General features: G+C 55.1%; 50 protein-coding genes, 2 tRNA genes and 2 pseudogenes (1 of these 54 running past the window's edge). 22 read left to right on the forward strand and 32 right to left on the reverse strand.

The annotated features are described in order from the left end of the window. Positions 1 to 1,537 (reverse strand): annotated as a pseudogene (locus tag AMR42_RS07195) (hypothetical protein); the annotation flags it as partial. Between the two features lie 370 nt (positions 1,538 to 1,907). Between AMR42_RS07195 and AMR42_RS07205 the strand changes: the two are divergent. Then, positions 1,908 to 2,702 carry a ComF family protein gene (locus AMR42_RS07205; RefSeq protein ID WP_099532783.1) on the forward strand — a complete coding sequence of 265 codons (795 nt, stop codon included), beginning with the start codon at positions 1,908 to 1,910 and terminating at the stop codon, positions 2,700 to 2,702. A 114-nt stretch (positions 2,703 to 2,816) separates the two neighbouring features. Beyond that, complete coding sequence (locus tag AMR42_RS07210; protein WP_099532784.1) at positions 2,817 to 4,283, forward strand: DUF697 domain-containing protein; 1,467 nt, start codon at positions 2,817 to 2,819, stop codon at positions 4,281 to 4,283. Positions 4,284 to 4,774: 491 nt separating this feature from the next. Here the strand turns inward: AMR42_RS07210 and AMR42_RS07215 are convergent, their stop codons facing one another. Both AMR42_RS07215 and AMR42_RS07225 read right to left on the reverse strand, forming a co-directional pair. After that, complete coding sequence (locus AMR42_RS07215; protein ID WP_099532785.1) at positions 4,775 to 5,092, reverse strand: DUF6679 family protein; 318 nt, start codon at positions 5,090 to 5,092, stop codon at positions 4,775 to 4,777. 331 nt (positions 5,093 to 5,423) lie between these two features. Then, entirely contained in the window at positions 5,424 to 6,461 is a 1,038-nt protein-coding gene (locus AMR42_RS07225) for a histone deacetylase (protein ID WP_099532787.1), read from the reverse strand. A gap of 1,220 nt (positions 6,462 to 7,681) precedes the next feature. On the opposite strand from AMR42_RS07225, the gene AMR42_RS07230 reads away from it, so the two are divergent. Further along, complete coding sequence (locus tag AMR42_RS07230; protein WP_099532788.1) at positions 7,682 to 10,210, forward strand: amino acid permease; 2,529 nt, start codon at positions 7,682 to 7,684, stop codon at positions 10,208 to 10,210. Positions 10,211 to 10,290: 80 nt separating this feature from the next. Here AMR42_RS07230 and AMR42_RS07235 read toward each other — a convergent pair whose 3' ends face one another. Next, positions 10,291 to 12,039: a succinate dehydrogenase/fumarate reductase flavoprotein subunit gene (locus AMR42_RS07235; RefSeq protein WP_099532789.1), complete on the reverse strand. Its 1,749-nt coding sequence runs from the start codon at positions 12,037 to 12,039 to the stop codon at positions 10,291 to 10,293. Between the two features lie 20 nt (positions 12,040 to 12,059). Next, a complete protein-coding gene (locus tag AMR42_RS07240) occupies positions 12,060 to 12,362 on the reverse strand; it encodes a hypothetical protein (protein ID WP_099532790.1) in 303 nt (100 codons plus the stop codon). Positions 12,363 to 12,785: 423 nt separating this feature from the next. On the opposite strand from AMR42_RS07240, the gene AMR42_RS07250 reads away from it, so the two are divergent. After that, positions 12,786 to 15,047, forward strand: coding sequence for a transglycosylase domain-containing protein (locus tag AMR42_RS07250; protein ID WP_099532792.1), 2,262 nt, complete (start codon positions 12,786 to 12,788; stop codon positions 15,045 to 15,047). A 233-nt stretch (positions 15,048 to 15,280) separates the two neighbouring features. On the opposite strand, the gene AMR42_RS07255 is transcribed toward AMR42_RS07250, so the two are convergent. Next, positions 15,281 to 16,651: an ammonium transporter gene (locus AMR42_RS07255; RefSeq protein WP_368670727.1), complete on the reverse strand. Its 1,371-nt coding sequence runs from the start codon at positions 16,649 to 16,651 to the stop codon at positions 15,281 to 15,283. A gap of 775 nt (positions 16,652 to 17,426) precedes the next feature. Between AMR42_RS07255 and AMR42_RS07260 the strand changes: the two genes are divergently transcribed. Beyond that, the gene (locus AMR42_RS07260) at positions 17,427 to 18,416 is read left to right on the forward strand and encodes a carboxylesterase (protein ID WP_099532793.1); all 990 of its coding nucleotides are present in this window, start codon (positions 17,427 to 17,429) and stop codon (positions 18,414 to 18,416) included. Between the two features lie 38 nt (positions 18,417 to 18,454). Here the strand turns inward: AMR42_RS07260 and AMR42_RS07265 are convergent, their stop codons facing one another. Then, complete coding sequence (locus AMR42_RS07265; RefSeq protein WP_099532794.1) at positions 18,455 to 19,519, reverse strand: ABC transporter permease; 1,065 nt, start codon at positions 19,517 to 19,519, stop codon at positions 18,455 to 18,457. 274 nt (positions 19,520 to 19,793) lie between these two features. Here AMR42_RS07265 and AMR42_RS07270 point away from each other — a divergent pair. Then, positions 19,794 to 19,880: transfer RNA gene (locus AMR42_RS07270), tRNA-Ser, on the forward strand. Positions 19,881 to 20,006: 126 nt separating this feature from the next. On the opposite strand, the gene AMR42_RS07275 is transcribed toward AMR42_RS07270, so the two are convergent. Next, a complete protein-coding gene (locus AMR42_RS07275) occupies positions 20,007 to 21,179 on the reverse strand; it encodes a response regulator (protein WP_099532795.1) in 1,173 nt (390 codons plus the stop codon). Positions 21,180 to 22,224: 1,045 nt separating this feature from the next. On the opposite strand from AMR42_RS07275, the gene AMR42_RS07280 reads away from it, so the two are divergent. After that, positions 22,225 to 22,590: a VOC family protein gene (locus AMR42_RS07280; RefSeq protein ID WP_099532796.1), complete on the forward strand. Its 366-nt coding sequence runs from the start codon at positions 22,225 to 22,227 to the stop codon at positions 22,588 to 22,590. Positions 22,591 to 22,926: 336 nt separating this feature from the next. On the opposite strand, the gene AMR42_RS07285 is transcribed toward AMR42_RS07280, so the two are convergent. Next, positions 22,927 to 22,998: transfer RNA gene (locus AMR42_RS07285), tRNA-Thr, on the reverse strand. Positions 22,999 to 23,343: 345 nt separating this feature from the next. Here AMR42_RS07285 and AMR42_RS07290 point away from each other — a divergent pair. Beyond that, positions 23,344 to 26,664 (forward strand): DEAD/DEAH box helicase, encoded by a 3,321-nt coding sequence (locus AMR42_RS07290; RefSeq protein WP_099532797.1) that lies wholly within the window; start codon positions 23,344 to 23,346, stop codon positions 26,662 to 26,664. A gap of 173 nt (positions 26,665 to 26,837) precedes the next feature. Here AMR42_RS07290 and AMR42_RS21580 read toward each other — a convergent pair. From AMR42_RS21580 to AMR42_RS21490, 4 genes and pseudogenes are all read right to left on the reverse strand, one after another. Beyond that, positions 26,838 to 26,939, reverse strand: a pseudogene (locus AMR42_RS21580) (transposase); the annotation flags it as partial. 435 nt (positions 26,940 to 27,374) lie between these two features. Beyond that, entirely contained in the window at positions 27,375 to 27,851 is a 477-nt protein-coding gene (locus tag AMR42_RS07300) for a tellurite resistance TerB family protein (RefSeq protein ID WP_099532798.1), read from the reverse strand. A gap of 195 nt (positions 27,852 to 28,046) precedes the next feature. Beyond that, on the reverse strand, positions 28,047 to 29,570 hold the full coding sequence (gene ffh / locus AMR42_RS07305) for a signal recognition particle protein (RefSeq protein ID WP_099532867.1): 1,524 nt from the start codon (positions 29,568 to 29,570) through the stop codon (positions 28,047 to 28,049). Between the two features lie 162 nt (positions 29,571 to 29,732). Then, positions 29,733 to 30,422 (reverse strand): phosphate-starvation-inducible PsiE family protein, encoded by a 690-nt coding sequence (locus tag AMR42_RS21490; protein ID WP_304441459.1) that lies wholly within the window; start codon positions 30,420 to 30,422, stop codon positions 29,733 to 29,735. A 236-nt stretch (positions 30,423 to 30,658) separates the two neighbouring features. On the opposite strand from AMR42_RS21490, the gene AMR42_RS07320 reads away from it, so the two are divergent. Beyond that, a complete protein-coding gene (locus tag AMR42_RS07320; protein ID WP_234406763.1) occupies positions 30,659 to 31,753 on the forward strand; it encodes an RluA family pseudouridine synthase in 1,095 nt (364 codons plus the stop codon). A gap of 139 nt (positions 31,754 to 31,892) precedes the next feature. On the opposite strand, the gene nuoK is transcribed toward AMR42_RS07320, so the two are convergent. From nuoK to ndhI, 3 genes are all read right to left on the reverse strand, one after another. Further along, on the reverse strand, positions 31,893 to 32,198 hold the full coding sequence (gene nuoK, locus AMR42_RS07325) for an NADH-quinone oxidoreductase subunit NuoK (RefSeq protein WP_099532802.1): 306 nt from the start codon (positions 32,196 to 32,198) through the stop codon (positions 31,893 to 31,895). Positions 32,199 to 32,327: 129 nt separating this feature from the next. After that, positions 32,328 to 32,927, reverse strand: a complete 600-nt coding sequence (locus tag AMR42_RS07330) for an NADH-quinone oxidoreductase subunit J (protein ID WP_099532803.1) — start codon at positions 32,925 to 32,927, stop codon at positions 32,328 to 32,330. A 98-nt stretch (positions 32,928 to 33,025) separates the two neighbouring features. Further along, entirely contained in the window at positions 33,026 to 33,625 is a 600-nt protein-coding gene (ndhI, locus tag AMR42_RS07335) for an NAD(P)H-quinone oxidoreductase subunit I (protein ID WP_099532804.1), read from the reverse strand. Positions 33,626 to 33,666: 41 nt separating this feature from the next. On the opposite strand from ndhI, the gene AMR42_RS07340 reads away from it, so the two are divergent. Continuing rightward, on the forward strand, positions 33,667 to 33,855 hold the full coding sequence (locus AMR42_RS07340; RefSeq protein WP_099532805.1) for a hypothetical protein: 189 nt from the start codon (positions 33,667 to 33,669) through the stop codon (positions 33,853 to 33,855). On the opposite strand, the gene nuoH is transcribed toward AMR42_RS07340, so the two are convergent. Beyond that, complete coding sequence (nuoH, locus tag AMR42_RS07345; RefSeq protein ID WP_099532868.1) at positions 33,852 to 34,970, reverse strand: NADH-quinone oxidoreductase subunit NuoH; 1,119 nt, start codon at positions 34,968 to 34,970, stop codon at positions 33,852 to 33,854. The two genes, AMR42_RS07340 and nuoH, sit on opposite strands and share 4 nt — an antisense overlap. A gap of 335 nt (positions 34,971 to 35,305) precedes the next feature. Here nuoH and AMR42_RS07350 point away from each other — a divergent pair, with 335 nt between their 5' ends. Then, positions 35,306 to 36,415: a RuBisCO accumulation factor 1 gene (locus tag AMR42_RS07350; RefSeq protein WP_099532806.1), complete on the forward strand. Its 1,110-nt coding sequence runs from the start codon at positions 35,306 to 35,308 to the stop codon at positions 36,413 to 36,415. A gap of 203 nt (positions 36,416 to 36,618) precedes the next feature. On the opposite strand, the gene AMR42_RS07355 is transcribed toward AMR42_RS07350, so the two are convergent. Next, the gene (locus tag AMR42_RS07355) at positions 36,619 to 37,638 is read right to left on the reverse strand and encodes a DUF1565 domain-containing protein (protein WP_099532807.1); all 1,020 of its coding nucleotides are present in this window, start codon (positions 37,636 to 37,638) and stop codon (positions 36,619 to 36,621) included. A gap of 53 nt (positions 37,639 to 37,691) precedes the next feature. Here AMR42_RS07355 and AMR42_RS19790 point away from each other — a divergent pair, with 53 nt between their 5' ends. Then, a complete protein-coding gene (locus tag AMR42_RS19790) occupies positions 37,692 to 37,904 on the forward strand; it encodes a hypothetical protein (protein ID WP_143472974.1) in 213 nt (70 codons plus the stop codon). A 150-nt stretch (positions 37,905 to 38,054) separates the two neighbouring features. Here the strand turns inward: AMR42_RS19790 and AMR42_RS07365 are convergent, their stop codons facing one another. Then, a complete protein-coding gene (locus AMR42_RS07365) occupies positions 38,055 to 39,257 on the reverse strand; it encodes a DNA double-strand break repair nuclease NurA (protein ID WP_099532809.1) in 1,203 nt (400 codons plus the stop codon). Between the two features lie 146 nt (positions 39,258 to 39,403). On the opposite strand from AMR42_RS07365, the gene AMR42_RS07370 reads away from it, so the two are divergent. The 4 genes from AMR42_RS07370 (at position 39,404) to AMR42_RS07390 (ending at position 43,318) form a co-directional block, all read left to right on the forward strand. Then, positions 39,404 to 40,312: a fructosamine kinase family protein gene (locus AMR42_RS07370; RefSeq protein WP_099532810.1), complete on the forward strand. Its 909-nt coding sequence runs from the start codon at positions 39,404 to 39,406 to the stop codon at positions 40,310 to 40,312. Between the two features lie 471 nt (positions 40,313 to 40,783). Beyond that, the gene (locus AMR42_RS07380; RefSeq protein WP_099532812.1) at positions 40,784 to 41,716 is read left to right on the forward strand and encodes an energy-coupling factor ABC transporter permease; all 933 of its coding nucleotides are present in this window, start codon (positions 40,784 to 40,786) and stop codon (positions 41,714 to 41,716) included. Positions 41,717 to 41,784: 68 nt separating this feature from the next. After that, positions 41,785 to 42,429, forward strand: coding sequence for an energy-coupling factor transporter transmembrane protein EcfT (locus AMR42_RS07385; protein WP_099532869.1), 645 nt, complete (start codon positions 41,785 to 41,787; stop codon positions 42,427 to 42,429). Between the two features lie 130 nt (positions 42,430 to 42,559). Then, entirely contained in the window at positions 42,560 to 43,318 is a 759-nt protein-coding gene (locus AMR42_RS07390) for an energy-coupling factor ABC transporter ATP-binding protein (RefSeq protein WP_099532813.1), read from the forward strand. A gap of 40 nt (positions 43,319 to 43,358) precedes the next feature. On the opposite strand, the gene AMR42_RS07395 is transcribed toward AMR42_RS07390, so the two are convergent. After that, on the reverse strand, positions 43,359 to 44,003 hold the full coding sequence (locus AMR42_RS07395; RefSeq protein ID WP_099532814.1) for a Uma2 family endonuclease: 645 nt from the start codon (positions 44,001 to 44,003) through the stop codon (positions 43,359 to 43,361). A 190-nt stretch (positions 44,004 to 44,193) separates the two neighbouring features. Between AMR42_RS07395 and AMR42_RS07400 the strand changes: the two genes are divergently transcribed. From AMR42_RS07400 to AMR42_RS07415, 4 genes are all read left to right on the forward strand, one after another. Next, positions 44,194 to 46,491 carry an ATP-dependent helicase gene (locus AMR42_RS07400; protein WP_099532815.1) on the forward strand — a complete coding sequence of 766 codons (2,298 nt, stop codon included), beginning with the start codon at positions 44,194 to 44,196 and terminating at the stop codon, positions 46,489 to 46,491. Between the two features lie 108 nt (positions 46,492 to 46,599). Further along, positions 46,600 to 47,712 carry a PD-(D/E)XK nuclease family protein gene (locus AMR42_RS07405; protein ID WP_234406765.1) on the forward strand — a complete coding sequence of 371 codons (1,113 nt, stop codon included), beginning with the start codon at positions 46,600 to 46,602 and terminating at the stop codon, positions 47,710 to 47,712. Between the two features lie 261 nt (positions 47,713 to 47,973). Further along, the gene (gene gltX / locus AMR42_RS07410; protein WP_099532817.1) at positions 47,974 to 49,422 is read left to right on the forward strand and encodes a glutamate--tRNA ligase; all 1,449 of its coding nucleotides are present in this window, start codon (positions 47,974 to 47,976) and stop codon (positions 49,420 to 49,422) included. Between the two features lie 248 nt (positions 49,423 to 49,670). Next, complete coding sequence (locus tag AMR42_RS07415; RefSeq protein WP_099532818.1) at positions 49,671 to 50,780, forward strand: lipopolysaccharide assembly protein LapB; 1,110 nt, start codon at positions 49,671 to 49,673, stop codon at positions 50,778 to 50,780. 7 nt (positions 50,781 to 50,787) lie between these two features. On the opposite strand, the gene AMR42_RS07420 is transcribed toward AMR42_RS07415, so the two are convergent. The 3 genes from AMR42_RS07420 to AMR42_RS07430 all read right to left on the reverse strand — a co-directional run bounded on the left by AMR42_RS07420 (position 50,788) and on the right by AMR42_RS07430 (position 52,997). Beyond that, positions 50,788 to 51,612: a peroxiredoxin-like family protein gene (locus tag AMR42_RS07420; protein WP_099532819.1), complete on the reverse strand. Its 825-nt coding sequence runs from the start codon at positions 51,610 to 51,612 to the stop codon at positions 50,788 to 50,790. A 55-nt stretch (positions 51,613 to 51,667) separates the two neighbouring features. Beyond that, complete coding sequence (locus AMR42_RS07425) at positions 51,668 to 52,189, reverse strand: hypothetical protein (protein WP_099532820.1); 522 nt, start codon at positions 52,187 to 52,189, stop codon at positions 51,668 to 51,670. A gap of 157 nt (positions 52,190 to 52,346) precedes the next feature. Continuing rightward, a complete protein-coding gene (locus AMR42_RS07430) occupies positions 52,347 to 52,997 on the reverse strand; it encodes a Uma2 family endonuclease (protein ID WP_099532821.1) in 651 nt (216 codons plus the stop codon). Here AMR42_RS07430 and AMR42_RS07435 point away from each other — a divergent pair. Further along, positions 52,905 to 53,165 carry a hypothetical protein gene (locus AMR42_RS07435; RefSeq protein WP_199858118.1) on the forward strand — a complete coding sequence of 87 codons (261 nt, stop codon included), beginning with the start codon at positions 52,905 to 52,907 and terminating at the stop codon, positions 53,163 to 53,165. The genes AMR42_RS07430 and AMR42_RS07435 overlap by 93 nt on opposite strands. A gap of 99 nt (positions 53,166 to 53,264) precedes the next feature. Here the strand turns inward: AMR42_RS07435 and AMR42_RS07440 are convergent, their stop codons facing one another. The 9 genes from AMR42_RS07440 to AMR42_RS07480 all read right to left on the reverse strand — a co-directional run bounded on the left by AMR42_RS07440 (position 53,265) and on the right by AMR42_RS07480 (position 56,599). Then, entirely contained in the window at positions 53,265 to 53,585 is a 321-nt protein-coding gene (locus tag AMR42_RS07440; RefSeq protein ID WP_234406767.1) for a DUF86 domain-containing protein, read from the reverse strand. After that, positions 53,569 to 53,901, reverse strand: a complete 333-nt coding sequence (locus AMR42_RS07445) for a nucleotidyltransferase family protein (RefSeq protein ID WP_099532824.1) — start codon at positions 53,899 to 53,901, stop codon at positions 53,569 to 53,571. The genes AMR42_RS07440 and AMR42_RS07445 overlap by 17 nt, the downstream gene beginning before the upstream one ends. A gap of 60 nt (positions 53,902 to 53,961) precedes the next feature. Continuing rightward, positions 53,962 to 54,309: a DUF86 domain-containing protein gene (locus tag AMR42_RS07450; protein ID WP_099532825.1), complete on the reverse strand. Its 348-nt coding sequence runs from the start codon at positions 54,307 to 54,309 to the stop codon at positions 53,962 to 53,964. After that, positions 54,302 to 54,616 carry a nucleotidyltransferase family protein gene (locus AMR42_RS07455; RefSeq protein WP_099532826.1) on the reverse strand — a complete coding sequence of 105 codons (315 nt, stop codon included), beginning with the start codon at positions 54,614 to 54,616 and terminating at the stop codon, positions 54,302 to 54,304. Before AMR42_RS07455 ends, AMR42_RS07450 begins: the two co-directional genes overlap by 8 nt. Positions 54,617 to 54,622: 6 nt before the next feature. Further along, positions 54,623 to 54,934: a DUF86 domain-containing protein gene (locus tag AMR42_RS07460; protein ID WP_234406768.1), complete on the reverse strand. Its 312-nt coding sequence runs from the start codon at positions 54,932 to 54,934 to the stop codon at positions 54,623 to 54,625. Positions 54,935 to 54,966: 32 nt separating this feature from the next. Next, on the reverse strand, positions 54,967 to 55,290 hold the full coding sequence (locus tag AMR42_RS07465; RefSeq protein WP_099532828.1) for a nucleotidyltransferase family protein: 324 nt from the start codon (positions 55,288 to 55,290) through the stop codon (positions 54,967 to 54,969). A gap of 26 nt (positions 55,291 to 55,316) precedes the next feature. Then, positions 55,317 to 55,763: a hypothetical protein gene (locus AMR42_RS07470; protein ID WP_099532829.1), complete on the reverse strand. Its 447-nt coding sequence runs from the start codon at positions 55,761 to 55,763 to the stop codon at positions 55,317 to 55,319. A 99-nt stretch (positions 55,764 to 55,862) separates the two neighbouring features. Continuing rightward, complete coding sequence (locus AMR42_RS07475) at positions 55,863 to 56,198, reverse strand: XisI protein (RefSeq protein WP_099532830.1); 336 nt, start codon at positions 56,196 to 56,198, stop codon at positions 55,863 to 55,865. Beyond that, positions 56,186 to 56,599 carry an element excision factor XisH family protein gene (locus AMR42_RS07480; RefSeq protein ID WP_099532831.1) on the reverse strand — a complete coding sequence of 138 codons (414 nt, stop codon included), beginning with the start codon at positions 56,597 to 56,599 and terminating at the stop codon, positions 56,186 to 56,188. The genes AMR42_RS07475 and AMR42_RS07480 overlap by 13 nt, the downstream gene beginning before the upstream one ends. Positions 56,600 to 57,073: 474 nt before the next feature. Between AMR42_RS07480 and uvrA the strand changes: the two genes are divergently transcribed. Beyond that, on the forward strand, positions 57,074 to 57,671 hold the beginning of the coding sequence (gene uvrA / locus AMR42_RS07495) for an excinuclease ABC subunit UvrA (protein WP_099532834.1). 2,405 nt of this gene lie beyond the right edge of the window; the window shows 598 of its 3,003 coding nt (coding positions 1-598); it begins with the start codon at positions 57,074 to 57,076; the stop codon falls past the right edge of the window.

The following is a 57,671-nucleotide window of genomic DNA, read 5'->3' on the forward strand; positions in this document are numbered from 1 at the left end:
GGGTAGCGGGGGGTATATTCACTCCAAAAGGGGCGGCCGGGCTGGGCGTTGGGGCCGTGATGCTGGCTCCAAACAGGGCCGCATAGTTGCGGGCCACCACGGCCGCCAACAGCACAATTCCTAAAATTCCTAACCAAGTCACCAACTGGCGCGCAAAGGCCAAATCACTGGCGCTGAGACCAGCCGTGAGCGGGCCCACCAGGGCCAAATCGCGCTGGGACTCGGGAATCGGTTCCGGCGGCAGGGCGTTGGGCGGTGGGGAACTGTTGGAATGCGTCGTCTCGATCGGGAGCACGGGCGCGATCGCACTTGGGGGCCGCAAGTTGGCCGACTCCGCCGGGCGATCGCCCACAGCCGATGTGAAGGGATTCGGCGTGGCCAGTCCCGGTTGTGCCTCTGCCGTTGGAACCCAATCATTGGCAAACAGCGCCTCAAAGGCACTGGGTTCCGTGGCCCAAGCATCGGGCAAATTGGCGGCGGACGCGAATCGATCGAGCGCCTCATCATCCAAAGCCGGACTTTGCACCTGGTCTGACCCAAACACGCCCAGTTCTGGCGGTTGGTCGGGCTGTGAATGAGGTTGCGAATTGGGCTGTGAGTTGGGCTGTGAGTTGGGTGGATTGGCTGGGTAATCGGGCTGGGGATCAAGCGGTGAATCACTGGGCAACCCATTTCCCAAGGGGGCGATCGGGGGTTCCACAGCCAAGGCCGGCGCACTGGCCGGAAACACCACAAAGGACTCGATCGGGAGCGGCGGCTCTGGCACCATCCGCCCCACCACCGTTTCGTAAAGCCGCTCGTGGGGATGGGCAAACACCTGCACCTGGGGCGCAACCTGGCCCTGCTCCTGGGCTAAGGCGCGGGTCGTTTCCCGCAAAAACCGCGAAAGGGCATAGAGATTCATCCCCTGGGATTGGCCCAGGGCCGCCGCCAGGGCCGGAGCCAACAGGCCGCTGCTTTGGCGACCCGCCCCCGGCTCTGCCAACAAAATCGACAACCCCATTTCTTGGGCCAAGAGGGGAATTTCACCGCCCACCGGAGCCAGGTTTTCGGTGGGTGGCCGGCTCAAGTCCAAAACCAGCAGCACTTGCCCACCAGGGCCAACCCGATCGCTGGCCAATTTCAAATATTCACAAACTCGCCGCAGGGGAATCCCCGCCGTTGCCGTCCGATCAAGGCTGGCTTCGATGGGTAGCAAATAATCCCGATCGCGATGGCTCACCCCATAGCCACTGAAAAAACACCAAAGGGTATCACCGGGGTTCACCAATTCCGTGGCAGCAAAATCCAGCCAATATTCCAGATTTTCGCGATTGGGATAGGTGGGGCGATCGAGCAGGGGCAAGGAGCGATCGCTCAAGATCACGGTTCGATATTGGGTTCCCGCCGAGCCGCTCGTTTGGCTCTGCCAAGCCTGGGCCACGGTGACCACACGGGTCTCCGCTTCGGGCAGCGGCGGCAACAGAGGATATTGACCAATCCCGATCGCGATCGCCCAGTGGGTTTTGCCCTGGGTTGCACTGGAACTCGTCACCATCAAAACCCCTTCGTGCAATGCGTTTGTCTACTGTGCTTGGGCTGGGCTGGTTGTTGTGGCCCTGCTCGATCGTCTTGAATTGTCTTCAATTTTGCCGCCCCGAATTCCGTCGCCCCGGATGTTGAGCACATCTTGAGAGCATCTTGCTCGAGGGCAGAACCCAAGCCAAGCGATCGAACCCATCGAAAAAGTTGCCCAAACCATATCACGGCCATCCGGCGCTCTGGAAAACGATCGAAATCGCTACGGGATGGCTATCGATTCAAGGGCTGGGATCGTCATGAAATTAACGCTTTTCATGTTTATGCGAGATGATGGATTCATTAACTGATTTCAAAACCGATTTCAAGGGTAACGTTTGGGGTGGCCTGTGGCGAAGTCTTGGGTGAGCCGATCAATTGAAGCCCTGTCAGATTTGGTTTGGCAGCGATCCTGTGAGCTATGCGATCGCCCGGCTAAGCATCAAGGCCTCTGCCTCGCCTGCGATCGTCGCCTGCTCGCCAGTCAACTGCCCCTTGAGCAACGGTGGGGCCGCTTGCCCTCTGCCCTTGTTTCGTCGGCTCCCCTGTTCCTGGCTTGGGGGCTTTATGACGGCTCCCTGAAACGGGCGATCGCGGCCCTGAAATACGAAGGTCATCCCAAGCTGGCCGCAACCTTGGGCCAGGGTTTGGGTCGTCTGTGGTTGGAACCAGGAACCGAGCGGGCAATGGCAACCCCTTGGCAACAGCTCGATCGAGCGGCCCCTTGGGTGATCCCGATTCCGCTCCATGAAGCTCGACTGCAAAAACGCGGCTTTAATCAGGCGGAATTGTTGGCCAAGCACTTTTGTGATGTAACAGGCTATCGTCTGATCCCCAATGGCCTGCAACGGATTCGGGATACCCAAGCGCAATTTGGCTTAGGCCAGGGCGATCGGGCAGCCAATGTGCAGGGGGCCTTTGCCTTGGGGCCGGGTTTGGGGCAACAACGCCCCCGATCAGTGATTTTGCTGGATGATATCTACACCTCCGGGGCCACGGTTCAAGCGGCCAGCAACAGCCTACGGGCGGGCGGCTGGACGGTGGCAGCGGTGGTGGTGGTGGCCCGATCGGCCCAGCGGCCCGCTCCCGGAACCCACCCACCGACCCGATCGGCCCCAACGCGCCCGAAACGTAGAGATTCTTAATTGATCGCAACGACCGGAAAACTCGTCCGCTAAAATTCGGTTGCACGGCCGCCGCGCGATCGCCATGGCCGCCGTCCTTCCCCCCTTGCCTACTTCTTCAAAGGAGCCAGATTCATGGCGCTGCCCCTCTCCAAATCCCTGACTGATAAACCCCTTTGGCTGCTGGGTGCGGGGGTTGCCGGGGTGTGGTTGGCGCTGGAGGTGCTGAACCAAGCGCTCCATGGGCTGGGCAGTTGGCTGCCGGCCGGAGCCGTGGCCGTGGGCGCGGGCCTGTGGTTAACGCGACGACGATCGCTCCCGGTGGCCCCGGTGACGGAGCCGAGCATCCTTGATCGAGCTGCTGTGGAACGGGCGATCGCGCGGGCCCAAGGCCTACTGAATTTAGTGGCGGCAGAACTACCCACTTTTGCAGCTCAAGATTGGCAAGCCCAACTCGATCGCCTGACCCAAGATTTAGATCGATCGCGCCTGGCCCTGGCGATTCTGGGGGGCCCCGCCGTTGGCAAATCGGCATTGGCCAACAGCTTGGGCGCGGCGGCCCCGGCGATCGACTACCGAGAACTACCCAGCCTGTTTGTGGGGGGCGAAACCCAAGATCCGATCACGCTGGACTTGGCCCTCCAGGCCGATCGGGCCCTGTTTGTGACAGCGGGCGACATCACCGAAACGGAATACGAAATTTTGGAATGGCTGTTGGCCCGCGAGCAGGCCCCGATCGTGGTCTTCAACAAGGCCGATCGCTACCTGCCCGCCGATCGCGACACCGTGTTAACCACGATTCAACATCGGCTCCATGGGCAACTAGCCCCCACGGCCATCATCCCCACCGCCGCCGCGCCAGCCGCGATCAAAGTCCGGAAACATGCGGCCGATGGCACGGTGCGAGAATTCTTGGAGCAGCCGGAGCCAGACTTGGGAGCCTTGGTCACCGGCTTGCAAAACACGCTCATGGCAGAGGGAGATCGCTGGCGGTGGCGCACCACCCTGCGGCGAACTCAGCAAATGACGCAGCAGTGGCAAACCACCCTCAAAGCCGATCGACGCGATCGCGCCATCGGAGCGATCGAGCAAAGTCAATGGATTGCTGCTGCCACGGCCTTTGCCAATCCGTTGCCCGGCCTGGACTTGCTGGCTACGGCGGCGATTAATGGTCAATTGGTGATGGACTTGGGCCAGATCTATCAGCAACGGTTTTCCCTCGATCGGGCCCAGGCGATCGCCCAAACCCTCGGGGAAGTCATGCTCAAGCTCGGGTTGGTAGAACTGGGCAGCCAGGCGATCGCCACCGCCCTCAAAACCAGCGCCCTCACCTACCTGGCCGGCGGCGCAATTCAGGGTCTCAGTGCGGCCTACCTGACCCGAGTGGCGGGTCTGAGCCTGGTGGAACTGTTCCAAGCCCATGTGGAAGCGGAATGGGCCGGCCAACCGGAGGGCGAAAACTGGCTCAGTCCCGATCGCCTGAGCACCATTCTGCGGCGCGTCTTCGAGCAAACCCGCCAAAGCACCATCATCCAAACCCTGATCGACCAAGGGCGCGATCGACTGTTTCCCAATGCTGCAACCAGCGCTGCTCCCAACTAGCACTTACGCTGATGGCCTTTGCTTAGAGTCTTTTTGACCGCACGACCCGGAAACTGAGCAGACCAGAAACCAGCACTCAGAAACCAGCATTCAGAAATCAGCATTCAAAGACACCGGCTGAAACCTGCCTGGTCCACTAGTCCCCCATTTGCTGACCAATTGAGAGGCCCAAAAAATGAGGCCCAAAAAATGGGAACGACTGGTTAGCAGCCGTTCCCATTTCGTTATTCAGCTTGATACTCAGCTTGATTGGGCTGGATTCAATTACCGGAATCGAACCCCATTGCTAGTAGCGCGACATCCTTAAAATATTGGGTCAAAGTTGCGGAGCCAGTCGTGATAACAAGGGGCTTAAGCCCCTTGCTGCTTAACGATCAGGTGACGGTAACAGCCATGTCATTTAACCCAGTGAATTAAGGCAGCCATGCTACTAGGGCTAGCTGTGGACAGAAAAACCGGGAAAATTCCCAGAAAATTCCCTCCTCGCCCTGCTACTTGTCCGCGTCCTTCTTATCCGAGTGATTGCGAATTTGCTCCGCTTCCGGGCATTCTTCCGCTACGGGCAGATCTAAGACACTGCGCCGAGACACCGAAGCAAGCTTGCGCGTCACCGAACCGATACTTTCGAGGCGCACCATTTCTTCCCAAGCACAGGTTTCGTCGTCCTCTTCGGTTTCGTAGCGCAGGGTCACGAGGTCGCCTTCAATGTCAAGGATTTGTGCGCGCTCGATCCAGCGCTGCTGATCGCGCAGGAATATGCACACTTCCTGTCCGTCACAGCAGAGCTGATAAATCTTGCGGTGTAGCATAGCTTGCCTCTTCTAAGGTGGTGAACTGGCCCCTGCAATTGAGTGGAGTTGCAGTTTCAAAGTTTGATTGGGGGGCAGTGGCTTCACTGGCGCTGCCAAGCAACCATTCAGCGCTAATGACAACCACAGGATCGGGGGAATTTGGCCCAGTCGATCCCCAATCCAACTTCCATGCTGGCCATGATGGCAATTTGCTTGAGTTGTCGGCTGACGATCGAGCAAGCGGGTCAAGATTGCTCGACTGCTTCCCCCATTCTAGGCTACGGGGTTAGCTTTCAGCGCTCCGGGTGGCCAAGCATCCCTACGCCATATCCTAGCGCTTGGCTGTTCGTTAGGACGAGAGACAGGCCAGGATCGTTTCATAGACCGATCGCGCCAGACTGTTGAGATCGTAGCCACCCTCCAACCCCAGCACCATTCGGCGGCTAATGCCCAGGAGCGATCGCGTCAGCCATCCATAATCCTCCGGTTGGAGATGAATTTGCGCCAACGGATCGTCTCGATTGGCATCGTACCCCGCGCTAATGATCAACAAATCGGGATCAAAGTTCCGCAAGAACGGCAACAATTGCGCCTCAACCAAGGCCTGATAGGTGCTGCCGTCGGCTCCCGGAGGCACGGGCAAATTCAACAGTTGATGATCTTGATCGGCAACTCCGGGGCGACCCGTGCCCGGATAGGCCGGTGATTGGTGAATGGAACAGTAGGCAATTTGGGGATGATCCCGCACGATCGCCTCAGTGCCGTTGCCGTGATGCACATCCCAATCCACGATCGCCACTCGCTGTGCCTGGCCCGCCTCCAGGGCCGTCAAGGCCGCGATCGCCGCATTCGCGAACAAGCAAAACCCCATCCCCCGATGGCGCAGGGCATGGTGGCCCGGTGGTCGCGCCGCCACAAACACGGGTTGTCCCGTTGCGATCGCCTCGTCCATGCCATCCAACCAAGCCTGCACAGCCAAGCGAGCCACCTCGTAGCTCCGGGCAGAAATGGGCGTGTCAACCTCCAGTTGCCCACCCCCCCGATTGGCCAGCAATCGCACGTGATTGATATAGTCCGGTTCGTGGGCCCGGCGCAGGGCTTGGGTGAGCGGGTCGATCGGGGCATCGCTGGCGGGCACTAACTGGGGACTGTGCCAACGGAGCCGATCGGCAAAGGGAGCCGTTTGCAAGGCCGCCACAATTGCCCTCAGGCGATCAGGCCGTTCCGGGTGGCCCCAGCCCGTGTCATGCAGCAAAAACTCATCGCTGTACACGATCGTGACCGTCCCATTGTCGATCGGCCCTGCTGTCACCGGTTGTGCCTCCGCGCCTGCTTCTGTGCGCCCCTCGGCCCGAACCTCAGTATTTGGGGTTTGCTCATTCAGCATTCACCATCTCCCCATAACCCAGTAATTTCACGGCAACCTTTTGGTTTTCCATGCCTATTTTTCTCACAGCCTAGCCAACACAATTGGTCGTGGCTCAAACACCATTCACTCGCTACGTTAACTTGACTTAAAAATACCCAAAACAAGGTCAGACCGATCAGATTTTGAATACCCTATTTCACCATTAACTAATTTCACAGCTCTATTTCTCATATCAAAGTTTCAACATCTCAGCCGCACAGCTCGCTCCAGCAGGTTGATACTCAATATTTGTTTCCTCATGGACTCGATCAGACAATCGTTTTGACATTACCCAGTCAAGGCTACTGAGTTTTCAAGATAATTGATCCATAGGAATTTTCAAAGATCTATCAAAAATCCGATAAATCCAGAGATTTTTAAGAATATTCAACCCAAATCACGAATTAGTGATTGATTTTCGACTGATTGCAAGGTTTTAGGTCGATTATCTTCCTTGATGGGTCAAGTTAAGGCACTCATTTAACTATTTCTTTGGTTGATCTTTGTTTTGATGACAAGTCTAAAGATATCAATGAATTTAAGCATCAATCAAAATAAGTCTTGATTAATCTTAAGATCATATTCAGTTCATTAACCACCTCCCAAAACAACTTTCAATCATGTTCACACCTAAAACAATTTAGCCCTTGTCGATTGTGATTGGCCCCAAAACACCAACCCAGGGAATTTATGATTTTGATACTCATCCTCATTTTTCTTCTATATTGATCTCTAGTGTCCTTGTACCTATTCATTACCATCACTGAACCATTAATCAGTTTTTCAGCTAATACTCCATTTTGAATCCCGTTTTTTTGATTTTGGTGCGTTTTACCACCAAGCAGGCCTCAAAAAATACGGAAACTCAAAGCAAGCTCTTGAAGATTGAGGATTTCAATCAACTTAAGGCTTGATTTTGGAGCTTTGCTTGAACTTTGATTGTCAGTAACTCATCTATTAGCGTTAAACTAAGGAGTAGTTAAATTATTTTATGAACTGTTGGATAAACCTTTTTGGTTACCATAGTCACAATTTTTTAGCCACTTTTAATTTTTTAATCACTATTAACAGGATGTTGAACGACTCACATCAGTCCGCAACTGATTCCTGATTCAGGCAATCAAAAATCGCCTTTTATTCACTTTTGCCAGTTTTTGCCATTGCAGAAACTTTCAGTGTCTACGGAATTTTTGTGATCCATGTCTCAGTCCTCCCGGTTTGCATTTAAATTGCCCCGCACTTTGGGTTCCATTGAAACTTGGGGTTTTGGTTTCAGCGGTTTGTTGCTTTGGCTGGGAACCGCACCGGCAATGAATGCGGCCTTGGGGATTGGCTCCCTGTGGGTTTGGATTCCGGGAGCCGTGATTGGTACTTTGCTGAATTTGCAAGTCAGGCAACTCGGAGTTCATGACCAAGATCGATCGGGCGGAACGCCAAACTATGCCACTCAGTTACTCCATAAGTTCCCATTTTTAGCCCGTTACAGCGCGATCGGCTATTGGTTGGGTTGGGTCTCGGTTCCGCCCATGAATGCCATCATTTTGACCGACCTAATTCAGGTCAGCTTGGAACCGCTGGGGGTGGATTGTCCAGTCACCGCCTTCCGGATTTTATTCACCCTGCTGCCTTATATTGTCACCTTCAGCAACTCCCGAACCGTCGGAATTTTACATGCCTTTTTTGTCATTCCCGCTATTAGCTGCTTATTAGTTTTTTGCCTTCAAGGCTTTAGTTGGTTGAGCTTTTCGCCTCAAAGTCCAGGGCTGTTTGCACCGATTCCTTTCAACTTGGATTTCACAGATTGGGCCAAGTGGTTTTTTGTGGCCATTTATGCGGTCTATGGCTGTGAAACGGCTTCCTCTTTTGTGGCTGACAGTCGCAAACCCCGCCGCACTCTGGATTGCTTGGTGGCCGCTGCGATCGCGCTACCCATTGTTTATGTCCTGGGGTCGTGGTTGTTGGCGCGGTTGGCCATTTCTCCCCGGCTAGGTGACAGCGCCTATTTGCACCTAATGGCGACGGCAGGGCCGTTTTGGGGCAGCCTCACGCCTGGGCTGGTGACGTTTTTGATTGCTTCCGGTTGCCTGCTCAGTTCCGCCACGGCCGTTTCCAACTGCCCCCGGGTGCTTTACCAGTTAGCCCAAGACCGCCATCTCCCGGCCCTGTTTTCGGTGGTTTCGCCGCGCGGAGTTTTGGAGCCGGGCCTGTTGTTCACCTTGGGGGTGAGTTTGCTCTGTTTGGCTTGGGGCAATGTGTCGCGGGTGGTGATGGTTACCGGAACAGGTTACCTCAGCGCCATGATGGGCATCCATTTGGGGCTGTGGCTGCAACGGAAGCGCCCGGAAGTGCGCTGGCCCCGATGGTCGCTGCTGTTTTTGGTCATGGAGGCGATCGTGTTTGTGGTGGGTGGCTTGGCTTGGGGCTGGCAAGATTGGCTAATTGGCTTGCTGTTGCCCATGGCGGTCGGCGTGGCGGCCCAGGGGGTGGGAAATTGCCCGATCGCCCTCTGTCAGCCGGCCTGGTGGAGTCACCGCTACCGCCCAAGGCCCATCAACATTCAACGCGATTGGGTGGTGTTTCAGGTCACGGTGCTGATTCTGCTGCTTTGTGGCGCGGTCAGCATTGGTTGGTTCGCGCGGGCTGGGTTGGATCGATTTTCCTTCGGCAGCCACGGAGCCGTGTTCAGCATTGTGTTAATTACGGTGGCGTTTTTGGGGGTGGCGATCGCCTGTTGGACGAGCCTGTCCCAAATGGCCGCCATGACAGAAGCCCGCGATCGACTGGAACGCACTCTGAGTGAATTACAAAGAACCCAATTGCAACTGGTGCAGTCCGAAAAAATGTCCAGTTTGGGTCAATTAGTGGCGGGGATTGCCCATGAAATTAATAACCCGGTGAATTTTATCTACGGCAATCTGGAGCATGTACGTACCTACGCTCAGGATTTGTTGAGACTATTGCAGTTATACGCGAAGTACTATCCCGAGCCAGTTGCAGAAATTCAGGAGGAACAAGAGGCGATCGAGCTAGATTTTTTAGAGGAAGATTTGACGAAAATTTTGGCTTCCATGAAAGTGGGGAGCGATCGCATTCGAGAGATTGTGTTATCACTGCGCAATTTTTCACGGTTGGATGAAGCAGAATTAAAGGCCGTAGATTTGCACGAAGGCATTGACAGCACAATCACAATCCTTAAGCACCGTTTAAAAGCCAAGGCTAATCGCCCCGCGATCGATATCCTTCGCGAATATGGAAACCTGCCCCCGATCGAGTGCTATCCCGGCCAATTCAATCAAGTGATCATGAACATTCTGAGCAATGCCATTGATGCCCTTGAGGAAGCCACCGCTAACCGCGATTATCAAGACTTGCAAGTCCAGCGTCAGTGGATTCGGATTCGGACTCGAATTCAAGAAGTAGAACTGCCCTCCACCAATCCCACCGGATCTTCGCTGAGTGATGGCAAACCCAGCACTCGATCTAAATGGCTAGTGGTAGGCATTGCTGATAATGGCCCCGGCATTCCCCTAGACATCCAACGGCGCATTTTTGACCCCTTTTTCACCACCAAGCCGATCGGGAAAGGAACCGGGATGGGCATGTCCATCAGTTACCAAATTGTTGTGGAAAAACACCAGGGCAGACTGGAATGCTTTTCGCAGGTGGGTGAAGGAACTGAGTTTTTGATTCAAATTCCCCTCAACCTAGGAGCCAAATGTAAATCCTAGGGGCGAATTTCAACCCAAAACCAGATGATTTCAAGGCCGCTGAACCCAGCAGGGGTTGAGCTAGGAGATGAATTGGGAGATTAATACTGACGAGCCTGGGGTTCAAACAGGCCTAAGGTCACCGGCATATATTGCAAGTCAATGCCCGAGGGCGACCAATAGGCCAGCGTATGTTTGAGATAGTCTTGATCATTGCGATCGGGGTAGTCCTCACGGCAGTGGGCCCCACGACTTTCTTGGCGACGTTCAGCAGCGGTCAAAATAGTTTGCCCCACCGTAAAGAGCGATCGCAGCTCCAGCGCCTCAATCAGTTCCGTATTCCAACAGGTTCCCCGATCGTCCAGCCTCGTATTTTCGATGCGCTGGGCAATTTCCCGTAGCTTTTCCAGCCCCGTTTGCATCAAGTCCGCTGTCCGAAACACCCCACAATATTGGGTCATCGTGTCTTGGAAATCTTGGCGCACTTGGGCGATCCGCTCTGGCCCTGAATGCCCCAACAGCGCCTGGAGTTGGGCCCGGGCTTCCGCCAGGTAGCGCGATCCGTCCAAGGATGGCAACTTGCGCCCGCTGTCTAAATATTGGGCGATCGCCCGGCCCGTGCGCCGGCCAAACACAATGCATTCCAATAGGGAATTACTGCCCAGGCGATTGGCCCCATGCACCGACACACAGGCCGCCTCGCCCGCCGCAAAACAAGCTTCCACAAACCCGATGCTACTGCTGCGAACCCGCCCATTCAGATCGGTGGGAATGCCGCCCATGGAGTAATGAATCGTTGGGCGCACCGGAATCGGTTCCTCCACCGCATTCACCCCCAGCAGGCGATGGGCCTCTTCCCAACAAAAGGGAACGCGGCTCATGATTGTTGCTTCGCCCAAATGTCGCAAGTCCAGATGCACAAAGGGGCCGCCCGCGCTGCCATCGAGATGAATGCCTCGCCCCGCTAGCAGTTCCTTAACGATCGCCCGGGAAGTGATATCCCGAGGAGCCAACTCCATGCGGCTGGGGGCATAGTCCGCCATGAATCGATCGCCCGCCGCATTGCGCAGGTAAGCCCCCTCACCCCGCACCGCCTCCGACACCAACACCCCCACCGGATAAAGCCCCGTGGGGTGAAACTGCACAAACTCCATATCCTCAAGGGGAATGCCCGCCCGGGCCGCCATGGCCAGCCCGTCTCCTGTGGAGGCGTAATCGTTAGAGGTGGTGTTAAAAGCGCGGCCATAGCCCCCCGTGGCCAACATCACAGCCCGGGCCCGGGCCAGCACTGGCTGGGAATCCCGCAGATTAAACATCACCAGGCCCTTGGCCTCGCCCTCTTCCACGATCAGGCGCATCACATACCACTCTTCGTAGAGCGTGACCCCCATTCGCTTCAGATTCATTACCAGCTCATGCAAGATGGCATGGCCCGTTTTGTCGGCCGCGTAGCAAGTGCGCCGATGGGAATGGCCCCCGAAGGCCCGCTGGGCAACGCGCCCATCTTCCAGGCGCGAGAACAACACCCCCAAACGTTCCAAGTCCACCACCACTTCCGGGGCTTCTTGGGTGAGGATGGCCACCGCGTCTTGATCCGCGAGGTAGTCGGATCCCTTTACCGTATCGAAGGCGTGGGCTTGCCAGGTGTCTTCGGGATCCACGTTGTTCAACACGGCGGCCATTCCCCCTTGGGCGGCCACCGAGTGCGATCGAATCGGGTGGGTTTTGGCCACCAATCCGATGCTGAGTTTGGGATTTTGGCGGGCAATTTCCAGGGCTGCCCGACAGCCGGCCAGCCCGCCCCCCACGATCAGAACATCGTGAATTAACTCGTTTAGCGGCTCATTCATGGGCAGGCCCCCCAATTGTCCTAAAGAGCCTGGGCCGGTTGGGTGGGTTCGTAGCCGCCACCAGTGGCCAAGTCCGCCGCCGCGTCCACCGCTACAAATTCAATGTGGTTCAGCAGGGTGGTGACAAAGGCGAACAACAGGAAAGGCAAGGATAGCACCAAAATCAACCCAACCATGGACAGGGCATACAGGGGCTTGCTGGCTCCCAACAGGGCGAGCGCGCTGGCCAGGCTCAGGAAAATCACGATCAACCAAGCCATGATCTGGCCGTAGATGTCCCCAAAGGTCAGGGTGCAGCGAAACTGATAGCGTTGTGGGTTCATGGTTCGATTCGATGGCCTGCGGATTGCCAGATTGAACACTATCTCCCCAGCCTAAGGGGGGCTAAATCGGAGCGTCCATAGTTGTCGATGTTTCTCAACAATTTTTCTCGAATTCGTTTCAAATCCTTGCGTTTCTCAAGTTCTCTTGACAAGATTTCGGCAACTCTAGAAACCCTTGAATTTCTCGAAAAGCTGAAAATTCCGAATGTTCTGAAAACTCTGGAAGTTTTTGAGAGTTTCCGAAATGTTTGGGATCTGGCGTTTGGGATCTGGCGTTTGGGATCGGGTGTTGGGACGTTGGTGCTGGGAATGATCTCGATCGACCCGAGGATGGGTGAACAGTGGCCGGCGATCGCTACGCGCTTTCCTAGGATCGTGTTGAAATAATGATGGCCATTCTGTCGTTTTGATCCCGATCGCCCTATGGGCCCAAATCCTACGCCGCCTCCGCCTCAACCCGCCAAAACCATCCTGGGCCGCCTGCGCCAAACGGTGACCCAGCTTTCGCGGGTGCAATTGGCCCGGCTGAAATTGGCGGCTAATGCCAACCCGCCCCGCATCGTGATCTATGAGGCGGGCAGCGCCCCCCGAGACTATCCCCTGTTGGGGGACTATTACCTTTTGGGGCGATCGAGCAAGGCCAACGACATCCCCCTCAACAGCCCCGTGGTCAGCACCACCCACGCAGGCTTGCGGCGGGTTCCCAGTTTTTTGGGTAGCACCTTTGCCATTGAAGACCGCGATTCCACCAACGGCACATTCAGCGGCAAAAAACGGATCAATGGGCAAATTTTGCGCCACCGGGAAATGGTCGTGTTGGGGCCGCCGGAGCTGGCGGACTCGGTGCGGCTGCAATATGTGGATCCGCCAACGCCGCTGGTGCAAGTCCTGCGCTATGGCCTGTCGGGGTTAGCCGGGGCGATCGGGCTGGTGAGTTTGGCGGTGATGTGGCAATGGCAGGGCATTCAGATTTTGCCCCTGCCCCAGGCCCAGCGCGGCCCGGTGATTGTGGTGGCGGGGGATGGGCAACCGCTCCAGGCGATCGAGCGGCGGGCCCACCAGGAAGCCAAGAACCTGGGAGAATTTTCGCCCTACCTCAAAAAAGCATTGCTGGCTTCGGAGGATGCACGCTACTACTGGCACTTTGGCGTTGACCCGATCGGGATTTTGCGGGCCTTGGTGGTGAACGCGCGGGAAGGGGAATTGCAACAGGGAGCCAGCACCCTTTCCCAGCAACTGGCCCGCACCCTTTACCGGGATTATGTGGGGTCAGACAATTCCGCCGGTCGCAAAATCAAAGAGGCGATTGTGGCCCTGAAGCTGGAAAGTTTCTATGGCAAAGATCGGCTGCTGTTGGCCTACATGAACCAAGTGTTCTTGGGTGGCAACTTGGCCGGCTTTGAGGATGCCGCTCGATTTTATTTTGAAAAATCTGCGCGGGATCTAGACCTGGGCGAAGCGGCGATGTTGGTGGGCATTTTGCCGGCCCCCAATCGCTGGAACCCAGCCCGCAATTACAAAACAGCGGTGCAACGGCGAGATCTGGTCTTGCAGCGGATGTTGGATCAGGGCGCTGTCACCCTGGAGGAGTTCAAGCGGGCCCGGCGATCGCGTGTGGAGGTGAGTCCCCGAGCGCGGGAAATTTTGCGATCGACCCGTGCGCCCTACTTTTTCAACTACGTTTTTGAGGAATTGGAGCAGCTTTTTGGTTCCGGCGTGGCCCGCGAAGGCAATTTCTTAATTGAAACCCGCTTGAACTTAGCAGCCCAGACCGAGGCCGATCGGGCCCTGCAACAGTTCATTGATGCCCAGGGCGGCCGGGCCGGAGTCAGTCAAGGGGCGATCGTGGCGATCGACCCCACCGATGGGGCCATTCTGGCCATGAGTGGCGGCCGCAGCTTTGAAGACAGCCAATTTAACCGCGCCGCCAACGGCCTGCGCCAGCCCGGCTCCACCTTCAAGCTATTTGCCTATGCGGCCGCCCTGGAAAAAGGCATCAGCCCCAACACCGCCTACAGTTGTGCCCCCGTGAATTGGATGGGGCAACGGTTTCGAGGCTGTCGATCGGGCAGTGGTTCCCTGAACATGGTCAGCGGCGTGGCCCTGTCCGAAAACCCGATCGCCCTGCGGGTGGCCGAAGCGGTGGGGCTGGATGAGGTGATTGGCTTGGCCCAGCGCTTGGGAGTCACCAGCCCCCTGCGCAAAACTCCCGGCCTCGTGCTGGGGGAAAGCGAAGCCACCTTGCTGCAAATGACCGGAGCCTTTGCGGCCGTGGCCAACAATGGCCGCTTTAACCACGCTAAGGCGATCACTCGCGTTCTGGACACCAGCGATTGCACCGACCCGCAAAACCTACAAACCTGCCGCGTCATGTACGATGCCCAAGCAGATCAGCCCGGTGCTAACCAACCGGTGCTCTCGCCCCAAGTGGCCCAGACCATGACGGATCTGCTGCGGGGGGTTGTGGTGCAAGGAACGGGGCGATCGGCCGCCAATGTGCCCGGAGCCGTGGGCAAAACCGGCACAACGGACGACAGCGCCGACCTTTGGTTTATTGGCTATGTGCCTGGCCGCAACTTAACGGCTGGGGTTTGGTTAGGCAACGACACCCGCAAACCCACCGATGGCAACAGCGGCCAAGCGGCAGCGGTCTGGGGCAATTTCGTCAGCCGCCTGCTGCCATAACTGAATGAACCTCAAGACTTGAGAGGGGATCTGCCAAGGGGTTTGCAGTCCCCGTTCATCACTAGCTCGTCGCGGGGGCAAGGGGCTGAAGCCCCTTGTCTGCGCTGATCGATTCTGCGCTGATCGGTGCTGATCGATCGCCCATTGATCATTGATGTCAGTTGGGCCCTTGGTCTGCGCTGATCGATCGCCCATTGATCATTGATACCAGTCGAACTGGCTCAACACTCGTCCTATGGCTCTCCGTAGGCATCTTCGCCATGCTCAGGCACATCCAAGCCCTGATCTTCCACCTCTGGAGACACCCGCAAATCCATCACCAAAGACAGGCCCTTCAGAATCAAAAATGTCCCGATCGCAGCCGTGGCATAGGCCGCCAGCACTCCCACCACGCCAGCCGTGAAGGTTTTCGTTCCGCCATACAGCAGCCCGCTGTCAATGGCTGAGTTCACGGACTTTGAGGCAAGCACCCCCGTCAGAATTGCTCCAACCGTGCCACCCACACCATGCACCGGGAAGGTGTCCAAAGCATCATCAAATCCCAGCCGCACCTTCAGGGTGACGGCTCCTAAACAGCACAGGGCCGTAATCACCCCGATCGCCATGGCAGACAGGGGATCAACAAAACCCGCAGCTGGCGTAATACCCACCAAACCTGCCACAAAGCCACTGGCAATCCCGATCGCCGTTGGCTTGCGACCCAACAGCCACTCCACCACCGTCCAAGTCAACCCCGCCGCCGCCGTGGAAACCATGGTGGCCGTGAATGCCGTCGCCGCGAGACCGTTAGCAGCAATGGCGCTGCCGGCATTGAACCCAAACCAACCAAACCACAGCAACCCTGTTCCCAACAGCACAAAAGGCACATTGTGGGGCACGATCGCCTTGATTTGCCAATCCTTACGCGGGCCCAGCATCCAAGCCGCCACCAGAGCGGAAACACCGGAGCTGATGTGAACCACCGTTCCCCCAGCGAAGTCCAGGGCCCCCATGTTGCCCAGCCAACCTTTGCCCCAAACCCAGTGCGCCAAAGGGCAATAGATTAACGTTGACCACAACACCACAAACCAGAAATAGGCCTTGAAGCTCAAGCGCTCCGCGATCGAACCAGAGACCAGCGCCACCGTAATGATGGCGAACATCATTTGATAGAGGGCAAACACCTGGTGAGGGATCGTTGCCCCGTAGCCCACCGGATCCGGATCGAGACCCACGCCTTGGAAGCCAAACCATTTCAAGCTGCCAATCAAGGCATTGGCTTCAAAGGCAGGTGTCCCGCCGGGGTTGATCACCGTGGGTGCGAAACTCAGGCTATATCCCCACAGCACCCAGGTCACGCCCACCACGGCCATCGCAATCAGGCTCATCATCATGGTGTTGAGCACATTGCGCGATCGCACCAAGCCCCCATAGAAAAACGCTAGCCCCGGAGTCATCAACAGCACCAAGGCCGTGGAAACCAGCATCCAAGCCGTGTCGCCCGTGTCGATTTTGGGTGCTTCGGCGGCTCCTTGGGCCGCGGCCGGGTCGGCAAACCAGCCCACCAACAGGCCAGCCCCGATCGACATCAACACAGGAATTCCAAAGGCCACCAACAACTTCAGCCTTGCCCGTTGCACATGGGGGCGCGGCGGGGGCGAAAGCCGTCCAATCTTGGCTAACCAGGCGTGGGAATGGGAGGATTTGTCTGCGTCCGATCGAGGTGAGTACAAGTCAGCCATAGGTATAGCAAGGTATTCAGAATTGTTCGTTATTGTTCGTTGCCGTTGCCTTATGCACAACAAACCCATAAACGGATCTGCGGATTCGAGAAAAAATGGCCTCGAATCTGTTTCTTGGATGGGAAGTTATTTAAGGTTCAAACCATATTGCGCGACCAACCCCTAGAAACTGTATAGAAAGTCACTAATTGCCCAATCTCGCAACGATATTTGATGATTTTCACGAAACACCACTAATATTCACGGGTTGCAACCAAAGCCATGGGCAGTGGACTCCAAGGCAGCCAAACAACCGGGTTTGCAACGGGTTTTTGTGGCAGGCGGCAATAATCGGACTGGAAAAATTGGGCTGACCCCAATCCTAGGAAGCTGTGCCATTTCCCAAACTGTCCTTGAGTATTTGCCTGCGGGGGCTAGCCGCTCGCCGTCCCATGGCCCGTGAATAGAGGAATTCTGGGTGATTTGCCCGATCGCCCGGGGGAGATTGGTTGAGGGCGATCGGGGCGCTTCAGAAAGCGGTTGGTGGGGGTTTGAGCCGGGGAGCAGGGACAGGATAGGTTGAACCCAGAGTCAGTGAATTTGCTGAAGGTGGCTTGCCCGCCGCTGGTGCAATGGCTGACCGCTGTTTTTCAACCGCTGTTGATCGCCCGTGACTGCCATGGCCACCCCCCTGTCTGCCCGTCCTTACCTCTCCGGTTTCGAGGCCCTGTCGGCCCAAGAACGCGCTCAATTGCACCCGGACGCGGTTCCTTTTCAGCTAGCGGCTGCGTTAACCACGGCCAAGGAGACGACCAAGGGCCGATCGCGCGGGGTGGTGATTTGTCTCCATGGGTTCACTGCCATGCCCTACGGGGTGGGGCCTGTGGCCCGGGCGATCGCCCAGCAGGGGTTGGATGTGGTTGCGCCTTTGCTGCCGGGCCATGGCTGGCGCGATCGCCCCGTTCAGGAACGGGAAATTGCAAAAATCACGCCCGATCGACTGTTGGCGGCGGCCCGAGACGAAGTGCGCCGGGCCCGGGAGCAATATGACTTTGTGGCCATGTATGGCGATTCCATGGGCGGCGCGATCGCCCTGATTCTGGCGGCGGAAGGTCTGCTCGATGCCTGTGCGGTAACGGCTCCGGCGCTGCAACTGCCCTTCCGAGGAGCCGTCTTGGCGCGATATTTGGGCTGGCTCAATTTTTCAATTCCCAAGCGTCTGAATCGCCGGTTCTATGCCCCCTGCTATGAGTTTGAAAATGCGCGGGCGGGGCGGGTGCTCTGGCGCTTGTCGCGACGGGCCAAGGCAGGACTGGAGCAGATCACCTGTCCGGTGTTTGTGGCCCATTCCCACGCCGATCGCACCATTGCTTACCAGGCGGCGGAGTGGGTGCGCGATCGGGTGGCGGGCCCGGTGGAATTGCAATGGTTTGATCGATCGGGCCATGTGTTGCCCCTGGATGTGGAGGGGCCAGCGGTGGCAACGGCCATTTCTCAATTCTTTCAGCAGCAATTTTCTCAGCAGCAGTTTTTTCGCCCCCTCGAAAGCCCAACCCCCCAATCCCTAGCGACCGCCAAGCCCAAACAGCTTGAATCGAAATCCCGATTGGGCGATCAACCTTGGTCTGGCGGGCCGGAGACCACCGCCATTGATTTTGCTTTTAGCTAGCCGCAATCAATTCGTGCTTTGGGAAATGGTTTGCCAACCTATTGCATGGATTGCAAATTGATCCGTGGATCCACAAATTTCAGCAACAAATCCGCCAACAAATTTCCCAAAATCAACATCACTGCACCCATCATCAAACTCGCCATCGTTAAGTACAAGTCTTGGACTTGAACCGCCTGCAAAATCAGCCGACCCAAGCCCGGCCAGTTGAAGAAATATTCCGTGATGAACGCACCGCCCAGCAGGCTGGAAAATTCAAAGCCCAAGAGCGTAATCAACGGGTTCACCGCATTGCGCAGCGCATGGACATAGATCACGCGGTCTTCGGGCAATCCCTTGGCCCGGGCAGTGCGGATATAGTCTTGGCGCAACACATCCAGAAGCTGACCGCGCATCAACCGCTGCAAACCGGCAAAACCAGTGATGCTGAGGGCAATGGTGGGCAAGATGGAATGCCAACCAATGTCTAAGAGTTGCTCGATCGGGGACAGTTCACTGAAATTCAGGCTGGTCATGCCCCCCACGGGCAACAGGGGCGAGAGATTTTGGGCCACAAACAGCAACAGCAGGGCCGTGATGAAGCTGGGGAAGCCTTGCCCCAAGTAGCTGATCACCTGCAAGGCGCGATCAACCCAGCGGTTGTGGTGAATGGCGGCCACAATCCCAAGCGGCAGGGCGATCGCCCAGGTGGCCAGCAGCGACAGCACCGCCATGTAGAGAGTGGCGGGAATCCGTTCCGCCAGCAGGGATGTGACCGATCGTTGATAGACAAAACTCGTGCCGAAGTTCCCTTGGGACACCACCTGACCCAACCAGCGCAAATATTGCTCAAGGGCGGGGCGATCCAAACCAAATTGCTTGGTGTAGAGGGCGAGGGTGTCGCGGCTGATTTGCGGATTTTGGGCGATCGTGTCCAAATAGCTGCCGGGAGCCAGATCCACAATCACAAAGCACAGGGCCGAAGCCAACAGCAAGGTTAAGAGGGCTTGCAACGTGCGCTTGAGAATGTAGGTGCTGGTGTCTCCTGTGGCGATCGCCCAAAGCCGCTGAAGCAACTGTGCGAGGTAATCGTCTGGTTGTGAAACCCGCTTTGAAACCGGCATGGCATTTGTGGTGGATTAGCCCCGTGGCGTGGCCCCAATGACGGCTCAACAGGGGCGGGCCCCTGGGGCCCACCCCGATCGCTGTCAATCGATGGTCTGGACAACAGGATACCCAAGAATCAACGATCCGTCCTCCGCTGGGGTCTGGGAGTTCGTGGGCTAATCAACGGCATCTTCCAAAGACCCAACCCCAGCGCAATCAGAGCTTTCGGCAGACCAGCGCAAAACAATTTGCAAATCGCGGCATTGCTGCTAATATTGACTTCGCTTACCTGGAGAGGTGGCAGAGCGGTTGAATGCGCTTGACTCGAAATCAAGTTTGGCGGCAACGTCAACGGGGGTTCGAATCCCCCCCTCTCCGTCGGAGACAGGAAACGATCGCAAATTAAGACCGAGCGATCGTTTTTTTGTCGTTTCCCAATGCTTCCCAATTCTGAAACTTGACTCTGTGCAGAAGCCAAGGGTTAACCAACGGCCATGTCGAGCGCTAGTGGGCCACCACTTGGTTGTGTTGATGGCGCTTGAGGGCGGCGAGCACCTTGTCAGGAGTGACCGGCTTGCTGACAAAGCTGCTTGCGCCCGAAAGTTTGGCCCTTGCCCGATCGAACAACCCATCCGCACTCGTCAGCATCACGATCGACGTGTGGCTAAGCTGTTGCACGCGCCGCAACTGAGCACAAAGCTCGTGCCCATTAATCACCGGCATCACCACATCCAAAAACACCACATCGGGCTTGGCTTCAATCACCTTGGGCAGCGCCGCCAAGGGTTCAAAACAGCCTAAAAACTGGTGACCATTGCCAATCACTATTTTTTCGATCTTTTCGCAGATTTTGGGATCATCATCCACACAAGCAACCTTTAGGGAAAAACTAGCCTGCGGCGCTTGGTGGCTCATTTCCAAGTCCGGTAACTCAATCACGGCTAACTGTTTGCGTTGCCAAAGGAGCTGAAACACCTTGAGCACGCCCCCCAAGTTGGCATAGTTAGGATCCAGCTTGGCCACAATGTCCCAGAAGGTGCGCTTACCATCCAACAGGGGAGCCAAGGTCATGGTGGTGGAGGTGTCGGCGGCGGTTTCATTGCCCGGGAGATAGATCCAGCCCCGATCGGCCCACAGCGGATTGAAGGGCAATCGTTGCCAATGGCGCTGCAGATTGTAGGCGCGGGTGAGGGCTTCGCCCATCAAGGCAGAGGAAAGGGGCAGGTTAGGGTGAATGGGATCGATCGGCTGGGCAATCCACTGAAAACGCGCGGAGGGTTGGTCAACCACAAAAAACACCTCGATCGCCGCTTGCATCACGATCGCTTGGGCCCGCTCGATCGCCAACAACTCCTCCACCAGCGCCTGCTCCAGGCAGCGCACCTCCCAAAGGGAATCACTCAAATTCTGCTTCGTGGCTGCCACCAGCCCATTCCATCCCTCACGCGCCTGCGACTCCGTGCGCAGCTTGATTGCCCGCTGCAACCGTCGCAACCGATGGCGATTGCCCGTACACCAGGCCAGCCGCCCACGATAGAGCCAAATTTGCCAACGATGGTGATCCAGCTCCACGTTCAGGTAACCCGTTGCCTGTTGTCGATAGGCCAGCAGTAGAAATGAACGCAATTGCGAGTCATGGAAGTTTTCTGGCATGGCCTTGAGGAAGTTTTCTGGCATGGCCCTGAGGGATCAATCTCCAACTTGGTGAATACGGAAACCCCGCTGGCAAGCTTTTTAGTGAGTACTCTTATAAAAACACTGAAGTTATCAAACGAAAATGATCAAATCACGATCATTTCACAACATTCGAGAATTTTCTAGCCTGCCCTAGGGATAAGTCTGAACAGCCTTGAATTAGCTCCGCGAATTAGCCCCGTCTTAGCTGATCCTCTTTTTCCAATTGGCACAATCTGGCTCACGGCGCTGGGCAATCTTACACAACTCATCCATTAATTTCGTTATGACTCAGATCTTGATTTTGGTCATACTCATAATGAGTTGTCGATCATGGTTGACAACATCTCCAGTGATCGCCGCTACAATAGTCTGTAAGTGGCAAAGCAGAAGACTAAGTTAGTCATGAAAGCCATCAACAACACTGTTCCAATCCCAAGTTTCAGTCCTCAACCTCAGCCAGATCATTTCAGCCAGTTCTGGATCATGCTGGCTTGTTTAGGCTGAATGATTGCGTTACTCATGGTTTTTATCAACCCAACAACAATGCTCCATTGGGCAACTGGCTTGTGGGTAACCAATGACTAATCAATCTTTGCACTCCCTGATGTCTTGCGCCGAATCCGTTACCCGTTCCCGATCAACCTTGGAGATTGTCTCTCAAAACTTTCAGCCCTTGAGGGTAATTGTCTGGTGGCTGGTTGGCTTCAGGGGAAAAAGCACAGCCCAGGAAAATTCCTCGCGGTCACTGAGTATTTTGGAGAATGATCTCATGAGCGATCGGTGCGTTGGTACGACTCATCCCATCCTAGAGCAAAATGCTAAACGGCTGTCATTCAAACCGTGATTGTGGCGGTTTGGATTTTTCAATTCATTCAGCCCCAAAGTTGCCAAATTCGCTCAATAACGTCCCTAAATTAACACCGCGTCAAATTAACCTGGTGCTGATGTCATGGGCTGTTATGGGTTAGTGGCGGCCTGATTTGCATGATGATTTGCGTGATTTCACTGAAAAATTTTTCCCTGAAAAATTGTGGGTAACAGAACGATGCAACTGAAACGCTTAGGACATGTGGCGATCTGTGTTCAGGACATTGCCAAGGCCGTGGAATTCTATAAGGACTTGGGAATGGAGGTGGCCTGGCAAGATCGAGATTGGGCCTATCTGAAGGCGGGTGAAGATGGGTTGGCGCTGCTGAGTCCGGAATATGACCAAGCGGGGCCACACTTTGGCTTCATTTTTGACCAACGTGCTGAGATGGAAACGGCCTACGAGGAATTGCAAGCGAAGGGAGTCTATGTGACGCAGGTGCATGAACACCGGGACGGCACGGCTTCATTTTACGGTCGTGATTTGGACGGCAACTGGTTTGAGTATCTCTATGAGCCAGCGCCAGTGCCAGCGGCAGTCTAGTTCGCGGGTTGCGAGATCGTGATGGCGGCGGGGGAGATGGGCGTTGTGCTGAATCTGCCCATCTCTCCCGTGTTTCTAGTTGCGTGACAGGCTTAATACATTGGGTCAAAGTTGCGGAGCCAGTCGTAGTAACAAGGGGCTTGAGCATCTTGCTGCCTAACGATTTGGTGGCGGTAACAGCCATATAATTTAACCCAGCGAATTAAGGCAGCTACGCTACTAGCTGCGCGATCGGGGCAGGATCTCCCTAACTTGACAGCTCCAAAATTTGGACAGCGGCAAATTTCAGCTACTGCTTGAAGGAGCCTTTAAACTTAACGCTGACTGACATTTGAAAGCCGGTGAGGGGATTTGAACCCCTGACCGCTCGATTACGAATCGAGTGCTCTACCACTGAGCTACACCGGCTTGCCCCAAAAGGCGCTTAAAGAGTATAGCAGCATTGGCCCAAATGGCTACAAATCGCAAGAAGAATTTTTCTGGTTTCCCAGGGCGCTGGTTGCAACGGCTCTGGTGAACCGGGCGATCGCGCGGTGCTAGGGGTTGGGTCGTGGGGGTGAGTTAACCCGATTGCCCGATCGCTCGATGAGACTCCCGATCGCCCGAAATGCGGCATCGGCCCCAATTTATCCGACAATTAAGCACTGCCTTTTCCGTTAACGTTTTGAACTCCCTGTTGCAGCTCAGTGGGGAGGGTTAGGCAATGGGCTGATGGTGATTTTGTTCTGTTAAGTCGGGGGTGATGAGGCGCTCATGGCGGTTTTACATGGTAGCTGGCAACTGGGAGAGCAGGCTTTGTTTCTGTGGGCAGAGGCCTGGAAACCGACGGTTGGGAAGCCGCCGACCCAGTGGCAGGTGCCGGATCACCCCCGATCGCTCTCGGCAAAGGAATTGAAAGCTTGGTTGCCCACGCTGGTGGAAAGCGGTTGCTTGAAGCCGGGGGCGATCGAGCGGTTGAAGGATTGGTCTGCCAAATGGCGGGCGATCGGGCTGCCCACGTTGCGCGGCAATGGGACTCCCCTGCTGGCGGGAGCAACGGTGGAGCCAGAACAGTTCGATCGCCTGGAAATTAATCTTTGGTGGGTGGAAGGGCTTTGGGTTCCGGCGGCGCTGGTGCCTGATTTGTTGCAGGGATTGCCCTTGGCGGCCGATGAAACGCCGATCGCGGGCGATTTGCGCTTTTGGAGCCATGCGGCCCGCTGGGGGCTGGATTTGGTGGCCCGGGCCAAGGCAGTGCCCACCCTTGCACCGACGGCGGAGGGAGTTGCCCGATCGCGCTGGCAACCGCTGTTGGAAGGGGCGGTGGATCGATCGCGCCTGGAACACTTCACGCAACAGATGCCCAGTAGTTGCCGATTTTTCCAAACCCTGGAGCGACCGGTGGAGCAGCGGGCCACGGCCAGCAATGCCCGATCGCTCCGAGGCTCTAGCGGTCCCGTGCGGATCAGCACGTTTCAGCCCATTTCGATGCAACTACCGGCTGTGCCAGCGGCGCTGCTGTCGGACTTTTTGGGCGAAATGGTCGATGCTCGACTGCGGGCCACGGCGGCCACGCTACCCTTGCCCGGTGAGCGGCGCGTGGGGGGACGGGGAGCGGCCCGAGGCGGCCTGACCACCGCGATCGGGTTGCCGCCCGTGGCCCGCGATTGGTTGAGCGCATTGGGCCAAGCCAATGGCACTTGCCAAAGCGCCCTGACGGAGTTGGTGCCCTTGGCGCGGAGTTTGCAAACCTGGTTAACTCCCCTGGCGATCGATCCGGCCACCATTGCCGGGTTCTGTGCGGCTTTTCGGTTGCACCCGCCCCAACCCTCGGCCGATCGCTGGTATTTGGAATATGGCCTCCAGTCGATCGACCAAGCCGGGGTTTGGATTCCAGCCCAGCAAGTGTGGCGATTCCCGGTGGAGCGGCTGCGATCGGGCGATCGGGTGGTGAATCGGCCCCAGGAAACCCTGTTGCGGGGTTTAGGGTTGGCGGCGCGCCTTTTTCCTGCCCTGGAAGCCACCTTGGATTTACCGATGCCCAGCGGCTGCGAGCTGTCGGCCGTGGAAGCCTATCAATTCGTGCGACTCTATGCCCAACGATTCCAAGACAACGGCTTGGGGGCCCTGTTGCCCGCCAGCCTACGGAATCAAACCAGTTACCGTCTGGGGGTGCGGTTGCTGGCCGGCGACCCCCTCGCCACCGATCGCCCCAACTTGGGTCTGCGCAATTTGCTGAACTTTCGCTGGGAACTGTCCTTGGGCGATCGGGCCCTCAGTGCCCAGGACTTTGAAACCCTGCTGGCGAAGACAGACCTCGACACCATGCCCCTAGTGGAAATTGGGGGCGAGTGGGTGGAACTACGGCCGCATGAAGTACGCGCTGCCCGGGACTTTTTGGCCAAGCGCCAGGGCAACCTAAACCTCACGCTAGATGAGGCCCTGCGGATCACGACCGGCGAGAACGCCACGATCGATAAGTTGCCCGTGGTGCAATTTGAATCCTCGGGCGCAGTGGCGGAGTTAATGAACGCCTTGGGCGATCGCGCGGCCATCGAGCCTGTGATCACGCCCCCGAAATTCCAAGGTCAACTGCGCCCTTACCAAGAGCGCGGCGTAGCTTGGTTGTCCTTTTTGGAGCGTTGGGGTCTGGGGGCCTGTTTGGCGGACGACATGGGCTTGGGTAAAACCCCCAGCACGATCGCCTTTCTGTTGCATTTGCGCGATCGCGCGGCCCTGGTTGGGCCCGTTCTGTTGGTTTGTCCCACCTCCGTTTTGGGGAACTGGCAACGGGAATTGGCAAAATTTGCCCCCGATTTGCGTGTGTTGCTGCACCATGGCGATCGCCGCTTAAAGGGCAAGGCCCTGGCACGGGCCGCCGAAGACCTGGACGTGGTGCTGATCAGCTATTCCCTGGTGTTTCGGGATGAAATGACCCTCCAGGCCGTGCCTTGGTGTGGCATTGTGCTGGACGAAGCCCAAAACATTAAGAATGCGGAATCCAAGCAATCCCAAGCCGTGAAGCGCTTGGCGGCCGTTGCCGACGACGACAGCAGCGAGGAACCGCGTCCCGTACCCTTCCGCATTGCCCTGACCGGGACTCCCGTGGAAAATCGCCTGGCGGAACTGTGGTCAATCATGGACTTCCTGAATCCAGGCTATTTGGGAACCCAGACCTTTTTTCAGCGCCGGTTTGCCACCCCGATCGAGCGGTTTGGGGATGGCGCTTCCCTGCAAACCCTGCGATCGCTCGTTCAGCCCTTTATTTTGCGTCGCCTCAAAACCGACAAAACCATCATTCAAGATCTGCCCGAAAAGCAAGAATTCAACCTGTTCTGTGGCCTTTCCGCCAGCCAAGCGGAACGCTACCAAGCTTTGGTGGACGAAGCCCTAGCCGCGATCGAATCCAGCGAAGGGATCCAGCGACGAGGGCAAATTTTGGCCCTGTTGGTGAAGCTGAAGCAGGTCTGCAACTACCCCGCCCTGGTGGGGGGCGAAGGGGAACCGGAACCGAGCGATCGGGCCCCGAAGCTGGTTCCCACCGAGTCGCCCAAATTGCAGCGGTTGGGCGAAATGCTCGAAGAAGTGGTGGCCGAGGGCGATCGGGCCTTGATTTTCACCCAATTTGCCCGTTGGGGCCATTGGATGCAAGCCTATCTGCAACAGCATTTGGGACGGGACGTGCTGTTCCTGCATGGTGGCACTCCCCAAAAGCAGCGCGACACCATGGTTGAACGCTTCCAAAACGATCCCCAATCACCGCCCATCTTTATCCTGTCTCTTAAGGCCGGCGGCACGGGCTTGAACCTGACTCGGGCTAACCACGTGTTTCACTTCGATCGCTGGTGGAATCCCGCCGTGGAAAACCAAGCAACCGATCGCGCCTTCCGGATTGGGCAAACCCGCAACGTTCAGGTTCACAAATTCATCTGCACCGGCACGCTGGAAGAGAAAATTCACGACCTGCTCGAAAGCAAAAAAGTCCTCGCGGAGCAGATTGTGGGAACCGGCGAAACCTGGCTCGGAGATTTGGACACCGATGCCCTACGGGATCTGCTGCTGCTCGATCGAGCGGCCATCATCGAGGATCGTTAAATTCCAAAATCCCAGTCAAAACAAGAGCGCCACCCATCCGGGCAGCGCTCCTGTTCAAACTTAGGGCGGGATTTATTTGTATGAATAATTCCCTGCTTGCCCGAGAGCGAAGTCTATTGGTGAAGGGTCTTTAAACAGTACGAGCTAGACCGATACTTTTTTGCTAGCAAACGCTAACAAATACATAAGTCGAGATGGTCTCTCAACCAAGGCGTATCAACCAATGCCCGCAGGAAAGTCCCACGAGCACTATTTAGATCCCGATTCATTGACCGGAGTCCAATGAAGCCAATTCCCCTTGGTTTTCGGGCTGAATAGGCTACATGCGAGTACTAGCATACATCGGCAAATGTTAGCAAACCGGTTACTGCCGATTAACCCCATTGAGCTGATACCTAACGGGGCAAAATCCCCACAGGTTGAATGAACAAGGGCCTTTATTTGGGTGACCCCTTTTTATCTGAAAACCAGTTTTCCATGAAGTGGGGTCACTGGGGAAGTTCCTCAACTTTTCTTTAAAATTCCCTGAACCGCCCTCGGGGTAACCCCTTCAGCCCAGCGAATTTCCCGAAATTCAGGCAACTGGTATCAATTTTGCCTTCATCTAAATTGCAAAAAGCCTGCCCTGAGGGAAGAGCAGGCCCGGTTCATCCAGTTTTGCTAGGCAGGGGTTGAGATGAGTGGGAAGGCTAGCTGAGGGGAACCAATCCCTAGGCTTCCTCTTCCTCCTCGTCTTCCTCAAAGTCTTCTTCATCGCTGAAGAGAGCCTCGACGATTTCGTTGGCACGCTCGTCAGAAACGCCCAGCGCCGTTTGCAACTCATTCAAGTAGTCTTCTTCTGATTCGGGGACTTCGCCATCGGCGGCCACGATCAGAATGGCGGTGATTAGGGCAATTTCTGCCAAATCTTCATTTTGGGTGACCACTGTTAAGGCACTGCCCAGGAGGGTCTGCACATCGGAGGCTTCCGAGGCTGCAACCACTTTATCGACTATCTCGACGAGTTCGTCATCGGAATAGTCTTCAAACAGTTCAAATTCCGCTGCAACATCGGCCAGCAATTCGGCCTCGATGTCTTCGACGGACTCATCAACGATCATGGTGATTAACCCGATCGCAATGATTGCCTCTTCAGGTGTTAAATCAATCAGATCGGAATCCGCTTTCGCAGGCAGATGACGAGGCATAAAAACGTCCTAGTCTCTCAAAAGTTTGGAAATACTGAGGCGCAATCGAGCGGCTTTGGCCGGCAACCACAGCCCCAAGCTAATTTTTCTGCTTGGGGATGTCAAGCAAATTGCGAATCATCCCCGAAGGTAAGCACCGTTGGGGTTTGGTCAGTTGCAATGGGGGGCGATCGCCCTAGGTCGATCGGGCAAGGCCTAAAGATCCGAGAACCCCTTCTTTTTCTTGCCGGGCTTTTTCTTTTTCTTGGCCGCATTGGGATTGTTATAGCCTCGGAAACCCGGTGCAGGCATTTGCCCCATCGGATTACCCAGACCCATGGGGTTACCGCCACCCATGCCGCCCATGCCACCGCCCATACCGCCAAAGGGATTCATGCCCCCAAAGGGGTTCATGCCGCCCATGCCCGGGAAGCCCATTTGCCCCGACCCCAATTGCTGCATTAGGGTACGCATCTTTTGGAAGTCGGAGACCAGGCTGCTCACGTCCTCTTCCTTGAGGCCGGAACCGCGAGCAATCCGGCGGCGGCGGCTGGGGGTGCTGGCCAACAAATCTGGGTTGCGGCGCTCTTCCAAGGTCATGGATTTAATGGCTGATTCGGCCACCTTGAGGCGAGCTTCCCCTTCCTCCAGGTGTTCGGCTTTGATTTTGCCGCCCAAACCGGGGATCAGCTTCACCATGCCCGCGAGCGATCCCATGCTCTTCATTAAGCGGGTTTGCTTCAGGAAATCGTCAAAGTCGAATTGGGCCGTGAGGATTTTTTCCTGCATCTTGACCGCATCGGACAAGTCCACGGCTTCCTGGGCTTTTTCCACCAGGGTCAGCACGTCGCCCATGCCCAAAATGCGGGAGGCCATCCGATCGGGATAGAACGGTTGCAGGGCTTCGACCTTCTCGCCGGTTCCGATGAATTTGATCGGCTGGCCAGAAATTTGCCGAATCGAGAGGGCGGCCCCACCCCGCGCGTCGCCATCCATTTTGGTCAGGATCGCACCTGTGATCCCCACCGCATCATTAAAGGCTTTGGTCAGGTTGGCGGCTTCCTGACCGATCATGGCATCCACCACCAACAGGATTTCGTGGGGTTGCACGGTGTCTTTGATTTGCACCAGCTCGCCCATCATCGCCTCGTCGATTTGCAGGCGACCGGCGGTGTCAATCAACACGGTGTCAAAGCCTTCGGCCTTGGCTTTTTCGACCCCTTGGCGGGCAATTTCCACGGGGCTGATCTCGGCTCCCAGATCGAAAACGGGGATGTCGATTTGTTTGCCGAGGGTTTTGAGCTGGTCGATCGCGGCGGGCCGGTACACGTCGGCGGCCACCATCAGGGTCGATCGCTTTTCCTTGCGCAGGTGCAGGGCCAGCTTGGCGGTGGCGGTGGTTTTCCCAGCCCCTTGCAAGCCGGCCATCAGCACGATCGTGGGGGCCGTTTCCGCTTGGGTGAGGGGTTCGTTGCTTTCACCCATCAAGGCGGCTAGTTCGTCGTAAACCACCTTGATGAACTGCTGGCCGGGGTTCACGCCAGAAACCACTTCGGCCCCTTGGGCCCGGGTTTCCACATCGGCAATGAACTGCTTGACCACTTGCAAGTTCACGTCGGCTTCTAGCAGTGCCCGCCGCACGTCCTTGAGCGCGTCTTGGATGTTGGCACTGGAAATTTTGTCCTGGCCACGAAGTTTTTTCCAGGCGGATTCAAAGCGTTCGGCAAGAGCGTCAAACATGGGCAGGGCGCGTTCGGGTGAGTCGGGTCGATCGCGCCGGGTCGGGAAATGGGCAAGACCTGCCCCGATCGGCGCGGAGTTTTTCAGCGAGGGATTTAATGCGTATTGATGATAGCGCGGTGGGCGATCGCTCGCGGCCAGCACGACCGATCGAACGCCTCCTTAGGCCTGGGGCGGCGGCGGACTGGAGGGGTCTGCGGGGCGATCGGGCCGTGCATCGGGGCCCAAGTCGGGAGTTACCGGATCCGCAACCATCTGATCTACCACCATGGCGGCCGGCGCGGGGCGATTTGTGATGGGTAGGCGATCGGTTGGTTCATCTAAGAATTCATCAGGATCGTGATCGCTGGAATGATAGGGATTGATGGATGGCGGTTGCTGGTTAGCCTGTCGAATGAGCCAATAGCTGGCGGAAAGGGCCACGATGGCCAACCCCAGTCCAATTAGCTCTAGACCGTCAATTTTGGATAGATCCAGAATGATGATTTTTCGGGCGACGGCGGTGAGAGAAGTCGCCACCACCAACTCCACTTGCACCACATGCTTGCGCAAATAGGCGGTGATGTTTTCTAGAATTTCTAGGGCAATGAGGATACTGAGCAGTGAGCCAAAGATCTCTTGCAGGGATGAGTTAAAAAAGCCCAGGGGCGATCGAAATAATTGCCCAGAAAGCAACAGAATTAAATCCACGGTTGCCACGATGATCACCATGATCGTGGCTAGGGACAGGGCCCGAGAGATGATCCCTTCAATGCCATCGGCCAGTTTCAAAAATTCCCGATCGTGATAGCTGGCCCGAATCATCCAACGTACCAATCGATTGAGAGAAAAAGATTTAGCAGAACGGCGCATGGGAAATCTCAAAAAGTCAGGTTGAAAGTTAAGTTGAGCGTCAGGCTCAGTAATCGTCTGGCAATGGCTCAGAAGTTGAGTTAAATGTCAGGCGCAATCATGACCTGGCAATCACCCAAAAATAGATTTGCAAACTGTTTGATCAACCGTTTGCAGTAGAATGCCAAGCGCGATCGCGCTGCGGAGTTGAACCATTGGGCTGCCCATCAGAATCATCATCCCCCGTTCCGAGTCCGGTGAGTGAACCTTGGACGGACGAAAAGGATCGTCCCCTGGATTTATCGCGAAATCCAGCGCGAAATCCAGCGCGAGACCCATCGCTCGACCCGTCGGCAGAGTCTGGAATGGATCTCACGGAACTGGAAGCGGCGGACGAAAGCAACTTGGCGACCTATGCTTGCACAGCCGATCGCTCGGAGCGGCTCGATCGCTTCCTGGCGGCTCAGTGGCCCAATTTGTCTCGATCGCGCTTTCAAAAGCTGATTGAAGCGGGCCAAGTGCAGGTGAATGATGCGCCCTGCACCAACAAGCATGGGGAGGTGAAATCGGGCGATCGCATTGTGGTGACCATTCCGCCCGATCGACCCCTGAGCTTGGAACCCCAGGCGATCCCGCTGGATATTTTGTATGAAGACTCGCAGGTGATTGTAATTAACAAACCGGCGGGCATGGTGGTGCATCCGGCTCCGGGGCATCCGGACGGCACGATGGTGAATGCGCTCTTGGCCCACTGCAAAACCCTGCCGGGGATGGAAATGCCGTCGATTAATGGCGTGCAGCGGCCGGGGGTGGTGCATCGGCTCGATCGGGACACCACGGGCGCAATTATGTTTGCCAAAACCGACTTGGCCAATCAACACCTACAAGCCCAGTTGCGCTACAAGGTGGCCCAACGCACCTATTTGGGGATTGTCTATGGTGCGCCTCGGGACGATCGGGGGGTGGTGGATCTGCCGATCGGGCGGCATCCGGTCGATCGCAAAAAACAGGCGATCGTCCCCGTTGAAAAGGGCGGCCGCAAGGCAATCACCCATTGGTTCATCGAAGAACGCTTGGGCAACTACACCCTAATTCGCTTTGAGCTGCAAACGGGTCGCACCCACCAAATCCGTGTCCACAGTGCCGAACTGGGCCACCCGATCGTCGGGGATCCGGTCTATGGCTCGGGCCGCAGCATTGGGGTGAATTTACCGGGGCAGGCGCTCCATGCTTGGAAGCTCCGGTTTCAGCATCCCTTGAACTACGAATGGATCGATACGGAAGCGCCCTTACCGGAACATTTCCAAACGCTTCTGGAGGTGCTGCGTCGTCGATCGGGGCCGGTGTTTTAGAGTTCTGCTGAGGCCATGCTCCATACAACAACAGGGACACGACTCAATCGCGCCCCTGCTGTTTTGCAAATTTGCCAGTATTGGCAAGCCCTTGCAAATACTGGCAAATACTTACCAATCGTGATCAATCCAACTGGATTTACCACTTCAAAAGGTTGAATTGCTCCATGTCGATCGTGTCGCGGTTGCGGTAAATCGACAGGACGATCGCCAAACCCACAGCCGCTTCGGCCGCCGCGATCGTAATCACAAACACCGCGAACACCTGACCCTTGATCCCTTGGGGATCGAGATAGTTAGAAAAGGCCATCAGGTTCAAATTCACGGCGTTGAGCATCAGCTCGATCGACATCAACACCCGAATTGCATTCCGGCTGGTGACCAAGCCAAAAATTCCGGTGCAAAATAGCGCCGCCGCTAATAGCAAAAAATATTCCAGTTGCATTGCTCGCTCCTGCTGAAAACTGCCTTGAAGTGCTAGGGCAAGGGGCTTAAGCCCCTTGTCTAGTTTGGGTGGGCAACTAGCGATCGATTAGCGATCTGTTGGCAGCCCTTGCTTGATGGGGATGGGCAACTAGCGATCGGTGGCGGCCAATTCTTTCGGCCGCTCCGGCAACGCCAATTCCGTTTCAGTCGGTTGGCCCGTGGTGGGGTCATCCACCAGCAGATCGCGACGCGCCAAGACAATCGCCCCAATCATCGCCATCAGCAGCAACACCGAAGCCACTTCAAAGGGCAACAGATAATCGCTAAAGAAATGCTTGGCCAAGGTGACGATCGAGGATTCCACCGTTTGGAAATCCGTGGCCAACTGCCAAGGACTGGTCAGCACCACCGCCGCCAACAGGGCAAACAACCCCGCACAAACCAGCGCCGTCACCACCTGCCGCAGCAGGGCCCCGGCCGCCGGTACGTAGTCTTCGCGCTTGTTCACGAGCATCACCCCAAACAGGATCAGCACGTTCACCGCACCCACATAGACCAGAATTTGTGCCGCCGCCACGAAATCCGCATTCAGCAGCAAATACAGACCGGCCATGCTGATGAAGGTTAACCCCAGCAAAAAGGCCGAGTAGACGATGTTGCCAGCCAGCACCACACCCAGGGCCGAACCCAGCATCATCAGGGCCAAAATTGCGAATGACCCCAGTTGTACGCTTTCGCCTAAATTCACCGTTACTTCCGCTCCGTAATTTCCCTACTTCTCAATCGCGATCGCTGGACCTATCCCGAGGCTGAGGGCGCAACGCTTGCGCCCCTACTGGATGGGTCTTACGACTCGGGCTTGTCCTTTTCCAGGGTGGCCAGAATTTCTTCCGGGCGACTGCCGGCCCGTTGGGATCCGGCGGGCAAATCGTGGGGATCAATCACCCCAGAAGGCAAGTAGGCAAACTCCCGCAGCGGCGTAACCATCGGATCGTTCGTCACCTTGTAGGGCAAGCGACCCAGGGCCACGCTGTCGAAGTTCAAATCGTGGCGATCGAAACTCGCCAGTTCGTATTCTTCCGTCATCGACAGGCAATTGGTGGGGCAATATTCCACGCAATTACCGCAGAAAATGCAAACCCCGAAATCAATGCTGTAGCTCTTCAGTTCTTTCTTCTTGGTGGCTTTATTAAATTCGTAGTCCACCACGGGCAGGTTAATTGGGCAAACCCGCACGCAAACTTCGCAGGCAATGCACTTGTCAAATTCGTAGTGAATTCGACCCCGGTAACGCTCCGAAGGCACGAGCTTTTCGTAGGGATATTGCACCGTCACGGGGCGGCGCTGCATGTGGTCGAACGTCACCGACAGGCCTTGGCCGATGTATTTGGCCGCTTGGACTGCCTCGCCAGCATAGTCGCTGACTTTCTTGAGGAAGTTCAGCATGGTGTTTGCCTCTCTGTTAACAAGATTGCGGGTAACAAACGTTGGTTCGCGTTCAGTCAGTCCAACCTTGGGGCGGGCGGCGGGCCCGCCGGATCATTTCGCTGTTGCGCGTTTTGCGGTTGCGCGGTGCTTCCCGATCGCCCCCATCCGAACCCTTCGGGGATCTCGGAACGGTTCGGGTGCAAGGGGCGAAGCAAAGCGGACGGGGCTGGGGTTTTGGGCCCGGTTAGCCGCCGAAGAAGGCCGGGAAGCTGAGTTTCAGGGCCGCCGTCAGCAGCAAGTTAGCCAGAGCGACCGGTAGCAGGAACTTCCAACCCAGATTCAACAGTTGGTCAATCCGCACCCGGGGAACCGTCCAGCGCAGCAACACCGCCAAGAACACCAGCAGATAGGTCTTGAACAGCACCATCACGATGCCGAGGGCGGCGGCGATGATTTGCACCCAAGCCGTGCTCAGATCCAAGCCGAGGGTTCCGGCCAACCATTCGATCGAGACGGGCGATTCCCACCCTCCCAGGTACAACACTGCCACCAGCAGCGCCGACAGGGTGAGGTTCACGTAAGAACCCAAATAGAACAGGGCAAATCGCATCCCGGCATATTCGGTTTGGTAGCCGGCCACCAGTTCTTCTTCTGCTTCTGGCAAGTCGAAGGGCAAGCGTTCGCATTCCGCCAAGGCCGCAATCCAGAAGATCAGGAAGCCCAGCGGTTGCCGCCAGACATTCCAACCCAGGATGCCGTAGCCCGATTGCTGATCCACGATGTCCACGGTGCTCAGGGAGTTGGACATCATCACGATCGCCAACACGGCCAAGGCCAGGGGAATTTCGTAGCTAATCGATTGGGCAGCGGCCCGCAAGCCCCCCAGCAGGGAGTACTTGTTGTTGGACGAATAGCCCGACATCAACAGCCCGATCGGGGCAATGCTGGAGAGGGCAATCCACAGGAACACCCCCAACCCCAGGTCGGTGATGTTCACGTTTTGGCCAAAGGGCACAATGATGTAAGACAAAAAGACGGGAACCACCACCAGCGCCGGCCCGATCGTGAACAGCCAAGGATCCGCCTTGGCCGGCACGATGTCTTCTTTAAATAGCAATTTCAGACCATCGGCGGCCGGTTGCAACACGCCGAGGGGCCCCGCATATTCGGGACCAATCCGCTGTTGGGCAGCGGCGGAAATTTTCCGTTCAAGCCACACGACGACAAGCACGCCGACGGTGGCGGTAATCAGCATCAGGAGCAGCGGCAGCGGAATCCACACGGCGCGGGCGAAATCGCCAGGCAGTCCGAAGTCGGCGAGCGCTTGCACGAAGCTGCTTTGGAGGTCGATTCCTTGGTTCATAGCTTCAGCGCGATGAGCGGGTCTGGAGGAAAGCCGGGCCGCGCGATCGCGGCAAGCCAGTGGGGGAAATTGAGCCAAAACTTCCAAGAGAAATTGCTCAAAATCACCCGAAATACGCTAGTGATAGAGGCTAGGCATAGATGTTCAGCGGGCTTTCCGTGCCTAGTATATCGTTGTACGAGAACGGGCCCCGTCTTCGATCGGCTGGGGCTGATTGGTTCTGCTGATACGCCCGATTGGCCTAGCATGGGCATCAGCGCGATCGCCCTGTCCATGGCCGTCCGACGCTCGCCACCGGGCCCATGGGGGCCAGGTTTGTCTTGTAGGTTTCCAGAATGACTGATTCGTTTCATCGCAACCCCTCCCAACCCTTTCAAGCGGCCAAGGCAGGCCTGGCTCCAGAGGAGGTTGATCGCCTGTTGTTGCAACTGCGGCGCAAGGAAGGTTCCTGGGTCGAGTGGGGCCAAGCCTGCCAAAAGCTGCAACAAAGCGGCCTGGGGCCCCAAAAAATCTTTGAAGACACGGGCTTTGAGCCAATCCAACAAAACCAAGTGATTGTTGGATCCCAGGTTTACCAAACCCTGCTGAAACTGGATGCGCCGGAGCCGGTGCAAGAGCACTTTGGGCGCAAGGGCAGCGACATTCTGTATGAAATGCGGGTTTTGTCCGAAGACGATCGCCTTTCGACGGCGGCCCTGGTAGTGGAGCGGGGGTTGGATTTTGATGAGGCCCGCGAGGTGGTGAAAGCCCTGAAGGAATTGACCTACCTGAAACAGCAGCCGGAAGGATTTGCGGAATTGCCGGGGGATGCGCTGGCCTGGCAATGTTGGCGATCGGCCCGGCAGCAAACGGATCTGCAAAGTCGATCGCGCCTGATTGCCAAGGGGTTGCGGTTTGCCCAAACGCCGGAAGCTCGGGCCCAACTGGAAAAGCTGTTGATGGACTTCACGGTGGTGGCTCCCAAGAGTGCCCCCCGAATGCCGGTTTATCGGATTGATTCCGACGAAGAAGAGCCGCGCCTGCTGGCGGTGGCGGGCCAGTTGCCAATGCCCGTGGCAGCCTTGCGAGCCGTGCCCCTGATTGAGTCGGAAGGGCCCTTCGGCATGGTGCGGTTTTCAGGTGAGGGGGCTTGGGTGGCGCTGCCCAATTGGCAGGTGTTGCGCAATGCCGAAGACCCGATCGCCCTGTTGGCCTTGCCGGAACAGTTGCCGGCCGCCCTACCGGACGATCGCCCGGAACCCGTGATGCTGGTGATCGATCGAGCCGATCGCACCTGGCGGGATGATGCCTTTTTTGCGGTGGCCGATGGTGACGAGAACTTAGCCTTTGAATGGTTTGACGCGGAACCCGAGCGATCGCTCCTGGGTAAGCTGATTCTCGTCTTGCGGCCCAAGAAGGGTCTCGATCAGGACTACGCCAAAGAACTCTGGCAAGTGGATGAGTAGCGGTTTTTAGCAACGACTCATTTTTTTCAGTTGTTTCACAAAGACACGCCATAAAAGTTCACGCAAAAAGTCCGTAGCCAGCCTCAACAGCCATGCTACGGACTCAGTTCGGTGTAAGGAAGCAACGAAAGCGAATGCTAAGTGCAGACCCCCTGAGCACAGAACGCTGATATTCAGTGCATTAACGGTCTTGCCGCGATCGCCTAGAGGCCAAAGACACGACTCCGGCCCATTTGGTTGCCGATCGAGCTGAAGGCGTTCCCCGTGGCGTTATTCACCGCAAAGCGACCATTCCCCATAATCCGGTTGTTGCCCGGAGCCGCGCTGGTTCCCAGATCGGGGCGAGCGCGCAAAATCGCCACAATGCCGTCCCGCCCGTTGTTCTCGATCGAGTTATTGCGCAACACCGGCCGCGCTTGGTCAGAAATCACCACGCCATCCTGGTTATTAACGATCGTGTTGTTCACCACCAACGGATTGGCCGTTCCCCCGATCGCCAGGCCAAAGCCCGTTGCTTGAAACCAGCTATCACGAATTTCCCCACCGGCCGCCCGCGTCAGCGCAATGCCATTCCCCTTGTTCTCATGGAACAGGCAGTTTTGAATCGTCGGCGCAGCGTTCCCGGTCACAAAAATGCCATCGCGGTGATTGCCCTTAAACACACTGCGGCGAATCACTGGGTTGGCAGACTCCACCCAAACGCCCGTGCCGCGCGTGTTGCCATTGGTGACGGTGATGCCACTCAGCACGGTGTTGCGTTGCACCCGCACTGCCGCGTTCTGGCGAGCAAAGCTGGGGCTAATGAAGCTACCGCCCCCTTGAATGACCGTGTTTTTGCCCTCGGCGGCTTCGTCACCCCGCAGAGTCACTCCTTCCGGAACCATCAGCGGAAATGTTTCACCCGTGGCGGCGCTATAGGTTCCCGGGGCCAACTGCACCACATCCCCCGGCTGAGCTTGGCTGAGGGCGTAGGCGATGGTGCGGAAGGGGGCCCGCTGGCTACCGCTGGGGGCCGTGTCCGCGCCCATGGCAGGGTTCACATGCAAGATGCGGGCATTGCTGGGCAGGGTGCTGGCGATCGGCTCGGGGCCGGCGGCTCGCACCGCTTCAGCGGCCATCAGCGGAGTTGCAACACCTTGCACCATCGGCAGAGCCAACAGCAGAGCCAGAATGGTTTGAGCCGAACGGGATTGGTAGATACCTTGGGGGCGCAGCATAGCCATAGGTCGTCTCTGATGGGGGTGTGAAAGGAGCGATTGGATTTGAATCTCGTCTCTTGGGTTCAGATTCCCTGAGCAATTGCCAAATTCCGGAAGCCCTTGGCCAGTGGTGCGATCGCCACAGTTCCCCTATTCCACTCGCCCAATTGGCGCGGCGATCGATCCCCGTGCCAGCGTGGTTGGGCAATCCCGTCCCCGCCCGATCGCCCGGCCCCTTCAAAAAATGCCCCAAGCGGTTCCGGATTTTCCCTGGCCATCCGGAAGGATGAGGGTTAATCAACAAATCGCCAAATCCAGAGATCGACAAATCCAGAGATCGCTAAATCCAGAGATCGCCAAATCCAGAAAGCCAGAGAGATTAATTGATCGATGGCCAAGGGCAACAGCCTTGGATCATTCTTGGATCGTTCTTGGATTCCTCAGGCAATGCTGTTGCGTTTGCGGGCTTCTTTGTAGGAAGTGCCAATGTTGCTGAGGCCGGCCTTCACCATTTCCCGCTCCAGCAACGAGAAAAACCGGCTGCGATCGCTCCCACGCACCACCGCCTGGTTGTGGGCCTCGGCCAGGGCGATCGGGTAACCATAGCCCTTTTGCACTTGACTGAGAATCAGACTCAAGGACTGGTTCAACAAGGCGCGATCGGTCGCCACCCACTCCGGCATTTCGACCCGCGCCACCTCAGTTCCCACATGCAGGTAACAGAAATAGATTCGGTGGCGGCCATAGTCCTCCAGTACACGAGCGTTCGATCGCCACAGGGGCCCCCGCTCCCCCGACTCCAGCAACACCGACCAGAGGGCCGCATCCCGCAGCGGCTTGAGCCGGTTACAAGGGGCCTCATCAGCTCGCCCAGGACAGTGGGTTTTGCAATCGGGCGTGATTTGGTTGCAGGTTTTGAGCCGAAAAAAGTTAGCCGCCTCGCCACTGCGGGGAGCGCTTAGATAGCTGACCAGGGGAATGCCCGATAACCGCAACCGTTCCCAGGCGGCCAAGATCGGCGGCAAAATCCGATCGACCGCTGTGCTCGGCATTCGATCAAGAAACCAATAGATCAGCGAGCCATCCACCATGGCCAGCGTGGGCGGTGCGTCCTTGCTGTTGCCAGTGGTGATGCTGTGGGCTAAGTCTGTGCCCAAATCCGCCAGGGCTTCCGCCTCGGCCACGGTGCGCCGATGGCCCATCCAATCTTCGGTGCTGATTCCCCACTGGCGGGAAATGTAGAGGTCTTCGGGTTTGTAAAAAATTTCCGGCAAACTATCCAGCATCGGATAGCGCTTTTGGCCGTAGTGCAGGGCCACGCGCCCGGTGTTGATCAAATAGCAGTAGGCGATTTCGTGGTGGCTGGGGGCAATTTGGGAACCATCGGTGGCGATCAAGCTGTGGGCGATCGGGGCGGAGCCAATGGGTTCGCGCTTGTCCAAGGGTTCGATCGGCTCGGCCGCCACAAACTCCAGGCGATCGCGCCATTGGTGAAGCTGTCCCACCCAATAGTCCTGTTCCGGTTGCACTTGAGCCAGCAATTCTTGGGCGATCGTCAACCGTTGGCGTGCCGCCCGCGACTCCTGGGTGAGCTGTTGGCCCATGCCCTGCATTTGTTTTGAAAGCTTTACCAGATCCAGCACAGCCCGCTCTCAATTCCGTTTGAATGCTATTGATTTGAATGCTATTTAAACAATGGTTGAATCCCGCAAGAATTGCAAATTACAAATCAAGCGACGCACTACAAATGGGGTCATTAAAGATTGAGTCATTCAATTAGGTCATTGTGATGGGAAACCTGTCAGCACTATGGTCAACGATCGCCCGAGCCATTCGGGAACAGGGCGGTGGTTCAGCGGAGTCGCCCACGGCCCGATCGGTCGGTGGCGGTTGCATTAACCAAACCTATCGCTTGAGTTTTGGCGACGCTGCCAACACTCCCGTTTACTTTGTCAAGCTGAATCAGGCCAGCGGTCTGGAAATGTTCACGGCCGAGGCCGCAGCCCTCCGAGACCTAGCCACCACCCAAGCCATAAAAGTGCCCCAACCCCTCTGCTATGGCCAAGCGGGCGATCGCGCCTATTTGGTTTTGGAGTGGCTGGAGTTGGGCCGTGGCAACCATGAAGCCTGGGCCCAATTGGGGCGAAATTTAGCGCAGTTGCACCGTTGGCAGCCGGCCTCCGGGCAGCGGGCTTTTGGGTGGTGGCGAGGCAACACGATCGGCTCCACCCCCCAACCCAACGATTGGGCCGATGATTGGGTCACCTTTTGGACAGAGCGGCGCATTGGGTTTCAGTTGCAGTTGGCCCAGCGGCGTGGCGGCCATTTCCCCGAGGCCGATCGCCTGTTGGCCGCCATTCCCAGCTTGCTGAAGGGACATCGCCCCCAACCCGCCCTGCTCCATGGGGATTTGTGGTCGGGTAATGCGGCGGTGATGGTGGATGGCACACCCGTGATCTTTGATCCGGCAACCTATTGGGGCGATCGGGAGGCAGATTTGGCCATGACTGAATTATTTGGCGGCTTTCCCAACAGCTTTTATCAAGGTTATGGTGAAGTGAATTCCCTGGAATCAGGTTATGAAATCCGCAAAGATCTTTACAATCTTTACCATATCTTGAATCACTTTAATCTATTTGGCGGTGGCTATGGTAGCCAAGCCAATGGGATGATTCATCGGCTTTTAAAAGATTGTTAATTCTTGAGGGGTTTGAAAAATCTGGGCCATGATAGGGATGCAATCTATCATGCTGGATCAGTGGCAATTCTCAAGCGGCATTGCGAACAAATCTAAACCCAGATCACTTCACGCCAGGTAACCCCAATCAAGGCTCAATCACGACTTGATCAAGACTCAATGCATTGAATTGAGCATCCTCCCAATGCTTCATTTTTCGAGCAGAAGGATAATTTCGCTGAGAAATCGATAGCGAGAATCAATCGGTTTAGTCAGGAAAAATTGAATTGGCAGGTGGTTTTTGACCGATTTCTGCATCGCTCTGAAAAGCCAATTGAGCCAGTTTGGAAGATGGGTATTTGAGAACTCCAAGGGCAGCAACCCCACCACTTCATCGGGCGATTCATATCCCCTCGGTAGGGATTGTTTTTTGGGGCTGAACTTGTTTTTTTGGAATGGCAATCTGTTGTGTGATTAACGCTGGCTGGTTTCATGCATATTCCTGACGGTTTTGTTTCAGTGCCCGTGGCAACGGTCACATCGGCGGCCACGATCGGGGCGATCGCCCTGTCCCTGGCGCGAACCCGATCGACCTATGGCCTCAAACAGGGGCCAATTTTGGGGCTAACCACAGCCTTCGTCTTTGCAGCTCAGATGGTGAACTTCCCCGTCGCTGGCGGCACAAGCGGCCACCTGCTGGGGGGAACGCTAGCAGCCGTGTTGATGGGTAACCCCTGGGCGGGAACCCTCTCGATCGCCACAGTCCTGCTGATTCAGGCGGTGTTGTTTGCCGATGGCGGCATCACGGCCCTGGGAGCCAACATTCTGAATATGGCCGTCTTTGGGGTCTGGACGGGCTGGATTTTGACCCAGGTGATTCAGCGCCTACTCGGGGGATCCCAGCGACGGTTACCGCTCGCGGCCGGAATTGCAGCGGGGTTGAGTGTGGTGGTGGCGGCGATCGCCTGTGCGATCGAGCTGGTGTTATCCGGGACGGCGGCCTTTCAGCTCGCCGTGCCCGCCATGGCCGGAGTCCATATCCTGATTGGCTTGGGCGAAGGGATCATCACCGCTGGTGTCATTGGCTATTTGACCAAGGCTCGCCCCGACCTGCTGCCGGGAGCCAAGCCGCGTTTGGAACAGTGGCAAGGGCCGGTGATCGGCGTGCTGTTGGTGGCGGGGGTGCTGTCTTTATTGGCATCTTCCTGGCCCGACGGCTTGGAAAAGGTGGCAGAAGATTTGGGCTTTATTCGGCTGGCGGAAGAGGTGCGAATTACCGTGCCTACGCCCTTTGCAGACTATGGCATTGAAGGCTTAGGGCCCTTGGGCACAACCATTACGGGGTTGTTGGGCAGTGTGGTTTCCTTTGGTGCAGCCTTCGGGATCGCCAAGTTGGTGCAACCCAAGCGAGCTGAAGAGTCGTGATTGAAATCAGCCTGAATGCCAATCGCCAATCAACATGGGGTTCGGAGCGATCGACTCCGGGCCCGGCCCTGGTGGTGTTGCGGTTGCGGTTGGCTCTGATTTGGGTATTGGGGGCTGCTTGCTTGCGGGTGGGCGCTTGGGCCCCGTTGGCGGTCTATGGCAGTTTGGCGATCGCCTGGGTTTGCTGGTTGCGGGTTCCGGCGCGATCGCTCCTGGGCCTGTTGGGGGCGGAACTGGTGTTTCTGAGCCTGGCGGCCTTGCCCCACGGTTGGGAGCGGGCCAGCTTCCTGATGGCGCGATCGCTGGTTTGCCTGTTGCTGATGAATGGGGTGTTGTTGACCCTGCCGCCCCATAGTTTGGCGATCGCCTTGAAAAGTTTGCCGCTGCCGGCCGCTTTGCGAGAAACGGCCCTCTTGGCGGGGCAATACCTGGAAATTGTGATCGACGAGGTGCAACGGATGCAGCGGGCGGCCGCCTGTCGGGGGCTGTCGGGGCCGGGCAGTTGGTTGCGCTATGTCAGCGCCGCCACCATCGGCTCTCTGTATTTGCGCAGTCTCGATCGCGCTGAGCGGGTCTACGCGGCCATGGTGGTTCGGGGCTATGGGGGAGCCTTGCCCCTATTGCACCCCAGCCCGCCACACCATCGCTGGTGGTTGTGGGGGGCGGCGGTGGGGGCTGCTGGTCTGGCGATCGGCTCCTACGGTTTTGAGTAGGGGTTTCGGCGCAGGTTTGCCCCCCTTTGGGACGATGCCAACGGGTGCTGGTTTGGCGCTGTTGCCCTAATCCCTTTAAGGTTGAGCAAGCAGGAATAAAGTTCGATCGCATGGCCGCCGCAACAGTTTCATGACCCTTTTTTCTAAATGCGAGCTTGATCGCGCTGAAGTGTCGGCCGCCGTTTTGGTGCAAGATTTGCAATTTGCCTATCCCCAACAGCCGCCGGTTTTGCAGGGAATTTCCTTTGCTTTGGAGCCGGGCGATCGGGTGGCCCTGTTGGGGCCCACCGGTTGTGGCAAAAGCACCCTCTTGGAGCAACTGATTGGCCTGAAGCAACCGAGCCGGGGCGCTGTGTGGATTGGGGGAACCCGGGTGGAGCCGCGCACCTTGCCCACCATTCGCCGCCGCTTGGGCTTTTGTTTCCAGGATGCCAACGACCAATTGTTTATGCCGACCATCTTGGAAGATGTGATGTTTGGGCCGCTGAACTATGGCATCCCGATCGCCCAAGCCAAAAACCAAGCCAGGGAACTCCTAGCCCGTTTTGATCTGTTGGCCTTTGAGGGGCGATCGGCCCATGAACTTTCGGGGGGGCAGCGGCGGTTGGCGGCCTTGGCGGCCGTGCTGGCCCTGGAGCCGGCCATTTTGGTGTTGGATGAGCCAACCACGGGCCTCGATCCTCGGTGGCGACGATCGCTCGCTCAGGTTTTGGAAACCTTGCCCATTCAATCGCTGATTGTGGCTTCCCATGATTTGCAATGGATTGGCAAAACCACCCATCGAGCCTTGATTTTGTCCCATGGGCGGATCCGAGAAGATCGACCCACGGCGGAATTATTGGGCGATCGGGCGCTGTTGGAATCCTACGATTTACCGCTGGATTATTAGCAAAATCATTGGCGCAATAACGAGCAACCAATGTCTCGAATTATGCGGATGATTCTGCTGGGTTTCCAAAAAGGTCTGACAGGGCGATCGATTCGTCGGGAAAGGCCAAGCAAGCGGCGCGATCGGCAGCGGTGAGGGTGAATTTGGTTTGATAGCCCTCGGAACTGGGATCACGATAAACCTCGAGTTTTTTGTGCTCCAAATCCACTAGCCAAAACTCGCCAATCCCCGATCGTGCGTAGAGTGGCCCTTTGACCTCGCGATCATATTTGGCGGTAAAATCTGCCACCTCAATCAGCAACAGCACATTGCTGGGTTTAGGGCCATAGCTTGCATAGAAATCATCCGCCCGCTCCAACAGCACCAAGTCTGGCTGCGGCTGCGAATCATCACCCAAATTGAGCGGATTTTTAACACTCACGATCGCCCTTTTTTGCAGGGACAAGACCCAATCCCGAGCTAACCGATTAATGCAAGCGGCATGTTGCGGACTGGTTGAAATCAGGTTTAGAACAATGCCGTGAATGAGTTCCGTATAAACTTCAGGGCCGAGAATGCCGGTTTCATAAAGGCGCTCGTACTCCGCGATCGTGAAGCGATAAATTTGCTCGGGTGCGATGGATTGCAGCGACAAGCGGTTAATCGATTCGGTCGCTGGTTGACTAGGCGGGCAAACTTGGCTCATAGGGGTTGTCACCCGTTGATCGGTTGATCCTTGGGTGCTAAACGATCGAACACCTTTCCAAACTAGCCTAATCGATCAAGCAATACTTCAATGATGGCACAGGAAGATGTTTTGCGAGACAATTATCTTTTCACAAAAACATTCGATGAATATTGATATCATGTCAATTAAATGACTTTTATCCTTAAGCATGATTACCCTCCAAGACTTTTACCGCAATTACGGAAAATTCCGGTATCTCCCTAACGAAGAACAAAGACAAGCTCTAGAAACCCCACCAGATCAGCCTCTCTTTGTTGTTGCGGGCCCCGGTACAGGAAAAACCACCTGTCTCACTCTCCGTATTCTCAAACTTATTCTGGTCGATGGATTGCCCCCCGAAAGCGTCCTCGCCACTACCTTCACCAAAAAGGCAGCAGAAGAACTGCGATCTCGCATCTTGGGATGGGGATTTTTGCTGCTGGAGGAACTAGAACGAGATCCTGAGCTAACTGATTCTACTAAAGATAAACTCCGTAAGTTGGACATCAACCAGATTCTGACTGGGACTCTGGATAGCCTTTGCGAGAAAATTCTGCGAGATTATCGCGAACCGGGAACCCAACCCCCAATTCTCATCGATGAGTTTGTCAGTAAAACTTTGATGCTGCGGGAAGGACTCTTCAAAGACCAACGTTACCAAGATGGAGACTTAGAGCAGTTTTTGCTGGCATTCCAGAACAATAATCGCTTTGGATTCAACACTGGGAAAAAGAACGATTACCTCCTCCAGCTCTGGGATCGACAGTTTCAAGATCAGGTCGATTGGGAAGGTTTTCTCGGTAGCTTGGATAAGCCAGAGGTTGCCGATACCTTACGAGAAATTATGGAGGACTATCGTGCTGCCCTCGATGAGGAATTGATGGTGGACTTTGCCATCCTTGAGCAAACCCTCTTGGAACGCTTGCAGGAGAGGAAGTTACCGGAGTTTACCGAAAGAATTCGGGCTGTGCTGGTGGACGAATATCAAGACAGTAACCTCCTTCAGGAAAGAATCTACTTTGAGCTGAGTCAGGTTAGCCAAGCCGCTTTGACGGTGGTGGGAGACGATGACCAAAGCCTCTATCGCTTCCGGGGGGCAACGGTTGAATTGTTTAGTCGATTTGATGAACGGCATCACGGGTTCTTTGGGGAAACACCGAAGACGGTCTTTTTGCGGACAAACTATCGCTCTACCAAGAACATCATCGAATTTGTAAATGATTATGTGACCCTTGATCGCCAATATCAGGAAGTGCGGGTTAAATCGAAACCTCCTCTGATTGCCGGAGGAAATGCCGAGCAAGGACTGCCCATTTTGGGGATGTTCCGTGAAAACCTCGATGAGTTGGCGACGGATCTGGCGGATTTTATTGAAAAAGTCTTTCGGGGGGATGGCTACCGTTTGCCTAATGGTGAACTGATCCAATGTGCTGAGAAGGGTGGGGATGTTGGTGATTGTGCCCTGCTTTGCAGTAGTCCAAGGGAGCGGAAACAAGATGGCTCATTACGGTTACCCGGTCTCCTGCGAGAAAAGTTCGGCGATCGCCTGTCGGTATTTAACCCCCGTGGTCAGACCCTGACGGAAGAGCCGAGGGTGGCATTGTTGGGCGGACTATTGCTGGAAGCTCTCGATGGCGATGGGTCAGTGATCGAGGGGACAAATAACCTAGATAATAGTTCGCTGACGACCTTTGATAATTGGCGTGAGGTGGCAATGGACTATCTGCGATCGCCAAATGCTTCCCCAGCACTCAAGGATTTTATTGATGGTTGGGCAAATCATCAAAGCAATCCGAGGTGGAAACGGTCCGTCCCAGTGTTGGACTTAATCTATGCCATCACCCACTTCTTTCCGGAGTTCTATGACGATCCAGAGGGTCAAGTTTTCCTAGAGGTCTTTACCCGTCAACTTTCTGCGTCGGAGCAGGTTGGCAAATTTAAGGGACGAGTCATTTGGGAACCTGATAAGCCCAGCCTTGGTGATGCGTCAGTACGGGAACTCTTGCGTAATTTTCTTTCTCCTATTGCTTCCGGCTCTGTCGGGGTCAACGAAGAACTGATGGAAACCTTTCCACGCGATCGCCTGAGCATTATCTCGATCCACCAAGCTAAAGGGTTGGAGTTTCCCCTCGTGATTATCGATGTGGGTTCTGAGTTCAAGACCAACCATCACTCTCAAGCTTTTAAGCGTTTTCCTAAAAAAGAGGGAACATCCCAAATCATCGAAAATATGGTACGTTCTCACACCACCCTCAATGTGGATACTCGCTCAGGGGGCGATCGCTGTTTTGATGATCTTTATCGACAGTATTTTGTGGCGTATAGTCGTCCCCAAGAAATTTTGCTGTTGGTGGGTTTAGACTCTGCTTTACCCCGTGACAGAAAACCGATTCCGAATGTGGCTTTGGGATGGCAGAGAACAGGGCAATCGGAATGGCTTAATGCGTTTCCGTTCTACGGTATCTAGTGGCTTGTGACTCAGACATTTCGTAATTGACTTTGTAATTCTGAGAACAACAATAAATCTATGCGACTTTCCAAAAGACCCCCAGTATATTCCTTGCCCTCCTATAGTTTGACGGGAGATTTACTCGGCTTTTTGCGGTGTGGACTGCAATATCGCTATACCAAAATCGGCAAGTTACCTGCGACCCGTCCCCTCCAAGCTTGGTTTGGTTCCTTTATCCATGGTGTCCTTGAGGAAGCCTACCGTCGTTATCTAGGAATACCGGAGATTCAGGCTCCGCAAGCTCCTCCTTACACTGATGATCTGCTGGATGAGATGTGTCAGTTGGTGAATAAGCGTGTTGCAGCACAAGGGTTGTTTCCGTGGAGTCAGGATTTAGAGGAGTTGGGCTATAAACGGGCAAAAATGGCTGTGAATGAGTTAGGTGTTTTACTTTTCCCGATGATCAGCAAGGCGGAGGTGCGACTTACTGGGGCAAGACCTCTTCCTAAGGATCTGATTCCGATCCAATACCAAACGAGAGAGGCAGATCGCTATGAGGTTTCTGGGGTTGTAGATGTGATTACCCATGTGGAACTTCATGCTCCTGAGCTTCAGAATAATGAGCTTCTACGTATGATTTTGCAGGGAATTCAGCGAGATGTGTCGGATTCTTTTGAGGTGATTATTGACTATAAAGGAATGCGTCGTCCACCGAAGACAGTGACAGAGAATAATCTGAGTTTTTGGGATATCTATGCTTGGCAAACCCAAACCTATGCTTATCTGAGAGGAAAACAGCAGGAGAGTTTACCTGTTGTAGCCGGAGTATTGATCTACCTGAATGAGTTATTGCCAACCCGGCAGGATATAGTTCGTCTGAAACAGGAAATTGAGAAAGGAACGACCGATGTTTTGCCGGAGAAGTGGAGTTTGGAGGATCGGGTTCTGAAAAGTTGGCGACCATCTCAGCCTGTGCCAAATTTACCGTTGGCGTATCGGTTAAAGCGAGCAATCCGAGTAGTAACCGTAGATCTCAATTCAATTCAAGAGGCTTTAGATAAATTTGACGAGACAGTAGCCAGGATTGAAATTTGTCGAGCCAAGGAACTTAAGCAGGGACGCTTAATATCTACTTGGGAGAAAAACTCTTCAGATGAAGAAACCTGTAATGTTTGCGATGCACGAACATTTTGTCCTAGCTATTCTGCGGAGACATTACCCAAGCTACCCTTAGGCTAGAGGTGATACCTATTCCATTCTCCTCATGGCTTTACTCTCTTCCAAGGTTCCTAGTACCTCAATTTCTTAATTCGGCATCGAGAAAATAAAGGAATCCCTATTGATGTCTTTGGTTTTGTTGGAGCTGAGTCTTGGTGTGATCACGAATGCGGTGCGGTTTTGAGTATGGACTAGTCCTGCCAACCGATCGCCCCCCGTCAGGGCCGCAACCCGCTACAATCAAAGCCGCTTTATGACAATCCTTTAGCCCCCAACACCATCGTGTCCGTTCGCGTTCGCCTCGCTCCTAGCCCCACCGGAAATCTCCACATCGGCACGGCCCGCACCGCCGTCTTTAACTGGCTTTATGCTCGTCGCACGGGTGGCACCTTTGTGCTGCGGATTGAAGACACCGACACCGAGCGATCGCGCCCCGAATTTGAAGCCAACATCCTCGAAGGCCTGCAATGGCTGGGCATGAACTGGGATGAAGGCCCGTTCTACCAGTCGAAGCGCAATGAGTTTTACAAGCAAGCGATCCAAACCCTGCTCGACAAGGGCTTGGCCTACCGCTGCTACACCACCCCGGAAGAACTGGAGCACCTGCGCGAGGGCCAAAAAGCCCGCAACGAAGCGCCCCGCTACGACAACCGCCACCGCAACCTGACCCCCGAGCAGGAAGCCGCCTTCATCGCCGAAGGTCGCCAGCCGGTGATCCGCTTCAAAATTGATGACAAGCGGACGATCGCTTGGAACGATCGGGTGCGCGGCACGGTGACATGGAAAGGCTTTGACCTGGGTGGCGACATGGTGGTGGCCCGGGCGGCCGGCATCGATGATGTGGGGCAACCGCTCTATAACTTGGCCGTGGTGGTCGATGACATTGATATGCAAATCACCCACGTGATCCGGGGTGAAGACCACATCGCCAACACTGCCAAGCAAATTTTGCTCTACGAAGCCCTGGGCGCAACGGTTCCCGAGTTTGCCCACACGCCGCTGATCCTGAACCGGGAAGGGCGCAAGCTCTCGAAGCGGGACGGGGCCACGTCGGTCTCGGAATTCCGCAACATGGGCTATTTGTCCGAGGCGATCGCCAACTACATGACCCTGCTGGGCTGGGCTCCGCCGGAAGGGATGGACGAGGTGTTTTCGCTGGAGCAAGCGGCCGCCCAATTTGAGATCGATCGCGTGAACAAGGCGGGCGCGAAGTTCGATTGGGACAAGCTGAACTGGCTGAACGCCCAATATCTGCACAAGATGCCGCCGGCCGAGCTGCTCGATCGCCTGATTCCCTACTGGCAAGGCGCGGGCTACAGCTTCGACCCCGTAGCCGATCGCCCCTGGCTGGAGGCTTTGGCGGGTCTGCTGGCCACGGCGATCGTCCGGTTGGATCAAGCGCCTGAGGCGGCCAAGCTGTTCTTTAGCGAAACGGTGGACTACACCGACGAAGCCAAGGCCCAACTGGCCCAGGCCGGCGGCGCGGAGATTTTGGCGGCGCTGGCAGAGGGCTTGACCGACCAGCCCTTGGATCACGACGCGGCTATGGCGCTGATTAATCAGGTGGTGAAGTCCACGGGCACGAAGAAGGGCCAGGTGATGCGGACTCTGCGGGCCACCTTGATGGGGGCAATGCAGGGGCCGGAGATGGTTCCCACTTGGCAGATCCTGAACCAACGCGGGTTCGATCGCGCCCGGATTGCGGCGGGCCAGGCGATCGCCCAAGGGTAGATCCCAGCAGGATGGCAAGGGGCTGAAGCCCCTTGTCTTTGGTTGCCTGTCCACAGATGGGATGGCCCCGCAAGCCCTAAGATCTTCGGCAAGAGATTTTTGGCAGTAAATCTTTAAATCTTTGGCAAGAGATTTTTGGCAGTAAATCTTTAAATCTTTGGCAAGAGATTTTTGGCAATAAATCTTTGGCAAGAGATCTCCTGTAACGCTTCCACTCGCTCGATCGCGCAAGGATCGAAACCGCAACTATGGCCATTCAATCCCTGTTTCAACCCCGCCACCGTCGGCTGATTGGGCGATCGCTGGGGTTACTGGTTTGGTTCGGGGCGATCGGGCTGGCCCCCGAGTTAGCCCAAGCCAGTCCCCTCACCCTGGCCCAAGTCAGCAACAGCAGCAATAATCCCCAACTTCAGGATCTGATCGAGCGGGGCGAGCAGTTTGTGCAGCGGCGCGATTGGGAATCGGCCCTAGTGATCTATGAACGGGCGGCCCAGCTCGATCGAGACAACGCCCGCATCTATTCCGGCATTGGCTATGTGCAAGCCATGCGCGGCAACTTCGCAGAAGCGGCCCGGGCCTATCAACAGGCAACGGTGCTTGATCCGCGCAATGCTGAATTTTTCTATGCCCTTGGGTTCAGCTTTGCCAACACTAACGACCTGGAGCCAGCCTTAGCCGCCTACTACCGTGCAGTGCAGTTGGATGAGCGTCACCTGAATGCCCATTTGGGGCTGGGAGCCGTGCTCTATCGCCAGGCCAACTACAGCGGCGCACTGCAAGCCTACCGTCAAGTTCTGAATCTGGATCCCCGGAATGCGACCGCCCAGGAGTTTGTGGGGCTAACCCTACTGAAGACCGGCGAAGTGCAACAGGCGATCGCGGCGTTGCAAGCGGCCCAAAAGCTGAACCCCCGCCGCGACAGCACCTATGTTTCGCTCGGGGTGGCCTGGTTGGCGGCCGGCAACAGCACGGAGGCCACGGCGGCTTTTGCCCAGGCAGCTCGACTGAATCCGCGAAATCCAACCGTTCATCTGCAAATTGGCAAAATTCTGCGGGAACAGGGCGATATTCCTGGAGCGCTCGCCGCCTATCAACGGGCGGTGTCGGCCGATGGAGATTCCTACGATGCCCAAGAGGCTCTGGCGGATCTGAGTTTGGAATCGGGCGATGTGCTGGTGGCGATTATTGGCTATCGGCGGTTGGTGGAGTTGCAGCCCAACACGGGCATGGCCCATTTCAAATTAGGTCGCGCGTTGGCCAAGCAGGGGCGAAATTTTGAGGCCCGGGAAGCGTTCGATCGCGCGGCCGCCTTGGGGGTTCCCGATGCGATCGCCGCCCGTGATGCTCTGCCCAAGTGATGGGCGGTTAAGCCGGGTCGCCAACCGTCGCGGCCTGGGATGGGTTCAAATTCGGCGGTTCCAACTGATCTAGGAAAGCCAAGGGATTAGCCATGTTCGCGGCAAAGCCCAGAATTCCCCGATCGCGGTGTTCATAAAGCAACGTCCCGGCGCGATCGAACACAAAGGTTCCCCCCCGTTGGGTCATATATTGAGCATCAGGAACGTAGCGATTCCAGTGGCTCAACACTTCCACCATATTTCGCAGTCGCAAGGTAGCCAGCTCAAAGGGACGCTGAAACCCGCGCCCACCGGCCAGGGCAAAAAATTCACCCTTGATCGGGGGCAGTAATTTCGTGTCGATCGTTTCGTCGTCAGCGATCAACTGCGGCGCAGCGCGATCGCCCCGGTAACCCCGAAACACCTCCGCCAGCGTGCCCGGACTGCCAATGCCCGCGCACATCAACATCAAATTCACCCAAGCACTTTGGCCCGATCGCAAACCCAACCACGATCGGGTTAAACCGCCATACAACCCCAATTCTCGATGGAGATCCGCCGTGGGATCGATCAACAGCGCTTCGGCGGGAAACCCCGTGTAATCGCAAAACTTTTCCCCCGAGGAGCGATCGCCAATCCCCACAGCCCGCAGCACAATTTCGTGATCACGCAGGCGATCGGCCTCCCGACGCAACCACCAGGCATATTCCAAACTATCAAAATCCCCCAATTGGGGCAGAGCAATAAACAGAATTTTGGCTGCCCGATCACACCCATCTAAAACAGGGACGATCGCGCCGTCACTCACACGTTCACGCTGGCAATTTTGCAAAATTGGGTAGCAAGAATCCATGACATTCAAGATCTTTCCAAGACTATTGGCAAGGCTAGAATTTTGCGAACATTGTCTAGGGGCAAGGGCCCGGTGCAAAGGGCGGTTCTTTCCAATTTCCTTCAATGCTGAATCGAATTCGATTGCCTGCAACTTGCACCCGTCCCATATCAATGTGGCGGACTGGCTCGCCCCCTCCGACAGGAACCACCTCCACACAACTCAAAAGCCGACGCGGATAATTACCGGTCATGAGGCGAGCTTCGTTGGGATAAATGCCAATGGAATTTGCTAATAAATCCGTTCCGGGGCGATTGCGCCGTTCTCGAATCACAAACCGCCGAATAAAAGCATCTTTGGTACGGTTTTCCAAAATCAGGGCCATAGTTGGCTGTCGATCGGGCGCATTATTTGGATCATTGCTGTTGCTGGGGAGCTGGGCCCGCAAAGGATTAGCTATCAGAATTAGCCCGATCGCGATCGCCCCAGAGCCGAGCCAAGCTCCACGATTGATGAGCCTATGATTCAAGATTTTGAGCTGGGTTTTGGGCTGCTCGCTTGGCTCTTGAGCAGTGTTTTTCTGGAATTTTTGAATCATGCCTGTTAATTTGGTTTTCAATTGAATCTCAGGGCTTACGAGGGTATCTGAAAAGGATCTTTGGGGACTAACAAAGTAAAGACGATTGCGGCGCAGGCTGCTTAAGCATTTTGTCCGCATCAATTGTTAAGATCCGCAGCCTCTCAGTTTTGACGTTTCAAATATTCTGTTGATCTTCCGGCTGATCCATCGCCAGCTCATCAGTCGATGAATCCATTTCCGAAAAATCAATATTGCTATAAAGATCAGTTAATTGCAAAGTTAATTCAACGGTTTTGAGCTGAAGGGTAGATTCAGGCTTGCGATATTCCAAAAATCGCCACTCACAATCTTCTAATTTGATGAATTGCTCAACGCGCATTTCGTATTGGTCAATTAGGAGATATTCCTGAAAGCTGGGAATGGTGCGATAGGCGGCAAATTTTTCGCCCCCATCATAGTTTCGGGTGGATTTGGACAATACTTCTGCAATCAGCAAGGGATTCGTTACCGTATCTTTGCGACCCGCTTGCAGTTCGATCGGCTTGGGCAACACCATCACATCGGGATAGGTATACATCCGCCGCTCAGGAATCCACAGCCGCTGATCCGTATGAAAGATTTCATAGGGACGATTGAGCAGTGCAAATAGTAGGCGTGCGTAGAACAATCCACTAATGCGATTGTGTTGGGGGGTTCCGCCAGTCATGGGGATGATGACTCCATCTCGGTATTCATGACGCTGATCGCTGTTGACTTCCCGATCAAGATACGCTTCCGGGCTGTAGACAACGAGGCTTTGGGGGTGCTTGTCCAGTTGGGCGATCATGGGCAAAATCTCCTGGCCGGGGAACTGGGGCAAATTGGCTTGAGTCGATCGCCCCGTCACTTTCCATCCTACCGTTTCGGTCTCGGCCGCGCCGCCGCCCGCCCCGATCGCGAGGTTGGAATCATGGTCACTGGGGTTACCGCTTTGGTAGTAGTTGCGATCGACTAATCCACTAATTGTTGGCGTAGGGTTTCGAGGACGATTTCGGCGGTTAGAATATGTGTGTTCGTTTGGCTGACCATGCTAAGTATCCTTATTTCTAACATTTCAACGGTCTTCTTCATTGTTTTGAATATTTTTGATACAGGTTTTTAGAAAATCTAGATCATTTTCGATAATATTCCAGACAATTTTATTGTTGATACTGAAATAGGCGTGGGCGATCATATCTCTCATGCCTGCAATTTGTTTCCATTGAATTTCTGGATGTTGATCACGAATGTCTTGCGGAATCTGTTTTGTTGCTTCTCCGATGATGAGCAGGTTGAGAATCACTGCATCTTTTGTCCGTCGATCTTGTACAAATTCCTCATAGCTTATGTTTGTAGTATCGCTTTGAATGTTGTCAATGCTATTGAGAATATCCACTAGATACAGTTTGAGGTTGCGTGACATAGATCGCCTTTTGAATAATGCTTTCTTTGATCTGGGGTTTAATATCTTCTTGGATTACTAAGTCTATTTTTTTCTGAAATAAGTCTTCGAGAAAAAATTTCAGACTCATATATAAATTCAAGGTTGGATCGCCAGCAAATTCAACCAAGAAATCGAGGTCGCTGTGTTCGGTGGCTTGGTTGCAGGCAGTGGAACCAAAGAGGGCGAGGGTTTTGATGTTGTATTGCTCAAAAAGGTTCGGTTGTTGGCGCAGGGTTGCAAGGACGGTTTCGGCGGTGAGGGTTGTCATGTTTTTGTGTTGATCGTGATGGTGCTTTTTAAGTCAGATGCTTTTTAATTCAGGCTGAATTTAACTGAGATCTTCATTCTGTTCAATAGTTTCAATGCAGCTCTTGAGCGGATCAAGTTCAGTTTGAGTGATGTCCCAAATAATCTCTGGATCTAGTGAAAAATAAGTGTGGGCGATGATATTTCGTAGACCAATGATGCTATTCCAGTCAATTTGTGGATATTTTTCTCGAATAGATAGCGGAATTTGCTTGACTGATTCTCCGATGATTTGCAGATTCAAGATAACACCATCAAAAACGATATCGTTTTTTAGTAGATCTGCCTTTTGATACTCCCTGGTTGCTTTTTGGATTTTAGAGATGCTTTCGAGAATATCTTGAATATAAAGCCGAATATTTCTAGACATAGATTGCTTCGCTTAGAACTTGGTCTCGAATTATTGATTTGATTGATCTTTGAGTCACTAGATCGACGGGCTTATGAAACAGCTCTTCCAGGTAGAACTTTAGTTTCATATATCCTTTAAAGGTGGGTTTTCCGACAAATTCGACTAAGAAATCGAGGTCGCTGTGTTCGGTGGCTTGGTTGCGAGCGGTGGAACCGAAGAGGGCCAAGGTTTTGATGTTGTATTGCTCAAAGAGCTTGGGTTGTTGGCGCAGGGTTGCGAGGACGGTTTCAGCGGTGAGGGTTGTTGGCTTTGGTTCATTGAGCATAATTTTCTAGTCTGTTAGGTTGTTGAGGATTTTGAGTAATTCTGGTTTGAGGACTGGTAGATCATTATTAACAGTATTCCAGAGTATTTTTAAGTTCACACCAAAGTAGTGATGAATCATTTTGTCTCTCATACCTGCGATCGCTTTCCATGGAATCGCTGAATATTGTTCGCAAATCTCTTTTGGAATCTGCTTGGAGGCTTCACCAATGATTTCAATGGCTCGACTTACGGCAAAAATGGTCTTCTGATCATCCTCAAATGTTTTAAAGGTTAGACCGGCTATAAATTCCTGAGTAAGGTCGATCGAGGAAATCATATCGTTGAGAAAGTCTCTAATTTTTCTGGGAGTCATAGATAAATCACGTCGTCTAAGATATTTTGCTTCAGGCTGGGTTTGAGGTTTTCAGAAATCACGAGATCAACTTTTTTGCCGAGTTTTTCGCTTAGGGTATTTTCGATGTGGCAAAAGGTGATGAGACCGAAGGTGATGTCGGAATCAAGTTCGATAAGTAGATCAATGTCGCTTTCTGCGGTGGCTTGGTTGCGGCTGTAGGAACCAAAGAGTCCGAGTTTTTTGATGTTGTATTGTTGTTGAAGCGTTGGGAAAAGTTGGCGCAGGGTTGCAAGGACGGTTTCGGCGGTGAGGGGTTGGGCTTGGGTGTCTGGGGTCATGGGCCGATCGCCCTGGGTGGCGTGGATTAGGGGTGATAGATTTCGTATTCGCGAATGGTGGTGAGTGCAGCATCAAGGGTGATGTTTTCGTGGGTTGTCCACCATTTACCAGTGTGGCGGAAGTAGGCGAGATTAAATTGGTCGGGAGCGACGTATTCGAGGCGGGTGAATCGCTCTTCGATCGCCTCTCTGATCACGCTGTCTTTGAATTCTGCGATCGCGGCTTCAACGGCTTCCGAGTTCTTGAGGCGGCAGGTGTAGCAGAGATAAATAAAGCTGCGATGCCATTTGATGAATAGGCTTTCGATTTGGAAGTAGGCGTGTTGGTCTTGGTGGAGATAGCGTGGGGCTAGGTCAGTGTCGATCAGGGTTTGCACCTGTTGGGTAATGGCTTGTTTTTCGGCTTCGGGGACTTTGGGTTTGTTTTGCTTCGAGGGAGAATAAACCCATTGGTATTTGCTTGATTTTGGCATGGTTTTAGACCTTGTTTTTTCCGGTTACAGCTTCAACAATCAGAATTTAATTTAGTTCATTCAGCTCTTCTGATCGCTTATGTTTCAGAAAATTAATCACTATGCCACTCCATAATTAGTAAATGGACGCTTGAACGGTGGCTGTAGCCCCAGGACAATATCCGATCGCTCAACCCCCAACTCGATCAAATCTTCCGCCGGATCTTGATCCGTCATATTTTCCTGAATCCAGACCCGCCCATCCTTGATATCGAAATGCATAATCGGATGGTAAATACGCTTCGACCCCTCCCAACCTAAATCTAACCAAAGATAGTGATCGCGAACCTCATCCAAAATCAACTGAGACTCGTATGCATTTCCCACACGCTCCCCAGAGTGGTACTCAGACAATAATTGTTTAATTGCATTGCGATACATGATTAATCGATCCATCGCACTAAACCTCCCTGCTCAGAATCATAAATAATTAGCCGTAGTGAATATTCTTGAATTGCTGATTGCGTAAATTCCAGTGAAAAAAAGCGTTCATAAGTTTCCAGCGGCACTGCCAAGAATAACTCTCGATCTGGCTGGACTCTCTGAAGTGCCAACCGATAACTTAGAAATTGACCCAATGCACTATAAAAATCGGTTATGAATGACGACTTCACAAAGCTTTTGATTTCGACTGCAATTTTCCGATTTTCCCGTTCCGCTGCGATAACCCGCTCCGCCGCTAAATCCACCTCAAAATTAACGCGACCAAACGATAGATATAACGGATCGGCCGTAATCACCCATCCCTCTGCCTCCAATCCAGCCTTGACCAGATCATGAAACATATCTCTAGCCATTCCTCATAACCCCGCAAAATTCACCAGATTTTTGAGTAAGCCCTCCGTTTCTGCCTCAAGTTGGAGAATCTCCGCCATTGCCTCCACCAACGATCACAACGGCTGGCGCTTGTAAAAATACTTGTTAAAGCTAATCTCATAGCCAATTGTAGTCTTGCTCAAATTGATCAACGTATCCTCCACATGCGGTTTCACCTCCCGCAAAACATAGCCGCGCATTGGATCCGCCAACGGGCTTGATTCCGGATCCCGTAACTGACTGTCCGGCTCACACCCTACCCACACCCTAGGGCGATCGCTCGGAAAATAGCCAAAATCTTGAGCTGCTTCGGCGACAGCGCCAACGAACCCCGCTTCCCATCGTTCAATTTTGCACGCGCCCCTTGACCGTTGCGCCGCCGCCCACCCCGATCGAACGCTAGGATAAAGAGCGCTATTTTCGATTTGCTGGCGTTTGTTGCGGTGGTTGCCCCCATGGCTAGTTCTGCTAATTCCCGTCCCCATCCCGATCGCCAGCCGCAGTCTCCCGAAGTCCGCGAGCGGATCCATGTGCGCGGCGCAAGGCAACACAACCTGAAAAATCTTGATTTGGAGCTGCCCCGCAACCAATTAATTGTGTTTACGGGGGTGTCGGGATCGGGAAAATCTTCGTTGGCGTTTGACACGATCTTTGCAGAGGGTCAGCGGCGCTATGTGGAGTCCCTGAGCGCCTATGCAAGGCAGTTTTTGGGACAGGTGGATAAGCCCGATGTGGACGCGATCGAGGGGCTGAGTCCGGCCATTTCGATCGACCAAAAATCCACCAGCCACAACCCCCGATCGACCGTGGGCACGGTGACGGAAATCTATGACTATTTGCGGTTGCTCTATGGGCGGGCCGGTGAACCCCATTGTCCCGTTTGCGATCGAGGAATTGCGCCCCAAGCGATCGATCAAATGTGCGATCGGGTGATGGAACTGCCCGATCGGACTCGGTTCCAAATTCTGGCCCCGGTGGTGCGCGGCAAAAAAGGAACCCACAAAAAATTGCTATCGAGTTTGGTATCCGAAGGCTTTGCGCGGGTGCGAATTG

It is taken from the genome of Limnothrix sp. PR1529 (assembly GCF_002742025.1).
Lineage (GTDB): Bacteria > Cyanobacteriota > Cyanobacteriia > CACIAM-69d > CACIAM-69d > CACIAM-69d.

Coding starts and splice junctions, on each gene's coding strand:
- AMR42_RS07210 (WP_099532784.1), top strand. CDS start 2,817: ATGGCGCTGCCCCTCTCCAAATCCCTGACTGATAAACCCCTTTGGCTG.
- AMR42_RS07215 (WP_099532785.1), bottom strand. CDS start 5,092: ATGCTACACCGCAAGATTTATCAGCTCTGCTGTGACGGACAGGAAGTG.
- AMR42_RS07225 (WP_099532787.1), bottom strand. CDS start 6,461: ATGCTGAATGAGCAAACCCCAAATACTGAGGTTCGGGCCGAGGGGCGC.
- AMR42_RS07230 (WP_099532788.1), top strand. CDS start 7,682: ATGTCTCAGTCCTCCCGGTTTGCATTTAAATTGCCCCGCACTTTGGGT.
- AMR42_RS07235 (WP_099532789.1), bottom strand. CDS start 12,039: ATGAATGAGCCGCTAAACGAGTTAATTCACGATGTTCTGATCGTGGGG.
- AMR42_RS07240 (WP_099532790.1), bottom strand. CDS start 12,362: ATGAACCCACAACGCTATCAGTTTCGCTGCACCCTGACCTTTGGGGAC.
- AMR42_RS07250 (WP_099532792.1), top strand. CDS start 12,786: ATGGGCCCAAATCCTACGCCGCCTCCGCCTCAACCCGCCAAAACCATC.
- AMR42_RS07260 (WP_099532793.1), top strand. CDS start 17,427: ATGGCCACCCCCCTGTCTGCCCGTCCTTACCTCTCCGGTTTCGAGGCC.
- AMR42_RS07265 (WP_099532794.1), bottom strand. CDS start 19,519: ATGCCGGTTTCAAAGCGGGTTTCACAACCAGACGATTACCTCGCACAG.
- AMR42_RS07275 (WP_099532795.1), bottom strand. CDS start 21,179: ATGCCAGAAAACTTCCTCAAGGCCATGCCAGAAAACTTCCATGACTCG.
- AMR42_RS07280 (WP_099532796.1), top strand. CDS start 22,225: ATGCAACTGAAACGCTTAGGACATGTGGCGATCTGTGTTCAGGACATT.
- AMR42_RS07290 (WP_099532797.1), top strand. CDS start 23,344: ATGGCGGTTTTACATGGTAGCTGGCAACTGGGAGAGCAGGCTTTGTTT.
- AMR42_RS07300 (WP_099532798.1), bottom strand. CDS start 27,851: ATGCCTCGTCATCTGCCTGCGAAAGCGGATTCCGATCTGATTGATTTA.
- ffh (WP_099532867.1), bottom strand. CDS start 29,570: ATGTTTGACGCTCTTGCCGAACGCTTTGAATCCGCCTGGAAAAAACTT.
- AMR42_RS21490 (WP_304441459.1), bottom strand. CDS start 30,422: ATGCGCCGTTCTGCTAAATCTTTTTCTCTCAATCGATTGGTACGTTGG.
- nuoK (WP_099532802.1), bottom strand. CDS start 32,198: ATGCAACTGGAATATTTTTTGCTATTAGCGGCGGCGCTATTTTGCACC.
- ndhI (WP_099532804.1), bottom strand. CDS start 33,625: ATGCTGAACTTCCTCAAGAAAGTCAGCGACTATGCTGGCGAGGCAGTC.
- nuoH (WP_099532868.1), bottom strand. CDS start 34,970: ATGAACCAAGGAATCGACCTCCAAAGCAGCTTCGTGCAAGCGCTCGCC.
- AMR42_RS07350 (WP_099532806.1), top strand. CDS start 35,306: ATGACTGATTCGTTTCATCGCAACCCCTCCCAACCCTTTCAAGCGGCC.
- AMR42_RS07355 (WP_099532807.1), bottom strand. CDS start 37,638: ATGGCTATGCTGCGCCCCCAAGGTATCTACCAATCCCGTTCGGCTCAA.
- AMR42_RS07370 (WP_099532810.1), top strand. CDS start 39,404: ATGGGAAACCTGTCAGCACTATGGTCAACGATCGCCCGAGCCATTCGG.
- AMR42_RS07380 (WP_099532812.1), top strand. CDS start 40,784: ATGCATATTCCTGACGGTTTTGTTTCAGTGCCCGTGGCAACGGTCACA.
- AMR42_RS07390 (WP_099532813.1), top strand. CDS start 42,560: ATGACCCTTTTTTCTAAATGCGAGCTTGATCGCGCTGAAGTGTCGGCC.
- AMR42_RS07395 (WP_099532814.1), bottom strand. CDS start 44,003: ATGAGCCAAGTTTGCCCGCCTAGTCAACCAGCGACCGAATCGATTAAC.
- AMR42_RS07400 (WP_099532815.1), top strand. CDS start 44,194: ATGATTACCCTCCAAGACTTTTACCGCAATTACGGAAAATTCCGGTAT.
- AMR42_RS07415 (WP_099532818.1), top strand. CDS start 49,671: ATGGCCATTCAATCCCTGTTTCAACCCCGCCACCGTCGGCTGATTGGG.
- AMR42_RS07420 (WP_099532819.1), bottom strand. CDS start 51,612: ATGGATTCTTGCTACCCAATTTTGCAAAATTGCCAGCGTGAACGTGTG.
- AMR42_RS07425 (WP_099532820.1), bottom strand. CDS start 52,189: ATGATTCAAAAATTCCAGAAAAACACTGCTCAAGAGCCAAGCGAGCAG.
- AMR42_RS07435 (WP_199858118.1), top strand. CDS start 52,905: ATGACGCTGATCGCTGTTGACTTCCCGATCAAGATACGCTTCCGGGCT.
- AMR42_RS07430 (WP_099532821.1), bottom strand. CDS start 52,997: ATGATCGCCCAACTGGACAAGCACCCCCAAAGCCTCGTTGTCTACAGC.
- AMR42_RS07445 (WP_099532824.1), bottom strand. CDS start 53,901: ATGACAACCCTCACCGCCGAAACCGTCCTTGCAACCCTGCGCCAACAA.
- AMR42_RS07450 (WP_099532825.1), bottom strand. CDS start 54,309: ATGTCTAGAAATATTCGGCTTTATATTCAAGATATTCTCGAAAGCATC.
- AMR42_RS07455 (WP_099532826.1), bottom strand. CDS start 54,616: ATGCTCAATGAACCAAAGCCAACAACCCTCACCGCTGAAACCGTCCTC.
- AMR42_RS07460 (WP_234406768.1), bottom strand. CDS start 54,934: ATGATTTCCTCGATCGACCTTACTCAGGAATTTATAGCCGGTCTAACC.
- AMR42_RS07465 (WP_099532828.1), bottom strand. CDS start 55,290: ATGACCCCAGACACCCAAGCCCAACCCCTCACCGCCGAAACCGTCCTT.
- AMR42_RS07470 (WP_099532829.1), bottom strand. CDS start 55,763: ATGCCAAAATCAAGCAAATACCAATGGGTTTATTCTCCCTCGAAGCAA.
- AMR42_RS07475 (WP_099532830.1), bottom strand. CDS start 56,198: ATGGATCGATTAATCATGTATCGCAATGCAATTAAACAATTATTGTCT.
- AMR42_RS07480 (WP_099532831.1), bottom strand. CDS start 56,599: ATGGCTAGAGATATGTTTCATGATCTGGTCAAGGCTGGATTGGAGGCA.